Annotated in this window: 57 protein-coding genes and 1 pseudogene (1 of these 58 running past the window's edge); 26 read left to right on the top strand and 32 right to left on the bottom strand. The window is 61.4% G+C overall.

Features of this window, described 5'->3' with window-relative positions; all coding sequences use genetic code 11:
* Positions 1-838, top strand: the 3' portion of a protein-coding gene (locus tag LG30_RS0120510) for an ATP-binding protein (RefSeq protein ID WP_033132550.1). Its footprint begins 608 nt before the window's first position; 838 of the gene's 1,446 nt are visible here — the last part of the coding sequence; its start codon lies off the left edge, out of view; the stop codon is at positions 836-838.
* Positions 839-842: 4 nt separating this feature from the next.
* Positions 843-2,099, top strand: a complete 1,257-nt coding sequence (locus LG30_RS0120505) for an ABC transporter substrate-binding protein (protein ID WP_033132549.1) — start codon at positions 843-845, stop codon at positions 2,097-2,099.
* A gap of 45 nt (positions 2,100-2,144) precedes the next feature.
* On the opposite strand, the gene LG30_RS0120500 is transcribed toward LG30_RS0120505, so the two are convergent.
* On the bottom strand, positions 2,145-2,336 hold the full coding sequence (locus LG30_RS0120500; RefSeq protein WP_033132548.1) for a hypothetical protein: 192 nt from the start codon (positions 2,334-2,336) through the stop codon (positions 2,145-2,147).
* 171 nt (positions 2,337-2,507) lie between these two features.
* Between LG30_RS0120500 and LG30_RS21780 the strand changes: the two are divergent.
* The 3 genes and pseudogenes from LG30_RS21780 to LG30_RS0120490 all read left to right on the top strand — a co-directional run.
* Positions 2,508-2,603: pseudogene (locus tag LG30_RS21780) on the top strand (sulfurtransferase TusA family protein); the annotation flags it as partial.
* A gap of 454 nt (positions 2,604-3,057) precedes the next feature.
* Positions 3,058-3,303, top strand: coding sequence for a sulfurtransferase TusA (tusA, locus tag LG30_RS0120495; protein WP_033132547.1), 246 nt, complete (start codon positions 3,058-3,060; stop codon positions 3,301-3,303).
* 20 nt (positions 3,304-3,323) lie between these two features.
* The gene (locus LG30_RS0120490) at positions 3,324-3,671 is read left to right on the top strand and encodes a RidA family protein (RefSeq protein WP_033132564.1); all 348 of its coding nucleotides are present in this window, start codon (positions 3,324-3,326) and stop codon (positions 3,669-3,671) included.
* Positions 3,672-3,747: 76 nt separating this feature from the next.
* On the opposite strand, the gene LG30_RS0120485 is transcribed toward LG30_RS0120490, so the two are convergent.
* The 7 genes from LG30_RS0120485 to LG30_RS0120460 all read right to left on the bottom strand — a co-directional run bounded on the left by LG30_RS0120485 (position 3,748) and on the right by LG30_RS0120460 (position 6,645).
* Positions 3,748-4,404: an OmpA family lipoprotein gene (locus LG30_RS0120485; RefSeq protein ID WP_033132546.1), complete on the bottom strand. Its 657-nt coding sequence runs from the start codon at positions 4,402-4,404 to the stop codon at positions 3,748-3,750.
* Positions 4,405-4,560: 156 nt separating this feature from the next.
* Positions 4,561-4,803 (bottom strand): hypothetical protein, encoded by a 243-nt coding sequence (locus LG30_RS0120480; protein WP_033132545.1) that lies wholly within the window; start codon positions 4,801-4,803, stop codon positions 4,561-4,563.
* 87 nt (positions 4,804-4,890) lie between these two features.
* Positions 4,891-5,145, bottom strand: coding sequence for a hypothetical protein (locus LG30_RS0120475; protein WP_033132544.1), 255 nt, complete (start codon positions 5,143-5,145; stop codon positions 4,891-4,893).
* 53 nt (positions 5,146-5,198) lie between these two features.
* Positions 5,199-5,471 (bottom strand): hypothetical protein, encoded by a 273-nt coding sequence (locus LG30_RS0120470; protein WP_033132543.1) that lies wholly within the window; start codon positions 5,469-5,471, stop codon positions 5,199-5,201.
* 53 nt (positions 5,472-5,524) lie between these two features.
* Entirely contained in the window at positions 5,525-5,707 is a 183-nt protein-coding gene (locus LG30_RS0120465; RefSeq protein ID WP_238566471.1) for a hypothetical protein, read from the bottom strand.
* On the bottom strand, positions 5,637-6,068 hold the full coding sequence (locus LG30_RS23045) for a DNA-3-methyladenine glycosylase I (RefSeq protein ID WP_274518516.1): 432 nt from the start codon (positions 6,066-6,068) through the stop codon (positions 5,637-5,639). Before LG30_RS23045 ends, LG30_RS0120465 begins: the two co-directional genes overlap by 71 nt.
* 7 nt (positions 6,069-6,075) lie before the next feature.
* Positions 6,076-6,645, bottom strand: a complete 570-nt coding sequence (locus LG30_RS0120460; RefSeq protein ID WP_033132542.1) for a DNA-3-methyladenine glycosylase I — start codon at positions 6,643-6,645, stop codon at positions 6,076-6,078.
* Between the two features lie 221 nt (positions 6,646-6,866).
* Here LG30_RS0120460 and glyQ point away from each other — a divergent pair, with 221 nt between their 5' ends.
* The 7 genes from glyQ to LG30_RS0120430 all read left to right on the top strand — a co-directional run bounded on the left by glyQ (position 6,867) and on the right by LG30_RS0120430 (position 13,988).
* Positions 6,867-7,793, top strand: a complete 927-nt coding sequence (glyQ, locus tag LG30_RS0120455) for a glycine--tRNA ligase subunit alpha (RefSeq protein WP_033132541.1) — start codon at positions 6,867-6,869, stop codon at positions 7,791-7,793.
* A 9-nt stretch (positions 7,794-7,802) separates the two neighbouring features.
* Positions 7,803-9,872, top strand: coding sequence for a glycine--tRNA ligase subunit beta (gene glyS / locus LG30_RS0120450; RefSeq protein WP_033132540.1), 2,070 nt, complete (start codon positions 7,803-7,805; stop codon positions 9,870-9,872).
* A 156-nt stretch (positions 9,873-10,028) separates the two neighbouring features.
* On the top strand, positions 10,029-10,622 hold the full coding sequence (gene kwaA, locus LG30_RS22945; protein WP_081966269.1) for an anti-phage protein KwaA: 594 nt from the start codon (positions 10,029-10,031) through the stop codon (positions 10,620-10,622).
* 15 nt (positions 10,623-10,637) lie between these two features.
* Entirely contained in the window at positions 10,638-11,606 is a 969-nt protein-coding gene (locus LG30_RS0120445) for a Kiwa anti-phage protein KwaB-like domain-containing protein (RefSeq protein ID WP_033132539.1), read from the top strand.
* A gap of 460 nt (positions 11,607-12,066) precedes the next feature.
* On the top strand, positions 12,067-12,294 hold the full coding sequence (locus tag LG30_RS0120440; protein ID WP_033132538.1) for a lipoprotein: 228 nt from the start codon (positions 12,067-12,069) through the stop codon (positions 12,292-12,294).
* Positions 12,295-12,465: 171 nt separating this feature from the next.
* The gene (locus LG30_RS0120435) at positions 12,466-13,356 is read left to right on the top strand and encodes a DMT family transporter (RefSeq protein WP_033132537.1); all 891 of its coding nucleotides are present in this window, start codon (positions 12,466-12,468) and stop codon (positions 13,354-13,356) included.
* Between the two features lie 149 nt (positions 13,357-13,505).
* Positions 13,506-13,988, top strand: coding sequence for a DM13 domain-containing protein (locus LG30_RS0120430; RefSeq protein ID WP_033132536.1), 483 nt, complete (start codon positions 13,506-13,508; stop codon positions 13,986-13,988).
* 119 nt (positions 13,989-14,107) lie between these two features.
* Here the strand turns inward: LG30_RS0120430 and LG30_RS0120425 are convergent, their stop codons facing one another.
* Positions 14,108-15,325 carry an aromatic amino acid transporter gene (locus LG30_RS0120425; protein WP_033132535.1) on the bottom strand — a complete coding sequence of 406 codons (1,218 nt, stop codon included), beginning with the start codon at positions 15,323-15,325 and terminating at the stop codon, positions 14,108-14,110.
* A 327-nt stretch (positions 15,326-15,652) separates the two neighbouring features.
* Here LG30_RS0120425 and LG30_RS0120420 point away from each other — a divergent pair, with 327 nt between their 5' ends.
* On the top strand, positions 15,653-16,036 hold the full coding sequence (locus LG30_RS0120420; RefSeq protein ID WP_033132534.1) for a hypothetical protein: 384 nt from the start codon (positions 15,653-15,655) through the stop codon (positions 16,034-16,036).
* A 197-nt stretch (positions 16,037-16,233) separates the two neighbouring features.
* Here the strand turns inward: LG30_RS0120420 and tnaA are convergent, their stop codons facing one another.
* The 6 genes from tnaA to norV form a co-directional block, all read right to left on the bottom strand.
* The gene (gene tnaA / locus LG30_RS0120415) at positions 16,234-17,700 is read right to left on the bottom strand and encodes a tryptophanase (RefSeq protein ID WP_033132533.1); all 1,467 of its coding nucleotides are present in this window, start codon (positions 17,698-17,700) and stop codon (positions 16,234-16,236) included.
* A 200-nt stretch (positions 17,701-17,900) separates the two neighbouring features.
* Positions 17,901-17,972 (bottom strand): tryptophanase leader peptide, encoded by a 72-nt coding sequence (gene tnaC, locus LG30_RS23040; RefSeq protein ID WP_420796358.1) that lies wholly within the window; start codon positions 17,970-17,972, stop codon positions 17,901-17,903.
* 184 nt (positions 17,973-18,156) lie between these two features.
* Positions 18,157-19,374 (bottom strand): 4Fe-4S binding protein, encoded by a 1,218-nt coding sequence (locus LG30_RS0120410; RefSeq protein ID WP_033132532.1) that lies wholly within the window; start codon positions 19,372-19,374, stop codon positions 18,157-18,159.
* A 139-nt stretch (positions 19,375-19,513) separates the two neighbouring features.
* Positions 19,514-19,852, bottom strand: a complete 339-nt coding sequence (locus tag LG30_RS0120405) for a TehB family protein (RefSeq protein WP_033132531.1) — start codon at positions 19,850-19,852, stop codon at positions 19,514-19,516.
* 50 nt (positions 19,853-19,902) lie between these two features.
* On the bottom strand, positions 19,903-21,069 hold the full coding sequence (gene norW, locus LG30_RS0120400) for an NADH:flavorubredoxin reductase NorW (protein ID WP_033132530.1): 1,167 nt from the start codon (positions 21,067-21,069) through the stop codon (positions 19,903-19,905).
* A complete protein-coding gene (gene norV / locus LG30_RS0120395) occupies positions 21,066-22,547 on the bottom strand; it encodes an anaerobic nitric oxide reductase flavorubredoxin (RefSeq protein ID WP_033132529.1) in 1,482 nt (493 codons plus the stop codon). Before norV ends, norW begins: the two co-directional genes overlap by 4 nt.
* A gap of 171 nt (positions 22,548-22,718) precedes the next feature.
* Here norV and norR point away from each other — a divergent pair, with 171 nt between their 5' ends.
* Positions 22,719-24,251 (top strand): nitric oxide reductase transcriptional regulator NorR, encoded by a 1,533-nt coding sequence (gene norR, locus LG30_RS0120390; RefSeq protein ID WP_033132528.1) that lies wholly within the window; start codon positions 22,719-22,721, stop codon positions 24,249-24,251.
* 80 nt (positions 24,252-24,331) lie between these two features.
* Here norR and LG30_RS0120385 read toward each other — a convergent pair whose 3' ends face one another.
* Entirely contained in the window at positions 24,332-25,336 is a 1,005-nt protein-coding gene (locus LG30_RS0120385; protein ID WP_033132527.1) for a substrate-binding domain-containing protein, read from the bottom strand.
* 435 nt (positions 25,337-25,771) lie between these two features.
* Between LG30_RS0120385 and LG30_RS0120380 the strand changes: the two genes are divergently transcribed.
* From LG30_RS0120380 to LG30_RS0120355, 6 genes are all read left to right on the top strand, one after another.
* Entirely contained in the window at positions 25,772-26,893 is a 1,122-nt protein-coding gene (locus LG30_RS0120380; protein WP_033132526.1) for a branched-chain amino acid ABC transporter substrate-binding protein, read from the top strand.
* A gap of 66 nt (positions 26,894-26,959) precedes the next feature.
* Complete coding sequence (gene livH, locus LG30_RS0120375) at positions 26,960-27,886, top strand: high-affinity branched-chain amino acid ABC transporter permease LivH (protein ID WP_033132525.1); 927 nt, start codon at positions 26,960-26,962, stop codon at positions 27,884-27,886.
* Positions 27,887-27,941: 55 nt separating this feature from the next.
* Positions 27,942-29,210 carry a high-affinity branched-chain amino acid ABC transporter permease LivM gene (locus LG30_RS0120370; protein WP_033132524.1) on the top strand — a complete coding sequence of 423 codons (1,269 nt, stop codon included), beginning with the start codon at positions 27,942-27,944 and terminating at the stop codon, positions 29,208-29,210.
* A complete protein-coding gene (gene livG, locus LG30_RS0120365) occupies positions 29,207-29,992 on the top strand; it encodes a high-affinity branched-chain amino acid ABC transporter ATP-binding protein LivG (protein WP_374941506.1) in 786 nt (261 codons plus the stop codon). Before LG30_RS0120370 ends, livG begins: the two co-directional genes overlap by 4 nt.
* Before the next feature lie 10 nt (positions 29,993-30,002).
* Positions 30,003-30,704 carry an ABC transporter ATP-binding protein gene (locus LG30_RS0120360; protein ID WP_033132523.1) on the top strand — a complete coding sequence of 234 codons (702 nt, stop codon included), beginning with the start codon at positions 30,003-30,005 and terminating at the stop codon, positions 30,702-30,704.
* Positions 30,705-30,728: 24 nt separating this feature from the next.
* Positions 30,729-31,580: an AraC family transcriptional regulator gene (locus tag LG30_RS0120355; protein WP_033132522.1), complete on the top strand. Its 852-nt coding sequence runs from the start codon at positions 30,729-30,731 to the stop codon at positions 31,578-31,580.
* Here LG30_RS0120355 and LG30_RS0120350 read toward each other — a convergent pair.
* Entirely contained in the window at positions 31,546-32,142 is a 597-nt protein-coding gene (locus LG30_RS0120350) for a LysE family translocator (RefSeq protein ID WP_238566469.1), read from the bottom strand. The two genes, LG30_RS0120355 and LG30_RS0120350, sit on opposite strands and share 35 nt — an antisense overlap.
* Positions 32,143-32,308: 166 nt before the next feature.
* Here LG30_RS0120350 and glpE point away from each other — a divergent pair, with 166 nt between their 5' ends.
* Positions 32,309-32,632, top strand: a complete 324-nt coding sequence (glpE, locus tag LG30_RS0120345; RefSeq protein ID WP_033132521.1) for a thiosulfate sulfurtransferase GlpE — start codon at positions 32,309-32,311, stop codon at positions 32,630-32,632.
* 29 nt (positions 32,633-32,661) lie between these two features.
* Positions 32,662-33,495: a rhomboid family intramembrane serine protease GlpG gene (gene glpG, locus LG30_RS0120340; protein ID WP_033132560.1), complete on the top strand. Its 834-nt coding sequence runs from the start codon at positions 32,662-32,664 to the stop codon at positions 33,493-33,495.
* 79 nt (positions 33,496-33,574) lie between these two features.
* On the opposite strand, the gene LG30_RS0120335 is transcribed toward glpG, so the two are convergent.
* A complete protein-coding gene (locus LG30_RS0120335; RefSeq protein ID WP_033132520.1) occupies positions 33,575-35,992 on the bottom strand; it encodes a VolA/Pla-1 family phospholipase in 2,418 nt (805 codons plus the stop codon).
* Positions 35,993-36,291: 299 nt separating this feature from the next.
* Here LG30_RS0120335 and ubiK point away from each other — a divergent pair, with 299 nt between their 5' ends.
* Positions 36,292-36,549, top strand: a complete 258-nt coding sequence (ubiK, locus tag LG30_RS0120330) for a ubiquinone biosynthesis accessory factor UbiK (RefSeq protein WP_033132519.1) — start codon at positions 36,292-36,294, stop codon at positions 36,547-36,549.
* Positions 36,550-36,658: 109 nt separating this feature from the next.
* Here the strand turns inward: ubiK and fre are convergent, their stop codons facing one another.
* The 5 genes from fre to trxA form a co-directional block, all read right to left on the bottom strand.
* Positions 36,659-37,357 (bottom strand): NAD(P)H-flavin reductase, encoded by a 699-nt coding sequence (gene fre / locus LG30_RS0120325; protein ID WP_033132518.1) that lies wholly within the window; start codon positions 37,355-37,357, stop codon positions 36,659-36,661.
* 153 nt (positions 37,358-37,510) lie between these two features.
* Positions 37,511-38,980: a 4-hydroxy-3-polyprenylbenzoate decarboxylase gene (gene ubiD / locus LG30_RS0120320; RefSeq protein ID WP_033132517.1), complete on the bottom strand. Its 1,470-nt coding sequence runs from the start codon at positions 38,978-38,980 to the stop codon at positions 37,511-37,513.
* Positions 38,981-39,013: 33 nt separating this feature from the next.
* Entirely contained in the window at positions 39,014-40,018 is a 1,005-nt protein-coding gene (locus tag LG30_RS0120315) for a hypothetical protein (RefSeq protein WP_033132516.1), read from the bottom strand.
* 109 nt (positions 40,019-40,127) lie between these two features.
* Positions 40,128-41,393 (bottom strand): transcription termination factor Rho, encoded by a 1,266-nt coding sequence (rho, locus tag LG30_RS0120310; RefSeq protein ID WP_033132515.1) that lies wholly within the window; start codon positions 41,391-41,393, stop codon positions 40,128-40,130.
* A 205-nt stretch (positions 41,394-41,598) separates the two neighbouring features.
* On the bottom strand, positions 41,599-41,925 hold the full coding sequence (gene trxA, locus LG30_RS0120305) for a thioredoxin TrxA (RefSeq protein WP_025328829.1): 327 nt from the start codon (positions 41,923-41,925) through the stop codon (positions 41,599-41,601).
* Positions 41,926-42,038: 113 nt separating this feature from the next.
* On the opposite strand from trxA, the gene rhlB reads away from it, so the two are divergent.
* From rhlB to LG30_RS0120290, 3 genes are read left to right on the top strand one after another with little or no spacing between them, the layout of a single operon-like run.
* On the top strand, positions 42,039-43,328 hold the full coding sequence (rhlB, locus tag LG30_RS0120300) for an ATP-dependent RNA helicase RhlB (RefSeq protein ID WP_033132514.1): 1,290 nt from the start codon (positions 42,039-42,041) through the stop codon (positions 43,326-43,328).
* Positions 43,329-43,342: 14 nt separating this feature from the next.
* Complete coding sequence (gene gppA / locus LG30_RS0120295; RefSeq protein ID WP_033132513.1) at positions 43,343-44,833, top strand: guanosine-5'-triphosphate,3'-diphosphate diphosphatase; 1,491 nt, start codon at positions 43,343-43,345, stop codon at positions 44,831-44,833.
* Between the two features lie 25 nt (positions 44,834-44,858).
* Entirely contained in the window at positions 44,859-45,113 is a 255-nt protein-coding gene (locus LG30_RS0120290; protein WP_033132512.1) for a Rho-binding antiterminator, read from the top strand.
* A 77-nt stretch (positions 45,114-45,190) separates the two neighbouring features.
* Here LG30_RS0120290 and LG30_RS0120285 read toward each other — a convergent pair whose 3' ends face one another.
* The 9 genes from LG30_RS0120285 to ubiB form a co-directional block, all read right to left on the bottom strand.
* Positions 45,191-45,949, bottom strand: a complete 759-nt coding sequence (locus LG30_RS0120285; protein WP_193354288.1) for a class I SAM-dependent methyltransferase — start codon at positions 45,947-45,949, stop codon at positions 45,191-45,193.
* A 51-nt stretch (positions 45,950-46,000) separates the two neighbouring features.
* Positions 46,001-48,571 carry a sensor domain-containing protein gene (locus LG30_RS0120280; RefSeq protein ID WP_033132511.1) on the bottom strand — a complete coding sequence of 857 codons (2,571 nt, stop codon included), beginning with the start codon at positions 48,569-48,571 and terminating at the stop codon, positions 46,001-46,003.
* A gap of 203 nt (positions 48,572-48,774) precedes the next feature.
* Complete coding sequence (gene prlC / locus LG30_RS0120275; RefSeq protein WP_033132510.1) at positions 48,775-50,817, bottom strand: oligopeptidase A; 2,043 nt, start codon at positions 50,815-50,817, stop codon at positions 48,775-48,777.
* A 220-nt stretch (positions 50,818-51,037) separates the two neighbouring features.
* On the bottom strand, positions 51,038-52,057 hold the full coding sequence (gene hemB, locus LG30_RS0120270) for a porphobilinogen synthase (protein ID WP_033132509.1): 1,020 nt from the start codon (positions 52,055-52,057) through the stop codon (positions 51,038-51,040).
* 3 nt (positions 52,058-52,060) lie between these two features.
* Positions 52,061-52,846, bottom strand: coding sequence for a TatD family hydrolase (locus LG30_RS0120265; RefSeq protein WP_033132508.1), 786 nt, complete (start codon positions 52,844-52,846; stop codon positions 52,061-52,063).
* 111 nt (positions 52,847-52,957) lie between these two features.
* The gene (gene tatC / locus LG30_RS0120260; protein WP_033132507.1) at positions 52,958-53,713 is read right to left on the bottom strand and encodes a twin-arginine translocase subunit TatC; all 756 of its coding nucleotides are present in this window, start codon (positions 53,711-53,713) and stop codon (positions 52,958-52,960) included.
* Entirely contained in the window at positions 53,710-54,168 is a 459-nt protein-coding gene (gene tatB / locus LG30_RS0120255) for a Sec-independent protein translocase protein TatB (protein ID WP_033132506.1), read from the bottom strand. Before tatB ends, tatC begins: the two co-directional genes overlap by 4 nt.
* A 3-nt stretch (positions 54,169-54,171) precedes the next feature.
* On the bottom strand, positions 54,172-54,420 hold the full coding sequence (tatA, locus tag LG30_RS0120250) for a Sec-independent protein translocase subunit TatA (protein ID WP_033132505.1): 249 nt from the start codon (positions 54,418-54,420) through the stop codon (positions 54,172-54,174).
* Positions 54,421-54,678: 258 nt separating this feature from the next.
* The coding region (ubiB, locus tag LG30_RS0120245) for a ubiquinone biosynthesis regulatory protein kinase UbiB (protein WP_033132504.1) at positions 54,679-56,027 on the bottom strand (1,349 nt) is incomplete at its 5' end.

Raw genomic sequence — 56,027 nt, 5'->3', positions numbered from 1 at the left:
GCCGAGCAACCAGGTACGCTTCATCGCCCTGATGACGGTGTTCCTCTGCTTCTTCACCTTCCTGCTGGTGCGCTGGCAGACCCGGCCCCTGCGCCGGCTCGCCAAGGCGGCGGTCAATCTCGGCAAGGACATCGACCAGCCCCCCCTCAAGGAGGAAGGGGCCTCCGAGATAGTGGCGGCAACCCGCGCCTTCAACATCATGCAGCAGCGTATCCGCCGCTTCATCGATGACAGGGAGCGACTGTTCAGCTCCATCTCCCACGATCTCAAGACCCCCATCACCCGGCTGCGGCTGCGGGTCGAGCTGCTCGACAACGAGACCCAGATCGGCAAGTTCAACAAGGATCTCGACGAGCTGGAGCTGATGGTGAAAGGGGCGCTGCAGACGGTCAAGGAGACCGACATTCACGAGAACCTCGAGCAGATCGACGTCAACGCCCTGCTGGAGCAGATGGCGGAGTCCATGAACCTGCACCAGGACCTGCTCATCATCGAGGGGCACTGCAAGTGGCCCTACCGCGGCAAGTTGCTGGCACTCAAGCGCTGCATCGGCAACCTGGTGGACAATGGCATCAAGTACGGCCAGCGCGTGCGCATCATCGTCATGGATGACGAGGAGATGCTGATCCTGTTCATCATGGACGAGGGTCAGGGCCTGCCGGAAGATCAGCTCGAACGCATCTTCGAGCCCTATTACCGCTTGAGCACGGACGCTGCCGGCACCGGCCTCGGCCTCGGCATCGCCCGCAACATCGCCCACGCCCACGGCGGCGATCTGGTGCTGGAAAATCGCCCCCAGGGTGGCCTGCAGGCCACCCTCTCCCTACCAAGGCAGTAACCTTATGAAGTGGTTGTCTTTTTCTGTCATTGCCCTGTTGTCCCTTCCCGTCGGTGCCGCTCAGGTGGAGGTGTTGCACTGGTGGACCTCCGGCGGCGAGGCCAAGGCGGTAGAGGTGCTCAAGTCGGAGTGGGCCGAGCGCGGCAACCAGTGGAACGACTTCGCGGTGCAGGGGGGCGGCGGCAAGAGTGCCATGACGGTGCTCAAGAGCCGGGCACTGGCGGCCAATCCACCGGAGGCGGCCCACCTCAAGGGCTATGAATTGCACGAGTGGGCCGGGCTCGGCTTCCTGCGCGACCTCAGCCCCATGGCCGAACACCTCGGCTGGTACCCGCAGCTCTCCCCCATGGTGCGCGAAACCCTCAGCCAGAACGGCGCCCTGATGGCGGTGCCGACCGGCATCCACAGAGTCAACTGGCTGTGGCTCAACCGCAAGGTGTTCGAGCGGCTGGGACTGCAACCGCCGACCGACTGGAAACAGTTCATGGCGGTGGCGGAGAAGATCAAGGCCGAGGGGGTGGCACCGCTCGCCATCGGCAACGAGCCCTGGCAGCTGGCGGTACTGTTCGAAACGGTAGCGCTGGGGGAAGGGGGCAAGGCCTTCTATCGCAAGGCCTTCCTGGAGCAGGACGAGGCCACCCTGACCGGGCCCGACATGGTGCGGGTGCTGACCCGCTTCCGCCAGTTGCGTGGCTTTGTGCCCGAGAAATACGCCGGGCTGAAGTGGCACCAGGCCACCAACCTGCTGGAGAGCGGCGGCGCCGCCATGCAGATCATGGGGGACTGGGTGAAGGGGGAGCTGAGTGCCGGCAACTACCGACCCGGGGAGGACATCGAATGCCTGCCGAGCCCGGGCAGCCAGGGCCTGTTCAGTTACAACCTGGACTCCATCGCCATGTTCAAGCAGCGGGATCCCGCCCAGCTTCAGGCCCAGGGCGAGCTGGCCCAGTTGCTGATGACGCCGAAGTTCCAGGAGGAGTTCAACCGGGTGAAGGGCTCCATCCCCGCGCTCACCAAGCCGGACATGAGCAAGTTCGATCGCTGCGCCATCCGCTCCTATCAGGACTTCCAGCTGGCGGAGCGAGACGGCAACCTGCTGCCCAGCATGGCGGAGGGGATGGCCGTGCCGACCAACATGCGCCAGGCGATCATGGATGTGCTGAGCAGCTTCTTCAACGACACCCGGGCCAACCCCGAGCAAACGGCGCTGCAACTGGAGCGCGCCATGCGCTCGACCCGCTCCGGCGCCGAGCAGAAATAACAAAGGCGGAACCAGTCCGCCTTTGGGTCATCGAAGCCTGAATGTTCAAGAGCGATCGTTCTCGTCTTCGTCCTCGTCGTAGTAGTCGCTGAGCTCGATCCAGAGCCCCAGCCCTATCATCACCATGGACCCGAACCAGGTGCCGGTGTTTCCGATCGGACTGCCCAGCACTATCATGGCGAAAGACAGGAACCCCATGCCTGCGTAGGCTTGTAATCTGCCGTAGGAGACCTGCATATTCACACCTCCTTGTTGAATATGATTCAATTTTTATATTACTCATCGGGCAGGAGCTGGATAGGGTCAGATCACACTTTGGTTACATATGCTGCATAGCAGCCCTATTATTTGATTATTTTTTCGCCTTTAGTATCATTGGCAGCTGAATTGGTTGAAGGTTGATTATTGATGAGTGCTTTATTCTGCGACGCAACTCATGAGTTGGACGCAATCGGGCTTCGTTGCCCCGAACCCGTGACGATAGCGCGCAAGAAAGTGCGGCTGAAGGTTGATTATTAATGACTACTTTATTCTGCGATGCGACTCACGAGTTGGACGCAATCGGGCTTCGTTGCCCCGAACCCGTGACGATAGCGCGCAAGAAAGTGCGGCTGAAGGTTGATTATTAATGACTACTTTATTCTGCGATGCGACTCACGAGCTGGACGCAATCGGGCTTCGTTGCCCCGAACCCGTGACGATAGCGCGCAAGAAAGTGTGGCTGAAGGTTGATTATTGATGAGTGCTTTATTCTGCGACGCAACTCACGAGTTGGACGCAATCGGGCTTCGTTGCCCGGAACCCGTGACGATAGCGCGCAAGAAAGTGCGGCTGAAGGTTGATTATTAATGAGTAATTTATTCTGCAACGCAACTCATGAGTTGGACGCAATCGGGCTTCGTTGCCCCGAACCCGTGACGATAGCGCGCAAGAAAGTGTGGCTGAAGGTTGATTATTAATGAGTAATTTATTCTGCGACGCAACTCATGAGTTGGACGCAATTGGGCTTCGTTGCCCGGAACCCGTGATGATGGTGCGCAAGAAAGTGCGGCTGATGGCCGAGGGGGAGACCCTGCTGGTCAGCGCCGACGATCCCTCCACCACCCGCGACATTCCCAGTTTCTGCCGTTTCATGGATCACACCCTGATCGCCAGCGAAATCGAGCAGGCTCCTTACCGCTATCTGATCCGCAAGGGTCAATGATCCCCATGCAGGAAGAGTCCATGACAGCCATTACCCGAATCGGCACCACCCAGCGTTGGTCAGATGTGGTCATCCACAACGGCACCCTCTATGTGGTTGAAGTCCCCGCCACGGATGAAGCCGACATTCACCAGCAGACCCGCGAGGTGTTGACCAGCCTGCAGCGCCTGCTGGAAGCCAACGGCTCCGGGGTCGACAAGATACTGATGGCCAACATCTATCTGAAAGACATCGGCGATATCGCCGCCTTCAATGCCCAGTGGGATGCCTGGCTCCCGGCGGGCACGGCCCCGGTACGCGCCTGCGTGCAGGCTCGCCTCGCCCACGAGGACTACAAGGTCGAGGTGCAACTGACCGCGGCGGTCTGAGCCGCCCGCCCAGCCTGAGATAGCAAAAGGCCCCGCCAGATTGGCGGGGCCTTTTCGTTACCGGCAACCGGGCGACTTAGGCAGTCGGGGTCAGGGTAATGGTCACACGACGGTTCTGGGCCTTGCCGGCGGCGGTGCTGTTGGTGGCGACCGGTTGATCCGGGCCCACACCACTGGTGGCGATGCGGCTACCGGTCACGCCCTGGCCGATCAGCTGGGCGGCGACGGCGTCGGCGCGCTGGGCGGAGAGCTTCATGTTCAGCTCGCGGGAGCCGGTGCTGTCGGTGTGACCGACCACGTTAAGACGGGTCTTGTCGAACTCGGCAACCACCATGGCCACGCCGGACAGGGTGTTGGCACCGGCCGCCTTCAACTGGGCGCTTGAGCTGTCGAAGGTGACGTTGTTCGGCATGTTGAGGATCAGCTGATCACCGTTGCGGGTCACGCTGACGCCGGTGCCTTGCAGCTTCTCGCGCAGCTTGGCTTCCTGCACGTCCATGTAGTAGCCGATGCCACCACCCAGCGCCGCGCCGGCGGCGACGCCGGTCAAAATACCCTTCTTGCGATCACCCTTGCTGGATGACAGTGCCCCCACGGCGGCGCCGGTGGCGGCACCGGCCAGTGCACCCCAGGCGCCCTTGGAGGTCTGGGATTCGCCGGTATAGGGATTGGTGGTACAGCCGGTCATGGCGACGGTCAGGGCAAGTGCTGGAACGAGTTTCTTGAAATGCATGGGAAAAAACCTCTGAAAAAACGACTCAAGCCGAACAGTCGCGCATTCTACCTCAGAGGAACGCCAGAGTGTGACGCGCATGCGTCACCGAGATGAACAAGGGGGCCGAAGCCCCCCTGTTCATCAATCCCATCGCCTGCCCACGAGGGCAGCGAATCAATATTTGATGTCGCGGGCCTGGTCGCGCCCTTCCTGCTTGTTGTCGCGGTGTTCTTGGCGGCAATCGGCATTGCCCACCAAACCATTGCGGCAATCTTGCTTGGCGTCGCGGGAATCCTGGCGAGTGTCCTGGCGTACATCGCGAGCCTGACGGCGCTCTTGTGCCTGCTTGGTGGCCTGCGCAGGCAGGGCAGTCAACAAGACGGTGGCGGCAAGCAGCATGAATACGGACTTCTTCATGGTGACTCCTAAAGTGATTGAAACGCAGCGGATCGGCGTCTCTCAATTATACACGGGGCCCGGCGTTGGGCTGGCAAGCCCTGACTATCAATATTTGACGTCACGAGCCTCGTCACGGTTTTCTTGTTTGTTGTCGCGGTTGTCCTGACGACAATCAGCGTTGCCAACCACGCCCTCACGGCACTCCTGCTTGGCGTCACGGGATTCCTGACGACCGTCCTGGCGGATGTCACGGGCATCCTGACGCTGCTCACCCTGATTGGTGGCTTGAGCCGGCACGGCGGCGAACAGGGTGCAAGCGGTCAGCAGGGTGGCGCTCAGGCGAGAGATAGAAATAGTCATGGGGACTCCAATAAATAAGGGTTAATGGCAGGGGGAACGATCCCATCCCGGCCTCAATATTTGATATCGCGTGCCGCTTCGCGCGCATCTTGCTTGTGGTGGCGATGCTCCTGGCGGCAATCGGCGTTGCCAAGGAACTCTTCCTGACGACAGTCGCGCTTCTGTTCGCGAGACTCCTGACGGACTGCCTGGCGCAGATCCCGCGCGTCGCGACGCTGCTGGGCTTGTTCGGTGGCCTGAGCCGGCAGGGCTACCAACAGGGAACAACCAGCCAGCAGGGCAGACAGCAGCGCGCTACGGGCATTATGAGGAGTGACAGCGTTCATATTGAGGCTCCCTGGTTATTCGGGCTGAGGTTGCTGCGGTCCTGGGCGGTGGATCAGTATTTGACGTCGCGGCTCTTCTCACGAGCCCCTTGCTTGACGTCATGCTTGTCCTGACGGCATTCGATGTTGTTCTTCTGATCGGCCTCGCGGCAGTCCTGCGTAGCCTCACGGACTTCGGGACGCACCTCCTGACGCACGTCGCGGGAATCCTGGCGATCGGCCGCCTGGGCAGGCAAGGTCGCCAGCAGGGAACAACCCGCCAGGATCAGGGTGCCGAGGGTACGGTGACGAAATGAGTTCAGTGACATAGGTAAATCCTCGTGATGAATGTCCCAATTTTGAGCAGCAGTTACTGTATGCCGGCTGTACCGAGCGCCGAAAAACGGACCCCTGGTCCTGCTGGCAGGGGGCCTGACAGGGGCCGGCGACGAGATGATCATTCACCAAGCCCAAGGCCCGCATGGAGGCGCAGCAGCCAGGGCTGCCAACCAAGGTAAGACAGAGCCGCTTGAGCGCTTTCACCATTGCGTCAGATCCTGGCGAGATGGCAGGCCAGAAAGGAAGAAGGGAGGCTGCTGGCCTCCCTTCTTCTTCCACTCCCGATTTAGCCTTGCTGACAGGCGACGTGACAGGGGCAGATGACGAGATGATCGTTCACCATGCCCACCGCCTGCATGAAGGCGTAGCAGATGGTACTGCCGACGAAGGTAAAACCGAGCTTCTTGAGGGCCTTGGCCATGGCATCCGACTCCGGCGAGGTAGCCGGGATATCGCCGTTGCCCTGCCGCTGATTGACGATGGGGACGCCGCCGACGAAGCCCCACAGATAGTCCGCGAAGTCGATGCCCTGCGCCTCCAGTGCCAGATAGGCGCGAGCGTTTTTGATGATCGACTGCACCTTGAGGCGATTGCGGATGATGCCTTTGTCCTGCATCAGCCGCGCCACATCCTGCTCGTCGAACCGGACAATGAGGGTGGGATCGAAGCCGGCATAGGCGCGGTAGTAACTGTCGGTGCGTTTGAGAATGGTGATCCAGGAGAGCCCCGCCTGCTGGCCATCGAGGCAGAGCTTGGCAAACAACTCGCGCGGATCACGCACCGGCCGCCCCCACTGCTTGTCATGGTATTCGATATATTCCGGGTCCCTGGTCACCCAGGCGCAGCGCAGTTCCATTCCTCGTCTCCTGTTATTTTTCTCTGTCCGACTCTCTGTCCGACAAGGGGATTTCATCGGCGACATGACAGGGCTTTCATCCCGGGCCGACCAGGCCCGGCGCAGCGCCACCCCATGAATCCCCTACAATTTCGCCTATTATCCGACCATGCCAGACGGTATACTCCTTCGGTTCACATTCAGCAAATCTTGCTCTGATTTCACTTCGCGCGAAAAACACTATGCAAAAATTCGATGTCAAAACCTTTCAGGGCCTGATCCTGCAGCTGCAGGACTATTGGTCCCGCCAGGGCTGTACCATCATTCAGCCGCTGGATATGGAAGTGGGTGCCGGTACCTCCCACCCCATGACCTGCCTGCGCGCCCTGGGCCCGGAGCCCATCGCCTGCGCCTACGTGCAACCGTCCCGCCGTCCCACCGACGGCCGCTACGGTGAGAACCCGAACCGCCTGCAGCACTATTACCAGTTCCAGGTGATCATCAAGCCTTCCCCCGACAACATTCAGGAACTCTACCTCGGCTCTTTGAAAGAGCTGGGCATGGATCCCGAGATCCACGACATCCGCTTCGTGGAAGACAACTGGGAAAACCCGACTCTGGGCGCCTGGGGTCTGGGCTGGGAAGTCTGGCTCAACGGCATGGAAGTGACTCAGTTCACCTACTTCCAGCAGGTTGGCGGCCTGGAGTGCAAGCCGGTGACCGGCGAGATCACCTATGGTCTCGAGCGTCTGGCCATGTACATCCAGGGCGTGGACAGCGTCTATGACCTGGTCTGGTCTGATGGCCCCCTGGGCAAGACCACCTACGGCGACGTCTTCCACCAGAACGAGGTGGAGCAATCCACCTACAACTTCGAGCACGCCGACGTGGACTTCCTGTTCCACTGCTTCGAGCAGTACGAGAAGGAAGCCCAGCACCTGCTGGCGCTGGAAAAACCGCTGCCCCTGCCCGCCTACGAGCGCATTCTGAAAGCCGCCCACTCCTTCAACCTGCTGGATGCCCGCAAGGCCATCTCGGTCACCGAGCGTCAGCGCTACATACTGCGCATTCGCACCCTGACCAAGGCCGTGGCCGAGGCTTACTACGCCTCCCGCGAAGCGCTGGGCTTCCCCATGTGCAAGCGTGGCAACAACGAGCAGCAAGGTTAAGGAACGGACATGGCACAACATACATTTCTGGTAGAGATCGGCACCGCCGAGCTGCCACCCAAGGCCCTTCGCTCCCTGGCCGAAGCCTTTGCCGACAACTTCAAGGCCGAGCTGACCAAGGCCGATCTGGCCTTCGGCGACGTCGAGTGGTTCGCCTCACCGCGCCGTCTGGCGCTGAAGGTGAGTGAGCTGGCCGGCGAGCAGCCGAGCAAGAGCGTCGAGAAGCGCGGCCCGGCCGTCTCCCAGGCGTTCGATGCCGATGGCAAGCCGACCAAGGCCGCCGAAGGCTGGGCCCGTGGCAACGGCATCACGGTCGAACAGGCCGAGCGGCTGGTCACCGACAAGGGTGAGTGGCTGGTCCACACCGCCAAGGTTGAAGGTCGTCCGGCGCGCGAGCTGCTGGGTGAGCTTGTAGCTTCATCTCTGGCCAAGCTGCCCATTCCCAAGATGATGCGCTGGGGCGACAAGACCATCCAGTTCGTGCGTCCGGTGTTCACCGTGACCCTGCTGCTGGACGGCGATCTGGTGCCCGCCACCATCCTGGGGATCGACTCCGCCCGCACCATCCGCGGTCACCGCTTTATGGGCGAGCCCGAATTCCAAATCGACAACGCCGGCCAATACCCGCAGATCCTGCTGGAAAAAGGCAAGGTAGTAGCCGACTTTATGGTGCGCAAGGCCAAGATCAAGGCTGACGTCGAAGCGGCCGCCGCCGCCTTCGGTGGCGTCGCCGATCTGGACGACGCCCTGCTGGAAGAAGTCACCGCCCTGGTCGAATGGCCTGTGGTGCTGACCGCCAACTTCGAAGAGAAGTTCCTGGCGGTACCGGCCGAGGCGCTGGTGCACACCATGAAGGGTGACCAGAAGTACTTCCCGGTCTACGACAAGAGCGGCAAGCTGCTGCCGAAGTTCATCTTCGTCACCAACATCGAGTCGAAAGACCCGAGCCAGATCATCAGCGGCAACGAGAAGGTGGTGCGCCCCCGTCTGTCTGACGCCGAGTTCTTCTTCAAGACCGACCTCAAGCAGAGCCTGGCCTCCCGCCTGCCGCGCCTCGAAACCGTGCTGTTCCAGCAACAGCTCGGCACCGTCAAGGCCAAGGTCGAGCGCATCGAGACCGTCGCCGGCTTTATCGCCGAGCGCATCGGTGCCAACGTGGCTCAGGCCAAGCGTGCCGGCCTGCTCTCCAAGTGCGATCTCATGACCAACATGGTCGGCGAGTTCGCCAGCACCCAGGGTGTCATGGGGATGCACTACGCCCGTCACGACGGCGAAGACGAAGTGGTGGCCGTGGCCCTGAACGAGCAGTACATGCCGCGCTTCGCCGGTGATGCCCTGCCGTCCGCGCTGGAAGCCTGCGCCGTGGCGCTGGCGGACAAGCTCGACACCCTGGCCGGTATCTTCGGCATCGGCATGCTGCCGAAGGGTGACAAGGATCCCTTCGCCCTGCGTCGCGCCGCCATCGGTGCCCTGCGCATCATGACCGAGAAGCAGCTGGATCTGGATCTGGTCGAACTGGTGGAAGAAGCCGTTCGCGTCTACGGCGACAAGCTGACCAACAAAACCGTCGTCACCGACGTGGTCGACTTCATGCTGGGCCGCTTCCGCGCCGCCTATCAGGACGAAGGCATAGGTGCCGACGTGGTGCTGGCCGTGCTGGCCCGCCGCCCGACCCGTCCGCTGGACTTCGATCGCCGCGTCAAGGCCGTCAGCCACTTCCGCAGCCTGGATGCTGCCCTGGCCCTGGCTGCCGCCAACAAGCGCGTCAGCAACATCCTGGCCAAGGTCGAAGGCGAGCTGCCGACTGCCGTCAAACCGGAACTGCTGGTCGATGCCGCCGAGAAGGCGCTGGCCACCCAGGTTGCTGCACTGCAAGCCGAACTGGCACCGCTGTTCGCGGCCGGTGACTATCAGGCTGCCCTCACCCGTTTGGCCGCCCTGCGCGAGCCGGTCGACACCTTCTTCAACGAGGTGATGGTGATGGCCGACGACGAAGCCCTCAAGGCCAACCGTCTGGCGCTGCTGAACAACCTGCGCAACCTGTTCCTGCAAGTGGCGGATATCTCGCTGCTGCAGTGATTGAGGTTTGTTGGCTAGATCAAAAAACGGCGCCTTTAGGGCGCCTTTTTTATCCCAAACGAATCCAGATATTTTTATTAGTTATGCTATTGATCACAAAACGTCTCCATACAAACCTATAAAGTAACAATTATATTTTTAGCTCTCGTTACAACCATGAACAATCAGACGATTTTTAAAGTACTTCTATACATACTATCTCTATGGTTGCTATTCATGTCTCTTGCGATAATGTCCTTTGATCTCAGTTTCTTGGAAAGAATATGGACATTAATATCCGAATGTAAAAATGAATTTACAATAAAAACGTTCAAAGTACGGAACTTTGTTTTTTTGGTAAGTGTCTTCTTTATACTTATTGGCTTTCTAATTTTCTTTGTTCTAGTAAATTCTGTATCTGGAGGTTGGTCAGTAGCTTGTAGCATTACAGATATACAAAATGAAAGCCATGAACATCTAGAATTCTTAACAACATATATAATGCCGCTTGTGTTTACCGATGTGAATACAAAAAGAACTATTTTTAATTTGTTTCTGATGATTTTTGTTATAGGAATCATTTATATAAAAACAAATAGATTCTATTCAAATCCATCACTCGCTGTTCTTGGATTCAGATTATATAGACTAAAAATATCAGATCGAGGAGAAAAGGACTGTGTAGTTATTTGCCATGGAGATCTTTCCTCATCAGATAAAATCAAATACATAAAAATTGATGAAAATACTTTCTTTATCAAAAAAATATAATGGATTGATACTATTATGTTCCAGAGCGTAGAGACAATAATAAAATCTAAGCATATTTCAGGTGAAGCATTCTTCGTTATGAGTGATGCACAGTCAGAGATATATCGAGTAAACTTAGAACCTACTGCTGAAAGCAACATGACAATTGAGTTTTGTAACACGCTAACCTCTGTTGTCATTAAACCAAACAGCGGTAAAACTAATGTCCCACTTGTTTCTACTCTATTAGAGCGAGACAAGCAGGTGTTTGAATATGATCATGCCAAGATAAACCATATGCCTCCTGAGTTTTCAAGAATGCAGGATGTTTTGTCTAACGGGATAAATTCTAAAATAAATTCTTTCGATTTTACTAAAGATAACTTAGCTCAAGTTAAGGGTGTTATATACCATCTATGTGATGGAAACGGAAACAGCGTTGTTTTATACCAACACAAATATCCAGTCTCACTGCATAAAAAGACTAAGCTATCGTACTGGAGTTTAAATGGAAGGACTCTTGATAGAGTTACGAATGACAGCATTGATATTAACAACACAATAGATTTCTTTTATTTTAACAAAGTTTTCTACGTAATTAATGTGAATCTATTAGAAAGATTTTATGGTCTTGAGGCAGTTATAGATAATCTGGCGAAAAAAGCGACCCCGTTGGTTCTATCTCTAAATATAATTGATCAGAGTGGTATGGCAAAGCCTAATAATATTTTTGATGACATGCATAAGGATCGTCGATTTATGAAAACATTAGCGATGGTAGCTCAGGGTACCATTGTACAAAAAGGTATTGATATTTCTCAAATAGAGAAAGTGATGTCTAACTTCCCAATATTCCAACGTAAATTAATGATTAATAACAACCTTATTGTTTTAAAAACGAAGGAACAGAAGCGATATTTTATCCGCTTGCTAAACAATGAAGCTTCATTTGCTGCTCTGGACAATTCACCATTTCTTGCTGTAGAGAAGGACTCGGCAAACTAAAAATATGGAGGTCGGTAGTTTAGATTAGTGAAGCACAATAGGACATGATAGCGGACATATATAATTCAGTGTTAACGGGGTAGGGGCACTAATATAGAAACTTACCCCAAGTGAGTACGTAGACCTGCAGCCCCGATGACTTGCATTGGCACCATGATGCTCCATGGGTATTGAACCGGTGACAAGGAACGATGATTTTCCACCCTCTGATTCAGCTCCAGTCAATATCAAAAACCCATGCGCTGATATAATGTTGCCTTATGTATCATGAGTTCGATGCTAATAGTGCCTAGTCAGCACTATCGTTCAATTCAAAAGGGTGATACATCTCAAAAAAACAGATAATACCGCTATTCAGTTGGCGATTTTTATTTGACAAGAAACATTAATATCAAAGCTGACACAATAAATAAACATATTGGCCATATCTGCAATCTGTATCACGTTAAAGGACATCTGTATGAAGCGTCACCTTGTCGTGCTTGGCACCATGCTCGTACTGAGCGCCTGCTCTTCGACTCCCGACAGTGAATATATGAAAGAGGGCGCCTCCGAGGCCCAGAGAACGGATGCCCTGTCCGAATGCCAATATCAGGTGAAGCTCAACAAGATCGAGGATGAGGAGCAGGAAGAGTTGATCAACCTGTGCATGCAAGGCAAAGGCTTCCGCCTGACCGCCATCGAGTAATCCGCTGCCGCGATCACCGTCTTGTCGCAATAAGAAGCCCCCATGATGACCATCATCGGGGCTTTTTTCCATCAGGCTTGAGGGTGACCACTGCCAGCCAAATCTGTATACCCGCCTTTTCCGTGTACAATCCCTCACTCGTTCCAGCCTCTTTGACCCGACGGCGACCCCATGAACCGTACGCCCCTGTTGTTGATGATCTGCACCACCCTGTTGGCGGCCGCCGGCTGGTTCTTCTCCAAGGAGGCGATCCGCGAACTGCCCCCCGCCGCCTTTATCGGCAGTCGCTTCCTGCTGGCGGCCCTGATCCTGTTGCCCCTTGCCATCTTGTACGAACCCAGGCCCAGCCGCGCCCAGCTGCTGCGTGCCCTGGGTTGCGGCTCCATGCTCGGCCTCAACCTGCTGCTCTGGGTGACCGCCATCAGCCAGAGCGACGCCCTCGGCAGCGGCGCCTTTATCATGAGCGTCGCCACCCTGATGGCGCCACTGGCCGCCTGGGCCGGCTTCAAGACCCGCCCCGGCCGCCACTACTGGACCACACTTCCCCTGGCCGTGGCAGGTCTGCTGCTGCTCTCGAGCGGCACCGACTGGGGCGTCTCCCGCTCCCTGCTCTGGTTCCTGGCCGCCGCCATGGCGCTCGGCACCCAGCTCGCGGTCCATCGCCACTTCGCCCAGTCGATCCCGCCGCGCTGGCTCACCTGCATCCAGCTGGCCATGACGGGCCTGATCGGTACCACGCTGTCCCTGCTGACCGAGAGCTGGCCACCCCTGGTCAGCACCAGCACCTGGGGCTGGTTCGCCGCCAGCGTGCTGCTCGCCACCACCTTGCGCTACCTGCTGCTGACCCTGGCCCTGAGCAAGATGACCACCACCCACGCGGCCCTGTTGATGCTGCTCGAACCCGTCTGGACCCTGATGCTCAGCACCCTCTGCTATGGGGAGGCCCTCGGCGGCGCCAAGCTGGCCGGTGCCGGGCTGGTGCTCGGGGCCCTGGTGCTCTATCAGCTGCCCCTGCTGCGCAGCGGCGCACGGCTGCCGGCGAAGGGGCGCGGCACCGATTAGCCCCTAGGTTCGATTGGCGCAGCATCATCGAATCGATGCCAAGCTATCGCGACGCCGCCCCTTGCAAAGGCTGCGCCATGTCGGGGATGGGCATCGGCGATGGCCGCTGTTAGGGTATGGCCATTCATGTGATAGACGAGCGAGACGTTATGCACCGCAAGACCCTGGCCCTGCTGCTGGCCACCCATCTGTTGGTCGGGGGGATTGGCTTTGCCGCCGGCATCTATCTGCTGCCGATCCTGATAGCGCCACCCGCCCCGAGTGGCGAGCAGGTGGCGGCCAGCCAGGCGCAGGCGACCTATCAAGGCACCTTCAAGCGGGACTTGAAAGACAGCGATCGGCTGCATTGGGGTGAGGGGCGGGTGAGCATAGGGCCGGGCGCCATCAGCCTGATGGGCCAGCTGGCGCCTGGGCCCGACTATCAGCTCTATCTGTCGCCGACCTTCGTGGAGACGGAGGCGGACTTCGCCCGCCTGAAGCCGCAGATGGTACATATCGGGCCGGTGAAGACCTTCGACAACTTTATCGTGCCGCTGCCGACCAATATGGATCCATCTGACTACAACAGCGTGATCATCTGGTGCGAGACGTTCGGACAATTCATTACCGCTGCCCAGTATCAAAAAAACTGATCATGCTGACTAGCGGCGTGACCAGGGCAGCATAAAGCATTAAAACCAACAAAAACGGCGCCCGCAGGCGCCGTTTTGCTATTTCCCCGACTCGATACAGAGGCTGAAAATCATCTTCTTCAGCCGGTATAGGCGGGCAACCAACCCACCATGTTGAGCAGGTGGAAGACGGCGGTCAGCACCCCGAACAGGATCACCAGGGCGATCATCAGCACCCCGCCCGGGGCGCGGAAGCCTTCGCCCTTGTCACCCTGGGCCGAACGCACCTTCCAGGCCAGCAGGGGCGGAATGATGCAGGTCCAGAGGGTGGCCACGGCGCCGGCATAGCCGATGGCGACCAGGAAGCCGAACGGGAACAGCAGGGAGAGCAGCAGCGGCGGCAGGAAGGTCAGGGCCCAGGACTTGGTGCGGCCGCTGCGGTCGTTGTCGAATTTGAACAGATCCGCCAGGTAGTCGAACACCCCGAGCCCCACCCCGATAAAGGAGGAGAGGATGGCCGCCATGGAGAAGGCGTTGAGGGCATTCGCCACCGCCTCGGATTCGATCACCGAGCCCAGCGCGGTGAGCAGGGCATCCACGTTGCCACCCTGCTCGATCACCGGGCCGAAGGCGCTGCGCGGCAGGTTGCCGAACACGCTGGCCAGCCAGATGAGGTAGAAGGCGAGCGCGATCACGGTGCCGCCCAGGATGGCGCGACTGGCGCGGCGCTCCTCGCCGTAGTAGGCGCGCATGGATGACACCGAATGGTGATAACCGAAGGAGGTGAGCGCCACCGGCAGCATCACCAGGGCATAGGGGGCGTAGCTGTGCTCGGCACCGACCCTGTCGAGCAGCAGATCCAGGCGGATGTTCATGGACATGCCCGAGATGCCGAAGGCGAAGCTCAGCCCCATCAGGATCACCAGCAGGATAGAGATGCGGTCCACCGCCCGGGTGGAGTGCCACACCACGAAGGAGAAGCCCAGGGTGAAGAGCACCGAGGCCCACTGGCTGCCGAGCCCGGTCATCCCCTCTATGATGAGGCCCGCCGAGGTGATGTAGGCGTAGAGCAGGATGCCGCCGACGAAATAGACGCTTAAGTTGTTGAGGGCGTTGACCTTGTTCCCCAGCAGATCCCGGGTCACGGTATCGAAGGAGACGCGCAATGGGTAGCCCCGATAGGACTCCAGCAGCATCCAGCCGGAGACGGTCATCACCACCATGGTCAGCGCCACCGCGAGCATGGACCAGAGGGACCAGGCACCCGCCCCCGCACTCGGCAGCCCCAGCATGCCAGCTCCCACGCAGACGCCGGCAATGATGCATGCCCCGCCCACCAACGATGGTTTATGTTCCATTTACTTCCCCAAAGACGATTGTTGATCTGGTCGCGACCGCGGACCGTTGCATCTGCTACGCCGGTTGTCATCGTAAGATCGCGCTCATCTGTACTATCGGCGCCCAGCCGCTTGCTGCTGCGTCGGCGAGGCAAGACGTGGCTGAGGCTAGCTACCGATCCCAACATGGCAGCAGGGCCGCCATTTTGGGGGTGTGACTTTACCCTGCTCACCCCCGGGTATCAAATGTTGGTGTCATTGCCCATGGCGCTATCTCTGGCGAACGGCCCCGTTTGCGGGAAGCGCGGCACTATACTCAAGCCGGTTTTCACGGCAAGGAGCCACCCCATGGACAGGAAGTTCGTCATCAGTGCCCTCTGCTATGCCCTGCTCGGCATGGTGCTCGGCATCTATATGGCCGCCAGCAAGGATCACAGCCAGTTCGTGACCCATGCCCACATCATGCTGGTCGGTTTCGTGGTCTCGTTTATCTATGCGCTCTGCCACCGATTGTGGCTCGGCAACCCAAGCGGGCGGCTGGCATGCATCCAGTTCTACCTGCACCAGCTGGGGGCGCTGGTGATGTCGGTCGGGCTCTACCTGCTCTATGGCCGGCTGTTGCCAGCGGAGCGGCTCGATCCCCTGCTCGCCCTCTCCTCCCTGGCGGTGCTGATCGCCATGGGGATCATGCTGGCGCTGTTTATGCGGCGCCAACCCCTAACGCAGCCATAAGAAAACGGCGCCCGAGGGCGCCGTTTTTTACGATGAGATCTGCCGGGTATCCGACCCCTTATTCGGGGCTGCCATTTAGCAGCAGAAGAGCACGCAATATTCATCTCTGGCGAAATAAATCACTACCGCCACTCTCAATCACATCATTCGCAACCTGGTGAGCAACAGGGCACAGAACAATCCGAGCCCCCGACTGATCATGCCTCTACCAGTTTCTCTTGTTTCTTGCCGCTCGTCTGAACGCCCTGCTCCACCTCTTTCAGCCTGGCGGTAAAGTGGCGCAGCACCGCCGGCTCATAAATAAAGTCGAGCCCCTTCACGTTCCTGGCGTTCTTCTTCACCTCGCCGAAGGCCTCGATGACAAAGTCCATGTGGGTTTGGGTATAAGTCGCGCGCGGTATGGTCAGGCGCAGCAGCTCGGCCGGGCAGGGATGCTGCTTGCCGGTGGCCGGATCACGCCCCAGCAGCAGGGAACCTATCTCCACCGCCCGGATGCCCGCCACCTTGTACAGCTCGCACGCCAGCGCATGGGCCGGGAACTGATCCGCCGGGATATGGGGCAGCAGCTTGCCGGCGTCCACGAAGGCCGCGTGGCCTCCCGCCTGCTGGCACACCACGCCGATGGCCTCCAGGCCATTCACCAGGTACTGCACCTGACCGATGCGGTAGGCCAGCCAGTCCTGGCGCATGCCATCGCGCAGGCCGACCGCGAGCCGCTCCATGGCCCCCCCTTCCAGGCCGCCGTAGGTCGGGAAGCCCTCCTGCACCACGCACAGGGTGCGGCACTCGGTGTAGACGTCCAGCATGCTGTCGTCCTTGAAGCAGAGCAGGCCCCCCATCTGCACCATGGCATCCTTCTTGGCTGACATGGCAAGGCCGTCCGCGTACTGGTAGGACTCCATGGTGATCGCCTCTATGCTCCAGTCCGCGTAGCCGGGCTCGCGCTGCTGGATGAAGTAGGCGTTCTCCGCGAAGCGGGCCGAATCCATGATCACCGGAATGTCGTACTTGCGGGCAATTTCATACACCGCCTTCAGGTTGGCGATGGAGACCGGCTGGCCGCCGGCGGAGTTGCAGGTGATGGTGCTGACGATGTAGGGCACGTTGGCCGGGCCCGCTTCCAGGATGGCCTCCTCCAGCTTGACCAGATCGAAGTTGCCCTTGAAGTCGGCGGTGACCGAGGTATCGAACGCCTCCTTGGTGTAGACGTTTTTCGCCACGCAGCAGTTGATCTGGGTGTGACCCTGGGTGGTGTCGAAGAAGTAGTTGGAGAGCGCCACCATCTTCTTGCGATCCAGCCCCTTCTCCTGCTCCCGCTTCTTGATCAGCACGGGAATGTAGATCTGCTCGGCGCCGCGTCCCTGGTGGGTGGGGATGGTGAGGGAATAGCCGAAGATCTCCTGCACCGCCTGCTGCAGGGCGTAGTAGCTGCGGCTGCCGCTGTAGGCCTCGTCACCGCGCAACATGGCGGCCTGCATGTTCTGGGTGATGGCGCCGGTGCCGCTGTCGGTCAGCAAGTCGATGAACACATCCTCGCTGTCCAGCAGGAAGGGGTTCATACCCGCCCGGACGATGGCCTCGTCCCGGTAGGCACGGGTGGTGCGCTTGACCGGCTCGATGACACGAATACGGAACGGCTCGGGAAGATGCTTGAAGTTTTCCATAATATAAACACCCAACTTTAAATATTCAGGATGAGTCTCATCTCCCGCCTTAATTAATAGTTGGCGGAAATAACGCTATGAGATCGGGTGCACGCCGGCGCCCCGCCAATCAATATGGCGAGCGAGGGTGCAGATTATTTCGGTTCAGGGATTCGGGCAGGCTTGGATTATTGTCAGCAATAGCCAAGCGGCCGCGGGAATTACAGCGGGAAGAAGAAGGCGATCTTGTGATCCAGGGTAAACCACTTGGGTGAAGCGATCAGGGTAGCCATGTTGTTGCTCATCTGGTTGAAATGAATAACGCAGCATTAACGCACCCTATTATGGATGGCAGCCCTTCATTATCAATTACGAGATCAGATATTTGGGATGGCGCTAACAGTTTTATCGGGAGAGCAATATATGGCTCACTCCCCCGTTAACGCCATTTAACCATCACGCCTTCCCTGCGCAGCCTCAATGGTTCAGCCAGGGCAGCCGTTGCAGCAACTCGTATCGGTCGGCGAGCGGCGTCTGGCTGACCCAGATATCCAGCAAGCCGTATGAGAGCAGCGGCAATATCAACAACAGCAGGCAGAGCAGACCCAGCAGCCAACGGGGCTCAAGCCTGCGCGCCTTGCTGCCAAGGTGCAGCGCATCGGCCCGCTTGGGGCAGGCGGCGACGCAGCTCATACAACTGGTGCACTCCAGGCTGCGCACCGCGATCAGCTGGTGCACCTGGATGCGGGAAGGACAGGCCCGGCTGCACCTGTCACAGTCGTGGCCCTGGCTTCTCAGGCAGCGCGCCGGATCCCGGCGAATGCGCAGCGGCGTCACCAGGCCGAGCAGGGCCAGCCAGGCGCCGTAGGGACAGAGGTAGCGGCAGAACCCCTGCCGGAAGGCGACGGTGAGCAGCAGCACCCAGCCGAGGCAGAGTCCGGAGAGGAGGTTCAGGTTGAAGAAGAAGGCCCCCATCTTCATGTCCGCCGCCTGATGGTAGGGGCTGGTGAAGTAGCCGGGCAGGGCGACGCTCGGCACCGCGATCAGCACGATAAACAGCAGGAAAGCCAGCACCAGAAATTTCTGGGAACGCAGCACGGCATCGAGCCAGCGCGGCGGCGTCCACTCCCCCGCTATCCATCGGCTGCGCAGGCCGTGCAGCCACTCCCCCACCAGCCCGAGCGGGCAGAACCAGGCACAGAACGCCCGCCCCAGCAGCAGGGCCGACAGGCTGAGCACCAGCACTGTGATGGTCGCCGCCGGATGGTGCGGATCCTGGATGCCCTGGCCGAGCCAGGCCCGCAACCCGAGCCCGCCGGCGATGGGCAGGAAGCCGTCTACCACGTCAGGACGCATCAGCCAGGGAGTCTCCCCCTGCCCCAGCTGCCAGATATGAATGCTGTACTGCACCGTCACCAGCCCCCAGCAGAGCAGCAACAGGTGGCGTGTCCAGGCCCGCAGCGGCTGGCTGCTGATCTCGGCCAGCACGGGCAAGGGCCGGATGCGGTGCAGCAGGCCGAGGCTACCGACCACCAGCCCCAGCGCGAGCCAGAGCACCGAGTCCGCCGCCACCAGCCAGGCGGCACCGGCCAGCACGAGGGAGAGAGTCCATGACCAACCGGATCGCCCCTGCCACAACAGCAGGACCAGATAGACCAGGCCAGCGGCCATGGTCACGGCTTCGATCACACTCATGCTTCCCTCACTGCGCTCATCCGGATCAGGGGCTCAGGGTAACCAACATCTGAGTTGATTAATTTGATCTGCATGGGCAATGGGGTCATTCGCACCGATCCATCCCCGGTGACTCCCCCCTTGCGGCTGTTGAACCTTATTATTTTCGGCTGTTGAACAGGGGCTGATCCGACGAACCCTGCTCGGCCCAGAAGTGGATGTTGAAGCGGGCATCCTCGGACAGCTCGACCCTGTGCCAGTACTGAGGCGGGCTGGTGGCGAACTGGCCGGCGTGGATCACCAGGCTGATCTCAGGCTGTTCGGCCCGCTCGTCGGCGAAGCCGTGATAGGTGACGGTGCCCTCCATCACGCAGAGCTGGCCGAACACCCCGGCCGCGGTGTTGTGATGGCTGAGCAGGGCCGGCGGCACGTTGGCGCGGGTGAAGAAGGGGGTGGAGCGACGAACGACCCAATGGGTGGGAATAAGCTGCATGGACATGGTAATTCTCCTCGAAGGGCCGGTCTGCCCGGCCTTGAATAGTTGACGGATCAGCGGGGCAGCTGGCGCAGCAGCGGGAAGGCGGCGCTCATCTTGTCGCCCCCCACCACGAAGCCGCACAGCTCGCCATCTGCACCGCGCGCCTCGGCCACCATGCCGTGGCTGTTCCAGTGGCACTGCCAGGCCAGATCCTCGCCCTGGGTGCGGCCAGCCAGTTGCAGCGGATAACGCGGGGTCTTCACCTTCACCAGCATGGGCGGCAGGGTCAGCGGGGTCGGGGTGCCAAGCAGGGTGCGGGCCAGGGCACTGGCCCCCAGCACTATGGGCTGCAGGAAGGGGAGCAGCTGCCCCCGCCACTGCACGCAATCCCCCAGCGCGAAGATATGGGGATCGCTGGTGCGCAGCAGGTCATCGATCAGTATGCCGCGCCCCACCGCCAGCCCGGCCCCCTGAGCCAGGGCCAGATTCGGCCGCAGGCCGATCGCGGCGATCACCAGATCCTGCTCGCAGGTACGGCCGTCGCTCAGGGTCACTCGCCAGCCATCACCGGGCTGGGCGTCTATCCCGGCGATGCCCAGCCCCAGTTGCAGCCTCACCCCCTGCTCGCGCAGTGCCTGCAGCAACGGCTGGCTCAGGGCCGCCGGCAACAGGCTGCTCAGCGGGCTCTCGGCCAAGTCCAGCAGGGTGACCTCGCGACCATCGCTCGCCATGTCCATCGCCAGCTCGCAACCAATCAGCCCGGCCCCCAATATCATGATGCGGCGAGCCTGACGGATCGATGCCTCGGCGGCGGCATACTCCCGCTGGCTGTTGAGGGTCACCAGATGCTCGCCCCCCGGCATATCGGGCCGCGCCGCGCTGGCACCGGTGGCCAGCACCAGCTGACCGTAGGGAAAACTTCCCTGTGCGGTCAACAGGGTGCGGCGGGCGGGATCTATACCGAGCACCGGGCAGTGGGGCAGCAGTGTGATGCGCTGCTGCTCGGCAAATTCACTGCCGCTCAGCCGGGTCATGGCCGCGGCGCTGCCCCCCCGGCTCACCACGTGGCTCAGGTCCGGCTTGTTGTACTCGTCGCCGCTGTCGGCGGTGATGAGGCGGATGGGCCGCTCGCCGTCCAGCTTGCGCAGGCTCTTGACCAGCTGCTGGGCGGCGAAGCCGCTGCCGATCACCACTATCTCCCGGCAGACACCGGCGTCACTCTGAGTTGCTGCGTTCATACACAGGCCTCCGCCCCACAGGGTTCAAATACCTCCTTGCCGATGCCGCAGCCCGGGCAGAGGAAGCTGTCAGGTACCTGGGCCCAGGGAGTGCCCGGTGCCACCAGCTGATCCGGCTCGCCCAGTGCCGGGTCATAGACCCACTGGCAGACCACGCAGAGCATGCTCTGGTCATCGTCCAGCGTGCTGGCGGCCGAGGCGGCGGCTTGAGAGGCCTGAGCTACCACCACAGGCGCCGCCGTCACGGCGGTTGTGGTGATCGGACGGGGAGCCTCCAGCGGGTGCAGCGCCCACTGGCGGGCGAGCTGGCGGCCATGCTCGCGGCACTCGGCCAGCGCCGAGCCATCCGGCCGCCACTTGGTCTTGAGGGAGATGCTGATGTCGAAGCCCGCGTCCATCAGCCGGGTCTGGATCCTGTCCACGGCGCCACCGGTCCAGCCGTAGCTGCCAAAGGCGGCGGCACGCTTGTTTCTGAAGCGCAGGCCGGTGATCTCCTCCAGCATGCCCGCCACCTTGGGCATCATGACGTTGTTCATGGTGGAGGAGCCCACCAGCACCCCCTTGGAGCGGAACACCTGGGTCAGGATCTCGTTCTTGTCGTGGCGCGCCACGTTGAAGATCTTCACCGCCACGCCCGGATCCACCTCGTGGATGCCCTGGGCGATGGCGTCCGCCATCATGCGGGTATTGTTGGACATGGAGTCGTAGAAGAGGGTGATACGATCCTCCTGGTAGTGATCCGCCCACTCCAGATATTTGAGGATGATCTGGGTGGGATCCTCGCGCCAGACGATGCCGTGGGAGGTGGCCACCATGCTCACCGGCAGGTTGAAGCCCAGCACTTCCTTGATCTTGGCGGTCACCAGCGGGCTGAAGGGGGTGAGGATGTTGGCGTAGTAGCGTTGGCACTGCTCCATCAGCTCGGTCTGATCCACCTCGTCGTTGAACAGGTGCTCATCGCAGTAGTGCTGGCCGAAGGCGTCGTTGGAGAAGAGCACGGCATCCTCCGTCATGTAGGTCATCATGCTGTCGGGCCAGTGCAGCATGGGGGTCTCGATAAACACCAGCTGCTTGCCGTTGCCTATGTCCAGGCTGTCCCCCGTCTTGACCGGCTGGAAGTTCCACTCCGGGTGATGATGGTGGCCGGTGATGGAGTCGATGGCGTTGTGGGTGCAGTAGATGGGGGTGCCCGGGATGCGGGCCATCAGCTCGGTCAGGGCGCCGGCGTGATCCTCCTCGGCGTGGTTGATCACCACATAATCGATGGAAGCGAGATCGATCTCCGCCGCCAGGTTCTGCACGAACTCGCGGCTGAACTTGTGATCCACCGTGTCGATCAGCACGTTCTTCCCTTCGCGGATGAGGTAGCTGTTGTAGCTGGTGCCCTTGTGGGTCTTGTACTCGGTGCCGTGGAAGTCGCGTACCTCCCAGTCCCGTTGGCCGACCCAGTGGATGTTGTTTTTGACGTGAATGCTCATCAGGCAGTTCCTCAGCAGGCAATAGTGAATGTGTGACTGAATTCCCTATTGCAGCGGACGTGCCAACTTATAACCTATTGTTTTTACTAGATTACAATATCTGACATTGTCATTTAGACAGCTTCTCTCTATAGTCAAAATCACAAATACACTGTCATTTGGACAATCATCGTGATCTCGACCGACAGCCTGGCGCGCATCGCCCTCGACCTGCAACTCGGCATCTCCCATCAGGACAGATTCCACCGCCTGATCCAGAGCGTGCGCAGCCTGCTGCACTCCGATGCCTCGGCCCTGCTGCGCTACGAGGGGGGCCAGTTCATCCCGCTGGCCATCGACGGCCTGATGCAGGACGTGCTGGGCCGCCGCTTCGCCCTCAAGGATCACCCGCGCATGGAGGCCATAGCCCGCGCCGGCGACGTGGTGCGCTTCCCCGCCGACAGCAACCTGCCCGACCCCTATGACGGCCTGATCCCGGATCACGACGACTTCAGGGTGCACGCCTGCGTCGGCCTGCCGCTGTTTTCGGATCAGGCCCTCATCGGCGCCCTGACCATAGACGGCATGAACCCGACCCAGTTCGACGGCATCAGCGACGAGGAGCTGCGCCTGGTGGGGGCCCTGGCCGCCGCCGCCCTCAGCAACGCCCTGTTGCTGGAACGGCTCGCCCGCCAGAGCAGCGAGCCCCTCGTCCCCGGCGCCCGGACCGGCCCTGGCCAGCCGGAGATGATAGGTCACTCCCCCGCCATGGCCCGGCTGCGCCACGAGATCGATGTGGTGGCGAACTCGGAGCTGAACGTGCTGATCCTGGGGGAGACGGGGGTCGGCAAGGAGCTAATCGCCAAGGCGGTGCATCAGGGCTCCCTGCGCGCCAAGGCGCCGCTGGTCTACCTCAACTGCGCCGCCCTGCCGGAGTCGGTGGCGGAGAGCGAGCTGTTCGGCCACGTGAAAGGGGCCTTCACCGGCGCCATCCACCACAGGGCGGGCAAGTTCGAACTGGCCGACCGAGGCACCCTCTTTCTCGACGAGATCGGCGAGCTCTCCCTGCCGCTGCAGGCCAAGCTGCTGCGGGTGCTGCAATACGGCGATCTGCAGCGGATCGGTGACGACACCCCCCTCAAGGTCAATGTGCGCATCCTGGCCGCCACCAACCGGGATCTGAAGCAGGCGGTGGTGGAGGGGCAGTTCAGGGCCGATCTCTATCACCGGCTGAGCGTGTTCCCGATCCACGCCCCCGCGCTGCGGGAGCGGCCGGACGACATTCCCCTGCTTGCCGGTTATTTTTGCGAACGCTGCCGGGTCAGCCTGGGGCTGGAGCGGCTGCGCATCCAGCCCCAGACGCTGCAACTGCTCGATCGCCACGACTGGCCGGGCAACGTGCGCGAACTCGAGCACGCCATCCACCGCGCCGCCGTGCTGGCCCGTGCCGAGCAGGGCAGCCAGACGCCGACCCTCGGCAGCCATCACTTCAATCTGACGGCTTCAGGTCCAATCCCGGCATCCACCCGCATCCCCACGGAACCGGTATCGCCGCCGATAACTGCTGGCCTGGGGCTGCGCGCCGCCACCGATGCCTTCCAGCTCGCCCTGATAGAGCAGGCCCTGACGGCCCAGGACGGCAACTGGGCCGCCACCGCCCGCGCCCTGGAGCTCGACAGCGGCAACCTGCACCGCCTCGCGAGGCGGCTCGGCCTCAAAGACTGAGACAAGGCGCGCGGCGCCCATAAACAAAAACCCCCTCCTGACGGAGGGGGTTTTTCGTTGCATCGGATGCCGCTGGAGGGTCAGCGCAGGGACTTGACCGAGCGACGGACGATAAGCTCAGGCTGGACCGTCATGGACTCGACTTCCAGGGCCTTGTTGCGGATCCGGCTCACCAGATGCTGCACCGCCAGCAGGCCCAGCTCGGCCTTGGGATGGCGAATGGTGGTAAGCGGCGGGCTGGAGAAGCGCGCCATCTCGATATCGTCATAGCCAATCATGGAGATGTCGTCAGGCACCTTGACCCCGGCTTCCCAGGCGGCGCAGATGGCACCTATGGCCATGGGATCGTCGAAGGCAAACACCGCGGTCGGCCGCGGCTTGAGGGCCAGGATGCGCTGCATGGCATCGAAGCCGCTCTGGCTCTCGTAGTCACCCTCGAAGATCTGTTCCTCTTTCAGGGTCAAGCCGTGCTCGCCCAGGGCATCGCGCACCCCGTCCAGCCGCTGCTGGGTGGTCGGTTTGGAGAGCTGACCAGTGATGCAGACGATCTCTTTATGGCCCTGCTCCAGCAGATGGCGCACCGCCAGACGCGCGCCTATGCGGGCGTTGTCGTTGATCACGTTGGCGAAATCGCACTCGGTGCCCCAGTCCAGCACCACCTGTGGCACGTTCTTGTGAATGCGCAGCATGTCGCGCAGCGGGGTGTCGATGTCGGTTCCCAGCACCAGCAGGCCATCCACCCGCTTCTCCATCAGCATGCGCAGATAGTGCTGCTGACGGGGCGGCTGGTTTTCGGTGTTGCACAGGATCAGGCTGTAGCCCTGCTCGAAGCAGTAGGCTTCCACCCCCTGCACCACTTCCGCGAAGAAGGGATTGGCACTGGTGGTCACCAGCATGCCGATGGTCTTGGTCGAATTTATCTTGAGGCTGCGCGCCACCGAGTTCGGCGCGTAGTTGAGTTCTGCCACCGCCTCAAGCACTTTTTGAGTCGCATCTTCGCTGACCCGACGGGTGTGATTGAGTACATGTGAGACGGTGGAGATGGATACGCCTGCACGGGAAGCGACATCCTTGATAGTGGCCATCTCTGTCTCCTGAAGATCAAAAGCGGAACAGTAGCAGATTTCCCGAATAAAGGCTTGGTTTTAACGGGAGCTGCCAGCGAATTGTCAATGCTGGCTAATCTAGGCGGACATTTCTATTTGCGCAAACGAATTTTGGTCAAAATGAGAGCAGGCGCAGAGCGAAATATCGCCAGTTTTTTACTCTGACTTTTGCCACCCCCACGCCATGTTGTTAAGTTGTTAACCGACAAATCCAGAATTAAATTCCACAAAAACAGAAATAGCAGCGCATTAGCTCCACAAAACCACTGACACCCCCTCCCCGGTTAGTATCTTTAACATCTTGTCATGGCACGGCGAGGGATGATAGAACCTTGTCTATTACCGGGCTGACGGGATACAGGCTCGGAATGATGCGCAAAAAACGAAACATTTCACTGATTAAGGGACGAATCAATGCATAACTTGAGCAAAATGGCAATCAGAGCAGCGGTTTCTTTGGCTCTGTTTGGATCGGTTTCCATGGCCAACGCGGCCGACACCATCAAGATCGGCATCGCCGGCCCGCTGACCGGCCCGGTCGCCCAGTACGGTGACATGCAGTTCACCGGCGGCAAGATGGCGGTCGAGCAGATCAACAAGGCAGGCGGCATCAAGGGCAAGCAGATCGAAGCCGTCATCTATGACGACGCCTGCGACCCCAAACAGGCCGTGGCCATCGCCAACAAGGTGATCAACGACGGCGTCAAGTTCGTGGTCGGCCACCTCTGTTCCGACAACACCCTGCCCGCCTCCGACATCTATGAAGATGAAGGCGTGCTGATGATCACCCCGGCCTCCACCAACCCCAAGATCACCGAGCGTGGCTATCAGCTGACCATGCGTACCATAGGTCTGGACAGCGACCAGGGCCCGACCGCCGCCAAGTACATCATCGAACAGGTCAAACCCCAGCGCGTGGCCGTCATCCACGACAAGAAGCAGTACGGTGAAGGCATCGCCACCAGTGTGAAGGCTGCGCTGGAGAAGGCTGGCGTCAAGGTAGTGGCCTTTGAAGGCATCACCGCCGGCGACAAGGACTTCTCCGCCCTGATCGCCAAGCTGCAGAAAGAGAACGTGGACTTCGTCTATTACGGCGGCTACCACCCGGAGCTGGGTCTGATCCTGCGCCAGGCGGGCGAGAAGGGTCTGAAGGCCAAGTTCATGGGTCCGGAAGGCGTGGGTAACAAGGACATCTCCGCCATCGGCGGCCCGGCTTCCGAAGGCCTGCTGGTCACCCTGCCGAACAAATATGACCTGCTGCCTGCCAACGCCTCCATCGTCGCTGCGTTCAAGGCCAAGGGTCAGGACTCCTCAGGCCCCTTCGTCTGGACTACCTATGCCGCGGTACAAACCCTGGCGGCCGGTATCGCCAAGGCGGGTGAAGATGATCCGGCTGCCGTGGCTGCCGCCATCAAGGCCGCACCGATCGACACCGTTATGGGTCCCCTGACCTGGGCACCGAACGGTGACCTGAAGGGCTTCGAGTTCGGTGTGTTCCAGTGGCACGCCGATGGTACCTCCACTCAACTCAAATAATCTGCCGGTCGGGGGTGACAAGCGTCACCCCCTCCTTTCTTTGCGGGCAAGTACAGGGAACGCAGTATGTCCGAACACCTTCTTTATCTGGTTCAGCAGCTGCTGAACGGGTTAACCATTGGTAGCACCTATGCGTTAATCGCCATCGGCTACACCATGGTCTACGGCATCATCGGCATGATCAACTTCGCCCACGGCGAGGTCTACATGATCGGCTCCTATGTCGCCTTCATGGTGATGGCAGGGCTCGCCATGATGGGCATCGACAGCACGGTACTGCTGCTGGGCGGCGCCTTCCTGGTCAGTATCATCATCACCGGCAGCTATGGCTGGACCATAGAGCGGGTCGCCTATCGCCCGCTGCGGGGCGGCAATCGCCTCATCCCCCTCATCTCAGCCATCGGCATGTCGATCTTCCTGCAAAACATGATGCGGATGGCCCAGGGCTCGCGCGATATCGCCATGCCCACCCTGATCTCCGGCGGCTGGAACTTCGGGGCCGAGGACGGCTTCCAGGCCAGCCTCTCCTACATGCAGCTCATCATCTTCGTGGTGACCTTCATCACCATGCTGGCGCTGACCCAGTTCATCGGCCGCTCCCGCATGGGCCGCGCCTGCCGCGCCTGTTCTGAAGACATCAAGATGGCCAACCTGCTGGGCATAGATACCCACGTGGTCATCTCCATCACCTTCGTGCTGGGGGCCGCCCTGGCCGCCGTCGCGGGCGTGCTGCTCGGCATGTATTACGGCGTCATCAACCCCTATCTCGGCTTTATGGCCGGCTTGAAGGCCTTCACCGCCGCGGTATTGGGCGGCATCGGCAGCATCCCGGGCGCCGTCATCGGTGGCCTGTTGCTCGGCGTGGTCGAGGCGCTCACCGCCGGTTATCTCAGCACCGAGTACAAGGATGTGATGGCCTTTGCCCTGCTGATCGCGGTGTTGTTATTCATGCCGACCGGCATCCTGGGTCGCCCGGAGGTCGAGAAGGTATGACACATCCAACTACCCGTACCTGCGTCGTTAACCAGCACAATCCGGAGGTGAAAGCATGAAGCGTCAATTTATCCATGCCTGCATCGCCAGCCTGATGCTGCTGGTGCTCTCCTTCTGGCTGCTCGGCTTCAAGCTCGAGACCGACGGCAACCGCCTGCTGGTGGTGAGCCGGCTCGATGTGTCTCTCGCCTGGTTGCTGGGGGGCGCCGCCCTGGTGTTCTGGTTCCAGATGCTGCGCGGCCAGATCGCCAGGCTGTTCCAGGCCTCCATCAGCGGCTTCTCCGTCGGCTTCACCAAGCTGGTGCTGCCCAGCCCGGAAGAGGCACCCAAGCTCTATAACCTCACCGCCGTGCTGGTGCTGCTGTTCGCGGTGAGCTGGCCCTTCATGGCCTCCCGCGGTGCCATCGATCTGGCCACCCTGGCGCTGATCTACATCATGCTGGGGCTGGGCCTGAACGTGGTGGTGGGTCTGGCCGGTCTGCTGGATCTCGGCTACGTCGGCTTCTACGCGGTCGGTGCCTACAGCTATGCCCTGCTCAACACCTACTTCGGGCTGAGCTTCTGGGAGTGTCTGCCCATCGCCGGCCTGACGGCGGCCACCTTCGGCTTCCTGCTCGGCTTCCCGGTGTTGCGGCTGCGAGGAGACTATCTGGCCATCGTCACCCTGGGCTTTGGCGAGATCATCCGCATCCTGCTCAACAACATGACCAGCCTCACCGGCGGCCCGAACGGCATCTCCGGCATTCCCAAGCCGACCCTCGGCGGCCTGGAATTCAACCGCACCGTCAAGGACGGGGGCTTCGGCACCTTCCACGACTTCTTCGGCATCGCCTACAACGCCAATCACAAGGTCATCTTCGTCTATCTGATGGCATTGCTGCTGGTGATCGCCACCCTGTTCGTCATCAACCGCCTGCTGCGCATGCCGCTGGGCCGCGCCTGGGAAGCGCTGCGGGAAGACGAGATCGCCTGCAAGTCGCTGGGCCTCAACCCCACCATCATCAAGCTGACCGCCTTCACCATAGGGGCCTGCTTCGCGGGCTTCGCCGGCAGCTTCTTCGCCTCGCGCCAGGGCTTCATCAGCCCGGAGTCCTTCGTCTTCATCGAGTCGGCCATCGTCCTTGCGATCGTGGTGCTGGGGGGCATGGGCTCCCAGATCGGGGTGGTGCTGGCCGCCATCGTGATGACGGTGCTGCCGGAGCTGGCCCGTGAGTTCAACGAGTACCGCATGCTGATGTTCGGTCTGCTGATGGTGTTCATGATGATCTGGCGACCCCAGGGCCTGCTGCCGATGAGCCGCCCTCACCTGGAGCTACGAAAATGAGCAACATGAACAACACAAACAACAAGTTGCTGGATGTCTCTGATCTGTCGATGCGCTTCGGGGGTCTGCTGGCGGTCAACGGCGTCAAGCTGGACGTGGACAAGGGGGAAGTGATCTCCATCATTGGCCCCAACGGCGCCGGCAAGACCACCATCTTCAACTGCCTGACCGGCTTCTACCGCCCGACTGGCGGCACCATCCGCTATCGTGGCGAGGAGATCCAGGGCCTGCCCGGCCACCTCATCGCCCGCAAGGGCATAGTGCGCACCTTCCAGCACGTTCGTCTGTTCAAGGAAATGACGGCAGTGGAAAATCTGCTGGTCGCCCAGCACAGGCATCTTAATACCGGTTTTCTGGCCGGTCTGTTCAAGACCCCGGCCTTCCGCCGCGCCGAGAAAGAGGGGCTGGAGCAGTCCGCCTTCTGGCTGGAGAAGGTCGGCCTCAAGGATCTCGCGAACCGCGCCGCCGGCAACCTGGCCTATGGCCAGCAGCGCCGGCTCGAGATCGCCCGCTGCATGGCGACCAGGCCCGAGCTGCTGATGCTGGACGAGCCGGCCGCCGGCCTCAACCCCCACGAGACCGACGAGCTCAACGAGCTCATCACCAGCCTGAGGGACGAGTTTGGCGTCTCCGTCCTGCTGATCGAGCACGACATGAAGCTGGTGATGGAGATCTCCAATCGCATCTTCGTGGTCAATCAGGGCACGCCGCTGGCCCATGGCAAGCCGATTGATATCCGCAACAATCCGGCCGTGATCAAGGCCTATCTGGGCGAGTCGTAAGGACAAAAAGATGTTAGAACTTCGCAACGTATCGACCCATTACGGCAAGATCCAGGCGCTGCACGATGTCAGCGTCGAGGTCAAAGAGGGCGAGATAGTCACCCTGATCGGCGCCAATGGCGCCGGCAAGACCACCTTGCTGATGACGCTCTGTGGCGAACCCAAGCCCAGCAGCGGCAGCATCTGGTTCGAGGGGGAGCAGATAAGCTCCCTCAGCACCGCCCGCATCATGCGCAAGGATATCGCCGTGGTCCCGGAGGGGCGCCGCATCTTCGCCCGCCTGACGGTACAGGAGAACCTGCTGATGGGGTCTTTCTTCGTCGACAAGGCCGAGCAACCGGCCCTGCTGGATCAGGTGTTCACCATGTTCCCGCGCCTGCACGAGCGACTCGAGCAGCGCGCCGGCACCATGTCAGGTGGCGAGCAGCAGATGCTGGCCATAGGCCGCGCCCTGATGAGCAAGCCGCGCCTGCTGCTGCTGGACGAGCCCTCCCTGGGGCTGGCGCCCATCATCATCCAGCAGATCTTCGACACCATATTGCAGCTGCGGGAGAAGGGCATGACCATCTTCCTGGTGGAGCAGAACGCGAACCAGGCGCTCAAGCTGGCGGACAGGGGCTATGTGCTGGAGAACGGCCGGGTGGTGCTGCAAGACACGGGTGCCGCCCTGCTGGCAAACCCGGCGGTGCGTCAGGCCTACCTTGGCGGCTGACAACAGGGTGCCATCGTGCCCGTCATGAGCGCCACCAACCCTGGGCCGGACCGCCATCACTTCTGGTGCGATCCGGCCCTGCCATTTATCGAGACACGGGCGGTGCAGGATGGCCGCCACGTCTGCTACGACAAACACAGCCACGCCCACTTCTCCATCGGCGCCATCACCGGTGGCCACAGCCACTACCTCAACCAGCGCAGCAATCAGGAGGTCGGCAGCGGCCACCTGGTGCTGATGAACCCGGAAGAAGTGCACGCCTGCAACCCCATCGCCGACCAGCCCTGGTCCTATCTGATGTTCTACCTCGATACCGACTGGCTGCACGGCCTGCAGGAAGAGGCGGGACTGGGATCCCGATTCCGCCCCTTCGACATGACGGCGAGCCGGGATCCCGTGCTCTATCTGGCATTGCAGCGGCTGCACCGCGCGCTGTTGCAGGGGCAGGATCCGCTGGCCAAGGGGGTGGCCTGCCAGCTGTTCGGGCACCAGCTGCTGGCCAGGCTGACCCCCGCCAGCTGGGATGATCGCCCGCCGCTGCACCTGCAACGGGCCGCCGAGCTGATGCAGGATGACAGTGCCAGCGCGCTCAATCTGCAACAACTGAGCGTGGTCGCCGGGCTCAGTCCCTCCCACTTCGTGCGCGCCTTCAGCCACCATTACGGCATGACGCCCCACGCCTACCTGCTCGATCAACGCATCCGTCACGCCCGCACCCTGCTCAGGCAGGGGCACCCCCTGGCCGAGGTCGCCCTGGCGAGCGGCTTCGCCGATCAGGCGCATTTCCAGCGCCAGTTCAAACGGCGGGTCGCCGCCACCCCGGGCCAATACCGGTTGCAGCTCAGCCCTCGGCCAGCCCCAGGTAAGCGGCGCTGAACATCAGCAACAGGGCCATGGAGCGGTTGAACCAGCGCAACCGGCGGGGCTTGAGCAAGGCCTCCTGCAGGCAGCTGCCGGCATAGGCCCAGCAGGCGATGGAGCCCAGACAGATCACCAGATAGAGCGCGGTGAAGGAGACTATCTGCCCCATGCCGCCGGCACCGCCATAGGCCCCCATCCCCATGCTGGCCGCCAGCCAGGCCTTGGGGTTGAGCCACTGCATCAGGGCGCCGTACAGGAAGGCGGGTGGCTTCCCGTCAGCCCGCTCCACCCTGCCCCCGTCCATCACCAGCTGCCAGGCCATGTAACAGAGGAAGAGGATGCCGCCCCAGTGCAGGGTGCCAGCCGCCATGGGCCACCGTGACAGGGCGGCGCCGAGGCCCAGCCCCATCAGCAGGAGCAGCAGGATAAAGCCCAGCGTTGCCCCCACCACGTGATGCAGGCTGGCACAGAAGCCATACTGGGCCCCCGTGCTGAGGGCGACCAGATTGACCGGGCCGGGGGAGATGGACATGGCCAGGGCAAAGCCGGCCATGGATAACAACAGACTCGCGTCCATGGGAACTCCTCATCGATAGGGAGCCCCAGACTAGCCAGCAGGCGGTGCCGGGTATTGAAGGAAATTGCGATCCCGCCCCACTGCATGACAGCCCGCATTGCGGGCTTAGCACCAGCCACCGCTTGCGGTAAACTGGCTCTCAATCATCTATTCGCAGGACATGTCAGTGGACCAGTTTGCCCATATCAACGCCCAGGATGCCCACCAGAAGCTGGAGGCCGGTGAGGCCCGCCTCGTGGACATTCGCGATCCCCAATCGTTCGAGGCGGCCCACGCGGTCGGCGCCTTCCACTTAACGAATGGTTCTCTGGTTCGCTTTATGAACGAGGTGGACTTCGACACCCCGGTGATCGTGATGTGCTACCACGGCAACAGCAGCCAGGGCGCGGCCCAGTACCTGCTGCAACAGGGCTATGACGCCGTCTACAGTCTGGATGGCGGCTTCGAGGCCTGGCGCAGGGAGTTCCCCATTCAGGCGGGGGACGCATGACGGAGGCAGGCAACTCCCCCTCATCCGGCATGATCCAGCTGCTGGTGCTGGGCGACGCCCGCATGGCCCAGGCGCTGGTGGACTACCTCGCCACCCTGGGCATCCCGTGCGAGCTGACCCAGTCCGAGCTCGGCGTCTCGGTCTGGCTGGCGGACGAGCGGCGCCTCGCCCAGGCCCAGCTGGAGGTGAAGCGCTTCCTGGCCGAACCGAACCACCCCCGCTACATGGAGGCCTCCTGGCAGTCCGGCCGGGCCGATGCCCGCATCGACTACAGCAAGGGGATGACGGATCCCATCACCGACTTTCTCCATCAGGCGGGGCCCCTGACCCTGGTGGTCATCATCGCCTGCCTGGCCATCTATGCCCTCGATGCCATCGGCCTGCCCATCTTCGACCAGCTGGCGTTCCATCCGACCCTGGCCCAGTTCACCGACTGGCAGGCGTGGCGCTACATTACCCCGGCCTTCATCCACTTCTCGGTGCTGCACCTGGTGTTCAACCTGCTGTGGTGGTGGTATCTGGGGGGCCAGATCGAGCAGCGTCTGGGCAGCGGCAAGTTGTTTATCCTGCTGATCGTCGGCGCAGCCCTGCCCAACGTGGCGGAGTTCTTCGCGAGCGGCCCGCGCTTTGGTGGCCTCTCCGGGGTGGTCTATGCCCTGCTCGGCTACTGCTGGCTGCGCGCCAAGCTGCAACCGGCCTGCGGCCTCAGCCTGCCGCCGGCGCTGATGGGCTTCATGCTGTTCTGGATGGCGCTCGGCTTCTTCGACATGCTCGGCACGCCCACCGCCAACATCGCCCATCTGACGGGTCTGCTGGTGGGCCTGCTGCAAGGCTGGCTGGATCGGCACCACAGACCCACCTGATCCACAGCTATTGCTCTGATTGCCACAGACGAAAACGCCGCCCCTTGGGGCGGCGTTTTTATTGGCTTACCAAGATAGCTTACTGCTTGAGCAGGCTGGCGTCGGTCACCTTGACCGCGGTGCCACCGCTCATGAAGAAGCTGCCGAACTGGGTCTGCATCTCGGTCGTGACCGCACCGGTCGGATCGAAGTTGTCATCCGGTGCCAGCAGCGAGCTGTGACCACCGGCCAGGAAGCGGGCCGCGTGGTGGTTGGCCGCGCCGGTTGCGGTCAGCGGCTGCAGTGCCAGCATCCGGAACAGTGGCTCGGTGCCTCCCAGCGGCGCGCTCGCGATGCTGTTCGGGATCACCTGATCCGACAGGCTCAGGGCGCCGTCACCGACAATTTCGGTGGCAAACAGCGGGAAGTCGGCCTTGATGCCACGGGCCAGGTTGATCGGGTCAGCCGAATCCAGCACCGACTGGGCCGCGAAAACGTAGCTCTGCAGCGTACCGGCCGCGCTCGCCTGAGCGGTAGCGTCCAGGCTCGGCAGGAACTCGTTGACGAAGCAGCTCGCTACCGCCGTCTTGCAGCTCGGGGCATAGGCGGTGAAAGCCGTCTTCAACTCCGGGCTGCCGCCGGTCAGCACGCCCATCTTGATGGTCGGGCCGAAGGTCGGCGAGTTCAGCAGCAACGGCGCTATGCTGCCACCCGGCATGGCCAGGCCACCGGTGTCGAACTTGAACAGGGCATCCGCCTGGGGATTGCCGAGGGACTGGTTGGCGACTGCCAACAGGTTGGCACCCGAGATGGCCCCCAGGGAGTGACCCAGGAAGTGCACCTTGACGCCAGCCGCGCCCAAGGCTCCCTTGGCATTGGCCAACCCCACCGCCAGACGCAGGCCCAGCAGATCCGCCACGCTCTGTTTCAGGTTGTCCCGCGCCACCGTCAGGTAGCTCAGGTTCAGATAGGGGGTCGGGTTATCGGAGGTGGTCACGGTCGCCATGCTGCCGCTCAGGGCATAGCCACGCTCACCGTGCAGCGGATGATCGATCACCACCAGGGCCACTTTCTTGCCCGCTTGGGCACCGGCCGCAATCTGACCCAATGCCAGGGCGTAGGCATTCTCCTTCACCGAAGTGACGCCGTGCTGATAGATGATCACATCGGTGATGGTGTTGAGCGCATCCTTGGCGAAGACGCGCATCGGTACGGACTGCACCTCTTCCAGTGCCGGCAGCGGGTTGAAGCGGCCGATATTCATCTCGGCATCCAGCGGCTTGCCGCCGGAGGTGAGGGTTACCCCAATCAGCTTGCTCGCCTCCGCCAGCAGTTCGGCCTGGCGGCTAGGATCGGCGATCAGCGCCCCCAGCAGGGCCGGGTCCACCCCGGCGCCCACCAGGCCGCCGATCACCTCGCTGTCCGAGGCTTTCAGGGCATTGGCGATGGCGTACAGGCTGGGGATGGCACCGTGCCAGGACTGGGTCCTGGCCTTGTCCCAGGAACCGGCGGTGGCCGGCGAGGAGAGGAAGTAAGGCAGCTTGACCGTGCCGCTGTAAACCTTGGTGGCTTGCGCCAGGCCGTTGAGCGGGGTGCCGGCGCCAAAGGCGGTAGCAATCGCATCCTTCTGCTCCTGGGGCAGGAACTGCTCGGCATCCAGCTGGGTCAGGAAGGCATTGCTGCCGGTCACCGCCAGGGTGTAGGTACCAGGCAGGCTGGTATTGCCCTTGGCATCCTGTTTCCACAGGACGGCGGCATCCAGGGTCGGGCTGCCCTTCAACACAGAGGCGGCCGCCCCTTTCACCGCCACCAGCACATCGGCACCGGACTGGGTACCAAACCAGTCGGAGAAGATCACGTGATCGCTGGTGATGCCGGTGGCAGCCTTGAACAGCCCTTCTTGCAGGGTGATCAGGCCGTTGATGGTCTGCTCCTGGGCATTGCTGCCGGTGTTGCTCTTGTAGTTGCTATAGTCGCTGCCCGGCTTGAGGGGATTGCCGCTGCTGTCTTTGAGCGCATCCGTGGCCACTATCATGTAGTAGGAAGAGGGATTGAGCGGCTTGAGCGGCACCAGGTTCAGCTTGCCGGCCGACTCGGCGACCACGAAGTCCACCCCGTAGGCCAGCACCTTCTTCACGCCGCTCGGGCGCAGAGCGGCGCTGTCAAAAGCCAGCTCCAGCAGATAGAGCGGGGCCACTGAGGCACCAAATTCGGTGGCCGTCGGCGCCTTGACGGTGATGCCGGAGGCGGTCACCGGCACTATCTGGATGGCCTGGGTCGTGGACCAGCCATCCAGGGTGGAGAGTGCGGAGACCGGGTTGGAGAGATCGGCCGTTTCGGTCGAGAACTTCAGGGTGCCGTCGGTCGCGCGAGCAGCCAGGGCGCTGGGTCGGGTCGCATTGGAGCCACTCAGCAGGTAATCGAGATAGCTTGAGGTATCGCCTTTATTATCGTCACTGCCACCACAACCGCTCAGTAGCGCACTGAGGACCGCTGCATAAATTAGCTTTTTTTTCATATCCTTATCTCTTTTATGTTGTTATCCATGATGAGCCTGACGGGGTAGCGTCCAAACCCGACCGAACCATATTAACAGCAACGCAACAATTTATAAGCATCTGGTCGGTCATCTGATCTGATTTTTTTGTGTACAACATCAAGGAATTGGCATTGACCCCGCTGGCGGAGGGTAACAGCATTCGGCACAATGCCAGACCCGACCAGAGCCTGTTTGGACCCGACACGCAAAAAGCCACCCCGATCTCGGCAAAGAGGGGGATTTGTCGGTAGAATGGCCCATTGCTTAAGGAGAACCCCATGATCGACCCGAAGAAACTGGAAGAGATCGCCAAACAGGTACACAACGCCCTGCCGCCCGGCATTCGCAGCATGGGTGAAGAGGTGGAGAAGAAGACTCGTCAGGTACTGCAGGCCCAGCTCAACAAGCTGGACCTGGTCAGCCGCGAAGAGTTTGATGTGCAGACCAAGGTGCTGCTGCGCACCCGGGAGAAGCTGACCGCCCTCGAGGCAAAGCTGGCCCAGCTGGAACAGCAACTCGGTGCCAAGGGTGAGTAATCACGCCGAACGTCGGGCTCGAACCACCTGCCTCGACGGCACATAAAACAAACCCCAGCCAGGCTGGGGTTTGTTGTTTCTGGAACAGCGAAGAGACGCCGGCTATCGCCTAGATAAACTCGTAGGCGTCGCCGAAGATCCGCTCTGGCTCGGCCCCCAGCACCTTGAACTCCTCCCGCGCCGCACCCGCCATCTCGAAGCGGCCCGCCACATAGATGTCGTAGTCGTGCAGGCTGACGAAGTCGTCCATGATGGCCTTGTGCACCAGACCCGTCTTGCCGGTCCAGTCGGCCTCCGGCTCCTGCACCACGGGCACGAAGGTGAGCGGCGCATAGTCCCGCTCCCACTGCAGCATCTGCTCCTGCTCATAGAGCCAGTGCGCCTGGCGCACGCCCCAGTAGAGGAACACCGGGCGCTTGCTGTCGCTGGCGATCAGATACTCCAGGATGGAGCGGGCGTAGGAGAAACCGGTGCCCCCCGCCATCAGGATCAGGGGACGCGGCGATTCGTCACGCAGGAAGGCCTTGCCCGCCGCCAGTTCGATCTCGATCTCGCCCTGCTCGCGCATGCGAGCCAGCACCTGGCCGGCATAGGCGTTTTCAGGGGTGGCGCCTATCTGCAACTCCAGCACACCGGAGCGGGTCGGCGAGTTGGCGATGGAGAAGGGGCGCTTGTCCGAGTCGCTCATCACCACCAGCAGATACTGGCCCGGCTTGAAGCTGATGGCTTGCTGCGGCGCCAGGGCCACGTGCCAGATGGTGTCGACATATTCGCGCAGTTCCTCTACGCGGCACTTGATACGTTGCATTCTTGTCCTTGTGACGGGCTCGCTCGGCCCGCTTCGCTCATTGATTCACTGTGATCTGGCGACCAGCGGCTGGTCAGGTCAGTCGAGCATACCCAATTCAGCCCGCTAATACCGATCTTTTGTGTCGGGACCAGCGGGCGCACAGGGTGAGGCTCAGTCGAGGATCTTCAGCTCGGCCCAGATCTCATCGATCCTGGCGCTGACGGCGGCATCCTGGACTATGGGTTGGCCCCATTCCCGGTTGCTCTCCCCCGGCCACTTGTTGGTGGCATCCAGCCCCATTTTGGAGCCGAGCCCCGACACCGGCGAGGCGAAGTCGAGGTAGTCGATGGGGGTGTGCTCGATCAGGGTGGTATCCCGCGCCGGATCCATCCGGGTGGTGATGGCCCAGATCACATCCTTCCAGTCACGGGCGTTGATGTCGTCGTCGCAGACGATCACGAACTTGGTGTACATGAACTGGCGCAGGAAGGACCAGACCCCCAGCATCACCCGCTTGGCGTGGCCGGGGTAGCGCTTCTTGATGGTCACCACCGCCATCCGGTAGGAGCACCCCTCCGGCGGCAGGTAGAAGTCCACTATCTCGGGGAACTGCTTCTGCAACAGCGGCACGAACACCTCGTTCAGCGCCACCCCGAGCACCGCCGGCTCATCGGGCGGGCGACCCGTGTAGGTGCTGTGATAGATGGCATCGCGGCGCATGGTCAAGTGGGTGATGGTAAACACCGGGAATTCGTCCACCTCGTTGTAGTAGCCGGTGTGGTCCCCATAGGGACCCTCCGGCGCCATCTCCCCCGGCTCCAGATAGCCTTCCAGCACGATCTCGGCGCTGGCGGGCACCTCCAGATCGCAGCTCAGGGCCTTCACCACCTCGGTGCGGCTGCCCCGCAACAGGCCGGCGAAGGCGTATTCGGAGAGGGTGTCGGGCACCGGCGTCACGGCGCCGAGTATGGTCGCAGGATCGGCGCCGAGCGCCACCACCACCGGGAAACGCTCGCCCGGGTGGGCCTCCTGCCACTCGCGAAAATCGATGGCGCCGCCGCGGTGATCCAGCCAGCGCATGATCAGCTTGTTCTTGCCGATCTTCTGCTGGCGATAGATGCCGAGGTTCTGCCGTTTCTTGTAGGGGCCGCGGGTGATGGTCAGCCCCCAGGTGACCAGCGGCGCCACATCGCCGGGCCAGCAGTGCTGGATCGGGATCTGATCCAGGTCGACCGCCTCCCCTTCCTGCACTATCTGTTGGCAGGGGGCGGAGGAGAGCCGCTTGGTCGGCATGTTGAGCACCTGCTTGAAGATCGGCAGCTTCTCCATCAGCTCCTTGAGACCGCGGGGCGGCTCCGGCTCCTTCAGATAGGCTAGCCAGGTGCCCACCTGACGCAGGGCACCGACGTTGGGCTGACCCATGCCCATGGCGACCCGATCCGGGGTGCCGAACAGGTTCGTCAGCACCGGCATGCCGTAGCCCTTGGGGTTTTCGAACAGCAGGGCCGGGCCACCCGCACGCAGGGTTCGATCGCTGATCTCGGTCATCTCCAGATAGGGGTCTATCTCGCGGCTGATGCGCTTGAGCTGTCCGTTTTGTTCCAGCTGCGCGATGAAATCACGCAAGTCCTTGTATTTCATGAAGGTACCCTAGCGGGTTCAGGAGGTGCCGCATTATAACCCCGGCCGCGCATCCGGTGTACCCGTATCGGGCAGCATGACGGACGAGGCGTGACGCCACTCCTGCCGGGTGAGCCTGTCGGCCAGTTGGGCCAGCAGCCTGGGCTCGTCCATCTGCAGCAACAGACCGGCCACCAGGCCGCCATATTGATGCTTGCCGAGTTCGACCAGCAGATATTGCTGGGCCGTGTCCGGCAGCGGCGAGAGCTGGCTGAGCTGATGCAGGGCGGGGATCATCAGGCGGTCGTTGCGGCTGGCGGAAATCAGCAGATCGCTCGCCTCCTGACCTTTATAGAAGCGGATAATAGTGTGCAGTGCCGCCAGACTGTCGTGATCCACTGGCTGACGCCACAGTTTCTGGTAGAGGGCGGGATCGCCGGTGCGCTCGATGAGGTGCAGCAGCAGCCGGTTGTCCGGCAGGAAGAGGTTCAGGGAGGCCAGCCGCCTGGCCTCTCGCCTGAGCACGGGGGCGGACTGGTCGTCGAGCACCGTCAGCAGCGCCTGCTGCTGCCGGGCCAGCTCAGGGTTGCGGCTGAAGTAGAGCTGCTTGTAGTCGAAGCGGTTCTGCTCCAGCAGTTGACGGTAGTTGTCCTGCCAGGCCAGCTGTTGCCAGCGGCTCAGCACCAGCCGCGCCTCGGCGGCAAAGTCGTAGGCGGGCAGCTGGACCAGAAAACCGTCCACCTCCCCTTCCACCAGCCATTGCGGCGCCCTGGCGGCCTTGCTGCGCACCCAGGCCAACAGCGCGGGGGACGGTGTCGTCGCCGACTTGAGGCCGCCGAGCAGTTGATACAGCAGATACTCGCGCTGGCCCACCGCCAGGGTCGCGAGCAGGGAATCCATGGCGGCAAACTGCCCCAACCTCAGTCGATTGTTCAGATAATCGAGATGCCCCTGAACCCCCTCGTCCGCCACCAGAGGCGCCCGCAACTGCGGGGGAGCGTCGGCCTGCACAGGTGCAGCCATCAGCCAGCCGAGCCATAAGAGAAATACCAGCTTCATGACGTCCCTGTCCTTGTGACATCGAGGCTTCACATACTACTCAGCCCGCCGGGAAATAGATAAACAAAAACCGCGACCTGGGCCGCGGTTTTGTCATGCCAGCAGGCAGTTACTTCTGCTGACGCTTCATGGAGTCAAAGAACTCGTCGTTGGTCTTGGTGGCTGCCAGCTTGTCGATGAGGAATTCGATGCTGTCGATCTCGCCCATGGGGTGAATGATCTTGCGCAGTATCCACATCTTCTGCAGCTCGTCCGGTGCGGTGAGCAGCTCTTCCTTGCGGGTGCCGGAACGGGTGATGTCGATAGCCGGATAGACACGCTTCTCGGCGATCTTGCGCGAGAGGTGCAGCTCCATGTTGCCGGTACCCTTGAACTCTTCGTAGATCACCTCGTCCATCTTGGAACCGGTGTCGACCAGCGCGGTGGCGATGATGGTCAGGCTGCCGCCTTCCTCAACGTTACGGGCGGCGCCGAAGAAGCGCTTGGGGCGGTGCAGGGCGTTGGCATCCACACCACCGGTCAGTACCTTGCCCGATGAGGGGATGACGGTGTTGTAGGCACGAGCCAGACGGGTGATGGAGTCCAGCAGGATGACCACATCCTTCTTGTGCTCGACCAGACGCTTGGCCTTCTCGATCACCATGTCGGCAACCTGAACGTGACGGGAAGCTGGCTCGTCGAAGGTGGAAGCGATCACTTCCCCCTTGACCATGCGCTGCATCTCGGTCACTTCTTCCGGACGCTCGTCGATCAGCAGGACGATGAGCTCACAGTCCGGGTGGTTGTAAGCGATGCTCTGGGCGATGTTCTGCAGCAGCATGGTCTTACCGGCCTTGGGCGGCGCCACGATCAGGCCACGCTGGCCTTTACCGATGGGGGACGCCAGGTCCAGCACACGGGCGGTGATGTCCTCGGTCGAACCGTTGCCGCGCTCCATGCGCAGACGCTCGTTGGCGTGCAGCGGCGTCAGGTTTTCGAACAGGATCTTGTTGCGGACGTTTTCCGGACGGTCATAGTTGACTTCGTTAACCTTGAGCAGCGCGAAGTAGCGCTCGCCCTCTTTCGGCGGACGGATCTTGCCGGAGACGGTATCACCGGTACGCAGGTTGAAGCGGCGGATCTGGCTCGGGGAGACATAGATGTCATCCGGGCCGGCCAGGTAGGAGCCATCGGCGCTACGCAGGAAGCCAAAGCCGTCGGTCAGGATTTCCAGCACACCGTCGCCAAAGATATCCTCACCACCCTTGGCGTGCGCCTTGAGGATCGCGAAAATGATGTCTTTCTTGTGCGCCCGAGCCAGATTTTCCAACCCCATGGATTCGCCAAGCTTGACCAGCTCGGACACAGGAGTGTTCTTTAATTCAGTCAGATTCATAGTGGTGAGAGTCTGTAAGCAAGGATTGAAATGAGGAGACAGTCTGCTGGATTGATGCTAATCGGATTTGACTTGCCAGGCTGTGGTGAAGCTATGAGTCGGCAAAATGGTTAGCAAACGAACGATAAACTAGCACCAATCGGGATGAGCGTCTAGGTGATAAAACACAAGGAGCGCATTATTGCAATGCGCTCCTTCTTGATTATTACAGGTTACCGTCCAGGAACTCTTTCAGCTGAGTCTTGGACAGGGCACCGACCTTGGTCGCTGCCACTTCGCCATTCTTGAACAGCAAGAGGGTCGGGATACCGCGAATGCCATACTTGGGCGGAGTGTCGGCGTTATGATCGATGTTCAATTTCGCCACAGTCACGCGACCGGCATATTCTTGGGCGACTTCGTTCAGGATCGGGGCAATCATCTTGCACGGACCGCACCATTCAGCCCAGAAATCGACCAGAACGGGGCTGTCGGCTTTGATTACATCGGCCTCGAAGCTGGCATCGCTCAGCTGAACAATCTTGTCACTCATCTCCAACTCCAGTCAGTAATTAAGGCTTTATTGATGGATCAACAAAGGCAATAGTTGCCCTATTTGAAATGATCCTGTTTATTATTGCAAGCCTAACCTGATAACCTACCGCCATGAGCAAAACACACCTTACGACCGAAAAATTCGCCCAAATGGGCCTCGAACCCGAAGTTCTGGCTGGTCTGGAATCAAAGGGATTTCACTATTGCACGCCCATCCAGGCACTGTCTCTGCCACTGCTGGTAGAAGGCCATGACCTCGCCGGTCAGGCCCAGACGGGAACCGGCAAGACCCTTGCCTTCCTGGCAGCGACCTTCAACTATTTGCTGACCCACCCGTTGACCCAACCGCGCCTGATCAATCAGCCGCGCGCCATCATACTGGCACCGACCCGTGAGCTGGCCGTCCAGATCTACAACGATGCCGAAGGCATGTCCGCCTCCACCGGTCTGAAGCTCGGTCTCGCCTATGGCGGCGAGGGCTACGACAAGCAGTTGGCCGTGCTGGAACAGGGTGTCGACATCCTGATCGGCACCACCGGTCGCATCATCGACTACTTCAAGTCCAAGGTCATCGATCTGGGCAGCATCCAGGTCGTGGTGCTGGACGAAGCGGATCGCATGTTCGATCTCGGCTTCATCAAGGACATCCGCTTCCTGTTCCGCCGCATGCCGCCGGCCACCGAGCGTCTGAGCATGCTGTTCTCCGCCACCCTCTCCCTGCGCGTGCAGGAGCTGGCCTACGAGCACATGAACCACCCGGAACACGTGCAAATCGAACCGGAACAGATGACAGGCGTGCGCATCAAGGAGGAGCTGTTCTACCCCTCCAACGAAGACAAGATGCTGCTGCTGCTCTCCCTGATGGAAGAGGAGTGGCCGGAGAAAGCCATCGTCTTCGCCAACACCAAGCATGTCTGTGAAGACGTGCATGCGTGGCTGGAGAACGACGGCCACCGGGTCGGCCTGCTGACCGGTGACGTGCCGCAGAAGAAGCGGATGAAGATCCTGGAAGAGTTCACCAAGGGAACGCTGGACGTCCTGGTCGCCACCGACGTGGCCGCCCGTGGTCTGCACATCCCGGACGTGACCCACGTCTTCAACTACGACCTGCCCGACGATGCCGAAGACTATGTACACCGTATCGGTCGTACCGGTCGTGCCGGCAAGAGCGGTCACTCCATCAGCCTGGCCTGTGAAGACTATGCCTTCAACCTGCCGGCCATCGAGGAGTACATCCACCACCCGATCCCGGTCAGCAAGTATGATCGCGAATCGCTGCTGGATGACGTGACCGCCCCGAAACGGGTGTTCCGCAACCGCCAGCCGGTGAACCGCAACATGCGGGATCGCCAGGGTGGTGGCAACAGCAACAACCGCCGCCGCCCGCCTCGCAAGAACTAAGGGACCGGGCCCAGTTGCACAACTCGCCGCTCTATGCCGCCATCGACCTCGGCTCCAACAGCTTCCATATGCTGGTGGTGCGCGAGGTCGCCGGTGCCCTGCGCACCGTCACCAAGGTCAAGCGCAAGGTGCGCCTCGCCGCCGGTCTCGACTCCGAGTTTCGTCTCAGCCGCGCCGCCATGGAGCGGGGCTGGGACTGCCTGCGGCTGTTCTCCGAGCAGTTGCAGGACATTCCCTCCGACAACATCCGGGTAGTAGGCACCGCCACCCTGCGGCTTGCCACTAACGTCGATGAATTCCTGAGCGAGGCGGAACGGGTACTCAACCACAGCATCGAGATCATCTCGGGCGAGGAAGAGGCCAAGACCATCTACGAGGGGGTCTCCTGGACCTCCGCCGGGGAAGGCAACCGACTGGTGATCGACATCGGCGGTGCCAGCACCGAGCTGGTGATCGGCGAGCACAGCGAGGCGAAGCTGCTCAACAGCCTGCACATGGGCTGCGTTACCTGGCTCAACAATCACTTCGGTGACGGCGAGCTGAGCGAGACCCGCTTCAACCAGGCCATCGCCGCCGCCAAGGCGGTGATGGCACCGGTCGCGGAGGATTACCGCGCCCTGGGCTGGCGTACCTGTGTCGGTGCCTCCGGCACCGTCCAGGCGCTGCAGGAGATCATGCTGGCACAGGGCAAGAGCGAGCGGGTCACCCTGCCGAAATTGCAGGAGCTGATGGGTCAGGCCATCGCCTGTGGCCGGCTGGATCGACTGCAGCTGGAAGGACTGGCGGCCGAGCGGCTGACCGTGTTCCCCTCCGGCCTCGCCATCCTGATCGCCATCTTCGAGACCTTAGGGATAGAGAGCATGACTCTCGCCGGCGGCGCCCTGCGCGAAGGCCTGATCTACGGCCTGCTCGGCAACAACCACGACTGTGACGCCCGGGATCGCACCGCCGACAGCCTGATCAGCCGCTATCAGCTGGATAAAGAACACGCCGAGCGGGTGCGCGACACAGCCGTCGAGGCGTTCAACCAGCTGCAACCAGCCTGGCGCCTCTCCAAGCGTTACGGCCGCCCGATCCTGCGTTATGCGGCCCTGCTGCACGAGATCGGTCTCTGTATCGAGTACAAGAAGGCGCCGCAGCACGCCGCCTACATCATCGACAACATCGACATGCCGGGCTTCACGCCGGCCCAGAAGAAGCTGTTGTCGGCCCTGCTGTTCAACCAGCGGGACGAATTCAAGCTGGACACCCTGGAGAAGCAGGGCGCCGTCACCGGCCGCCAGGCGATCCGGCTGGCCCGCATCCTGCGCATCTCCCTCATCCTCTGCATGCGCCGTACCCAGGGCACAGTGCCCAGCTTCCTGCTGCAGGCCGATGAAGAAGCGCTGACCCTGACCCTGCCCAAGGGCTGGCTGGACGAACACTATCTGCGCGCCAGCGAACTGCGGCTCGAGGTAGAGCGCCAGCAGAAGATGGGCTGGCCCACCCACCTGCTGGAAGCCTGATCTTCCCCTCTCGAAGGAGAGCCCCATGACGGACTATCAACCCATCAGCTGTGACCTCTACGACTGGCTCGAGATCGCCGCCAGCTGGCAGTTGCCGGTGACACTCACCAGCCGCGAAGGACGGCAATGGGCAGACAAGATCCGCACCATAGAGGCAAGGGACGGCGTCGAGTATCTGCTGCTCGACAGCGGCGAGCGACTGAGTCTGGCGGATCTGGCCACCTTGGATCTGATCTGGCAGGGGGAGCAGAAGCGGGTGCACTTCATCCCGGAAGGCTGATCCTGTGCAGCGAATAAAAACAGAGGGCCAGCTATGCTGGCCCTCTGTTTTTATGTTCGTGTTGCCCTGATGTCGGCCTACCCCGCCAGCGCCGCCATCACATAGACGTCGAAGCGGTTGCTCTTGGTCTCGATGGCCATGCTCGGCTTCTGCTCGTTGAGCCAGCCCGCGTAGTCCGGCCGCTTCACCACCACCCGCTTGTCGGCCATCTGCAACGCTGCTGGCAGCAGGGCATCCGCGTCCAGATCCGGCCCCACCAGGGACTGAAACACCCGCATCTCTTTCTTCACCAGCGCCGACTTCTGCTTGTGGGGGAACATGGGGTCCAGGTAGATGACATCCGGTCGCTCGGCCAGCGCCAGCAGGTTGTCCACCGCCGGGCCTTGCAGCAGCTGCATCCGCTCGCGCACCCAGGGCCCGATCTCGGGATCCTGCGCCGCCCGCGTCAATCCATCCTGCAGCAGGGCCGCCACCACGGGGCTGCGCTCGATCAGCGTCACCTTGCAACCCAGCGAAGCCAGCACGAAGGCATCGCGCCCCAGCCCCGCCGTCGCATCCACCACGGTCGGCATGGCCCCCGCCTTGAGCCCCACCGCCTTGGCGATGGATTGGCCCCGGCCGCCACCAAACTTGCGTCTGTGGGCCACGGCGCCGTCCACGAAGTCCACGTGGACGGCCCCCAGCTTGGGTTCATCCAACTTGCGCAGCTCCAGCCTGGTCTCGGTCAGCACCAGGGCGAAGGGCGCGGGAAAGTCGACCCCTGCCAGCCGCAGCCGCAAGGCATCGAGCTCCCCTTCACGGGCGGGCACTTCACTGAAAACCTGGATATGGTGCATAACGAAGACTCATGACGGCATGGAGCCGAGCATGATAGCAGAAGCGGGGGATCAGCTCACGATGGTCAGATTGGCCAGGTTCATCCCCTGCCGGTTGAGGGTCAGGTATTCCACCAGGTCGTCGTAGGGCAGTGGGCGGCTGAGCAGGTAACCCTGGGTGAAGGCACAACCCTTCTGGCAGAGGAAGTTGAGCTGCTCGCGGGTCTCGACCCCCTCGATCACCACCTGCATGCCGAGGTTGTGCACTATGTTGATGATGCCGTCGAGCAGCAGCCTGTCCTGCTCGTTGAAGGGGATGTGGCGCACGAAGGAGCGGTCGATCTTGACCAGATCCACCGGGAAGGTGCGCAGGTAGTTCAGTGCCGAGTAGCCGGTGCCGAAGTCATCGATGGCCAGCTTGCAGCCCGCCTCGCGCAAGGCATCGATCCGCACCCTGTGCTGATCGCTGGTCTCCATCAACAGGGACTCGGTGATCTCGATGATGATGTCCTTGGGGTCCAGGCCGAAGTGATGGATCACCCTGAGCCACTCGCTGGCCTCGGGATCGATTGTCTGGAACTCCAGGGTGGAGCGGTTGATGGACATCTGCAGCTCCGGGAAACCGGACTGCTGCAGCCGGGCCAGATCGCGACAGGACTGCCACAGCACCAGCGCCCCCAGCCCCTGAATGAGCCCCGCCTCTTCCGCCAGCGGAATGAAGTCCGCCGGCGAGACCTGACCCCAGTGGGGATGGTACCAGCGCACCAGCGCCTCCAGCTTGGCGACCCGGCCGCTGCGGTTGTCCCAGATCGGCTGATAGGCCATGGTCAACTGCCCCAGCTTGATGGCCTCCGCGAGATCCTGCTGCATCTGGTGACGCTGGCTCACCTCCTCGCGCATGGAGGAGCTGTAGGTGCCGATCGGCCGCCCTTGCCGTTTGGCGACGAACAGCGCCTGCTCGGCATTGCGCAGCAGCTCATCACTGTCGGTGCCGTCGTTGGGGCAGAGGGTGATCCCCAAGGTCGCCGTCACATAGAGATGCTGGTTGGCCAGCATGAAGGGACGGGCGAAGCCGCCTATCACCTGCTTGGCAAACACCTCGGCCTGGCGGCGGTTGACGATGCCCGGCACCAGGAAGGCAAACTCGTCGCCGCCGATGCGGGCCACCAGATCCTCGGTGCGCACCCGGCTCACCAGCCGATCCGACACCTCCCGCAGCAGGGCATCGCCAACATGGTGATCCATGCTGTTGTTGACCGCCTTGAAGTTGTTGAGATCCAGCACCATGAGCGCGAAGCGCTCACCCCGCTCGCAGAAGCGGCTGAGGCAGCGGCCAAACAGCCAGCGGTTGGGCAGGCCGGTGAGATTGTCATAATTCGCCTGGGCCGCGATCTTCTGCTCCGCCAGCTTGGTCTGGGAGAGATCGCTGAAGATGGCGATGTACTGACTGATCCGGCCCCCTTCCCGCAAGGCGCTGATCATCAGCTGCTGGGGATAGAGCTTGCCGTTCTTGCGTTTGTTCCACACCTCGCCGCGCCAGATCCCGACCCGCTCCAGGGCGTGATACATGTCGGCGTAGAAGGTCTGATCGTGCAGTCCGGACTTGAGCAGGCTGGGGCGCTGGCCACGGGCCTCCTCTTCGCTGTAACCGGTGATCTTCTCGAACGCCGGATTCACCGAGATGATGCGACTGTCCACATCACACACCAGGATGGCTTCGGAGAGGTTGTCATAGACCCGGTGGGAGAGCTTGAGTTGTTCGGCGTGGCGCTTGATGGGATCGATGTTTTCCAGCACCAGCATCAGGTAATCGGGGCGCAGTTGCTTGTCGCGGATCAGGGTTACCGTCACCCGGCCCCAGAGCACGGAGCCATCCCGGTGCAGGTAGCGTTTCTCCTGGGTGAAGGCGTGCCTCTCCCCCCGTCTGAGCTCTTCATAGTAGGGAATGCTGACCAGCCAATCTTCCGGGTGATTGATCTCGGCAGCGGTGCGCTGCTGCAGCTCATGCTGGTTGTATCCCAGCATCTTCTCGATGGCCGGATTGACCCAGATGATCTTCCCCTCCAGGTCGAGCTTGCCGATGCCGACCGGGGCATGGGACATCATGGTGTCCAAAAAATGAGGGTGCTCCGGCTGTGTCTGCAACGGCTGGGGGCGAGACTGCTGCTGGTACATCAGCGCCAGCTCGCGACCGGCGATCGGCGCCAGCAGGCGCAACAGGCCCATGATCTTGTCCATGCTGGGCATGGCCCGCTTGAACATGACGCTGCACAGCCCCACGGTCTCGCCCTGGGCATCCTTCAGCGCGACACCGGCGTAACCCTTGACCTGGCAACGCTCCAGCACGGCGGCATGGGGAAACAGCTGCCGGATGCGATCGTTGAACCAGGCTTCACCCTGCTGCATGACGATCTCGCCCGGGGTGCCGGCGAGGGGAAAACTGTAGGAATCGATGTCGAGGGAGGCGGGATGAGCGGCATGTATGGTAAAAAATAGGCCCGAATGGTCCCCACCTGAAACGAGGACGAGATCCGCCTCAACCGCTTTGGCGATTTCACTCACAAAGGTATCGAAATATCCTTTGCCGCTCAGATGAGACAGGCTTGAGATGATTTGATAGACAGACTCGAGTGCTCGCCTCATGGCAAGGTTCTTTCTCTCCCTGGAAGGTAGAACCCGACTCTACTCAAGAGGCGGGGACAGTGCAAATGTGCACTCCGCAAGATATTAAAAAGCTTTGAGAAAAGGGACCAAAAGGTCCCTTTTTATCTCAAAAAACAAGCGTCGATCCCACTATGACGTGGAACTGTACCTGCTTGAAGCCATGCCGCGACAGGTACGGAATATCACACGGCGATCCCGCTGTGGCGCAGCAGGGCATCTACCTGGGGCTCGCGGCCCCGGAAGGCGCGGAACAGTTCCATGGGCTCTTTCGAGCCGCCCTTCTCCAGGATGTTCTTCAGGAAGGACTGGCCGGTGGCCGGGTTGAAGATCCCCTCTTCCTCGAAACGGGAGAAGGCATCCGCCGACAATACTTCGGCCCACTTGTAGCTGTAATAGCCCGCCGCATAGCCGCCGGCGAAGATGTGGGAGAAGCTGTGCTGGAAACGGTTGAACGCGGGCGGCGTCAACACGGCGACCTGGCTGCGCACCTCCGCCAGCAGGGCGGGCACCCGCTCGGGGTGGGCCGGATCGAACTCCTGGTGCAGGCGGAAATCGAACAGGGCGAACTCCAGCTGGCGCAGCATCTGCATCGCCGCCTGGAAGTTGCGGGCGGTCAGCATCTTCTCCAACAAATCCACTGGCAGCGGCTCGCCGGTCTCATGATGACCGGAGATAAAGGCCAGCGCCTCGGACTCCCAGCACCAGTTCTCGAGGAACTGGCTCGGCAGCTCCACCGCATCCCAGGCCACGCCATTGATACCGGCCACACCGGCCACGTCGATCTGGGTCAGCATGTGGTGAATGCCGTGGCCGAACTCGTGGAACAGGGTCACCACCTCGTTGTGGGTGAACAGCGCCGGCTTGCCATCCACCGGGCCGTTGAAGTTGCAGGTCAGGTAGGCCACCGGCTTTTGCAGCGAGCCATCCTGACGGTAGCGACGACCCAGGCAGACATCCATCCAGGCGCCGCCCTGCTTGTGTTCGCGGGCATAGAGATCGAGGTAGAAGCTGCCACGCAGCTCGTCTTCGCTATCGAAGATGTCGTAGAAACGCACGTCCGGATGCCAGGTATCGATGCCGAGGCGCTCGCGCACCTTGATGCCAAACACCCGGCGTACCACCTCGAACAACCCCTTCACCACCTTGTTGGCGGGGAAGTAGGGACGCAGTTGCTCGTCGGAGATGGAGAATTTGTGCTGCTTGAGCTTCTCGGCGTAGTAGGGAATGTCCCAGGCCGCCAGCTCGCTCTGGCCGTGTTGCTCGGTGGCGAAGGCGCGGATCTCTTCCAGCTCCGCCTTGCCCTGGGGCAGGGATTTCGCCGCCAGATCGGTGAGGAAGCCCACCACCTGTTCGGTCTTGTCCGCCATCTTGGTCGCCAGGGACAGCTCGGCGTAGTTGCCAAAGCCGAGCAGTTGGGCCAGCTCGCGGCGCAGGGATAAGAGCTCGGTCATGATGGCGGAGTTGTCCCACTTGCCGGCGTTGGGGCCCTGATCCGAGGCACGGGTGGTGAAGGCCTCGTACAGCTCGGCGCGCAGTGCGCGGTTGTCCGCATACATCATCACCGGCAGGTAGGAGGGGATGTCCAGGGTGAACAGCCAGCCCTGCTGACCCTTGTGCTCCGCCAGTTGGCGGGCGGCGGCCAGGGCACTGGCGGGCAATCCGGCCAGCTCGGCCTCGTCAGTCACCAGCTTGCTCCAGCCCTGGGTCGCGTCCAGCACGTTGTTGCTGAAACGGGAGGCCAGTTCGGAGAGGCGGGCCTGGATCTCGCCGTAGCGCTGCTGCGCCTCGGCAGACAGGCCGATGCCGGACAGACGAAAATCGCGCAGGGTATTCTGGATCTCCTTGCGCTGGGCGCTGCTCAGCAAGGGGAAGTCGTCGCTCTCTGACAGTGCCAGATAGGCCTGATAGAGGCCCTCATGCTGACCGACATAGGTCTGGAATTCGGACAGCAGCGGCAGGCAGGCGTCGTGGGCTTCACGCAACGCCTCGCTGTTGAGCACGGAATTGAGGTGACTGACCGGCGACCAGATGCGCGCCAGCCGATCGTTGACCTCTTCGAGCGGGGCTATCAGGCTGTCCCAGGTGTGGGGATCCCGCTGGGTCAGCACGTCTTCGATCTTCTGTTTGCAGTCGGCGATGGCCTGTGTCACGGCAGGCTGTACCTGGTCGGGACGGATCTGGCTGAAGGGGGGCAGTGCGTCCATTGTCAGCAAAGGGTTGTTCATGACTGGGTACCTCTAAATGCTCTACAGCCCCTGCCGTCCAGAAGCTTGCTTGGACCACCTAAGATGTAGGCAGAAACCCCATTAATCAAGCCTTTGCCGCCGAGAGCGCGGCCAGTTGCCCACTTTTCGCCAAAACTCGTTCATTTAATAGCCAGATCGACTGCCAGAAACGAGGATGCCGGTCCAAAGACCGGCATCCTGAGGCACTGTGGCAGCGGGATCAGCGCTGGGCGTCTTCCTTCAACCACTGGGCAACCCGCTTGGCGAAGTAGGTGAGGATGCCGTCGGCGCCGGCCCGCTTGAAGCAGACCAGGGACTCCAGGATGCACTCCTTCTCCTTCAGCCAGCCGTTCTGGATGGCTGCCATGTGCATGGCGTATTCACCGCTCACCTGATAGGCGAAGGTCGGCACGCCGAACTGATCCTTGACCTGACGGATCACGTCCAGATAGGGCATGCCCGGCTTGACCATGACGCTGTCGGCCCCCTCCTGGATATCCAGCGCCACCTCGTGCAGGGCCTCGTTGCCGTTGGCCGGATCCATCTGGTAGCTGGCCTTGTTGCTCTTGCCGAGGTTGCTGGCAGAGCCCACCGCATCGCGGAACGGGCCGTAGTAGCAGGAGGCGTACTTGGCGGAGTAAGCCATGATCTGCACGTTGATGAAGCCGTTCTCCTCCAGCGCCGCGCGGATGGCGCCGATGCGACCATCCATCATGTCGGACGGTGCCACTATGTCGGCCCCGGCGGCGGCATGGGAGAGCGCCTGCTTCACCAGGATCTCGGTGGTGATGTCGTTCAGCACATAGCCTTCGTCATCTATGATGCCGTCCTGACCATGGGTGGTGAAGGGATCCAGCGCCACGTCGGTGATGACGCCGAGCTCGGGGAAACGGGCCTTGAGGGCACGGGTCGCGCGCTGGGCCAGTCCGTCCGGGTTATAGGCCTCTTCCGCCATCAGGCTCTTGCTTTGAAGCGGTGTCACCGGGAACAGGGCGATCGCCGGGACGCCGAGCGCCACCAACTCTGCGGCTTCTTCCAGCAGCAGATCGATGGAGAGGCGATCCACCCCCGGCATGGAGGCGACGGCCTCGCGCTGGTTCACCCCTTCCAGCACGAACACCGGATAGATGAGATCGTCGACGGTCAGCGTATTTTCACGCACCAGACGGCGGCTGAAATCATTCTTGCGCACCCGGCGCAGGCGGCGGCCCGGAAAGGCGCCCGGAAGAGTTGTGGCCATGAATCACTCCTGGAATGGAAGTTGGAAGAACGCGGCTGAGGTGGCCCGGGTATGGGCCAGCAAGGCCTCGGGCGTCTCACCACGACAAGCCGCCACCACCTGAGCGATGTGCGGCAAAAAAGCGGGTTCGTTGCGCTTGGGCCTGGGTTTCAAATCCCGTGGCACCAGATAGGGGGCATCCGTCTCTATCATCAGCCGACCGGCCGGGATCCGGGCCACCTGCTCGCGCAGCAGTTGGCCACGGCGCTCGTCGCAGATCCAGCCGGTCACCCCGATATGCAGCCCGAGCGCCAGACACTCGTCCAGCTCGGCGTCGGCACCGGTGAAGCAGTGCAGCACGGCCCCCGGCAGTTTGGGCAACCAGGGGCGCAGGATCTCGATGAACCTGGCATGGGCATCGCGGCAATGCAGAAACACCGGCATCGACAGCTCGGCGGCCAGGGCCAGCTGGGCGTCGAACACCGCATCCTGTACCGGCCGGGGGGAGAAGTCGCGATTGTAGTCGAGCCCGCACTCGCCGATGGCCACCACCTGGGGCTGGGCCGCCAGCTCGCGCAGCGTGGCCAGGGTGCCGTCATCGACACTCTTGGCATCGTGGGGATGCACCCCGGCGGTGGAGAAGCAATAGCCCGGCCAGCGGGATGCCAGCTCGGCGCTTGCGTCACTGCCCGCCAGATCGGTACCGGTGAGGATCAGCCCCTCGACCCCGGCGGCGCGGGCTCGAGCCACCAGTTCGGCTTGCTCGCCGGCAAACTGGCTGCTGGTGAGGTTGACTCCGATATCGATCATGGCGCGGGATACTCCGAACAAAAATAAGAGATTTCAGATAGTTGAAAAATATCTTCTGATTGGGGCCTTACCATACGCCTCCGGGCGGAGCCTGAAAAGAGGAAGGGAGCCTCAGCTCCCCTCATCCGTCTGTTCCTGCGACTCTTCATCCTCTTTCCTGGTGTAGAAACGGGCGAAGAACAAGCCTATCTCCCACAGCGCCCACATGGGGATCGCGAGCAAGGTCTGGGAGAAGACGTCCGGCGGGGTCAGCAACATGCCCACCACGAACACCCCGACGATGACGTAGGGGCGTTTCTCCCGCAGGCTCTTGGGGTTGGTCACCCCGGTCCAGCACAGCAGTATGGTGGCCACCGGGATCTCGAACGCCACCCCGAACGCGAAGAACAGGGTCAGCACGAAGTCCAGGTAGCTGGCGATGTCGGTCGCCACCGTCACCCCGGCGGGCGCCGTGCTGGTGAAGAAGCCGAACACCAGCGGGAACACCACGTAGTAAGCAAACGCCATGCCGGCGTAGAACAGCACGGCGCTGGAGGCCACCAGCGGCATGATCAGCCGTCGCTCGTGCTGGTACAGACCGGGGGCGATGAAGGACCAGGCCTGATACAGCAGATAGGGGATAGCCACGAAGAAGGAGACCACCAGGGTCAGCTTGATCGGCGTGATGAAGGGGGTCGCCACATCCGTCGCTATCATGCTGGTGCCTGCCGGCAGCTGGCTGAGCAGCGGCTGGGCCACGAAGTCGTAGATGTCGTTGGAGAAATAGATCAGCGCGACAAACGCCAGCAAGATGGCCGAGATCGACCGCAACAGACGCGTCCTCAGCTCCACCAGGTGGCTGATCAGGGGTTGTTCGGTCTGACTCATGACCTCACCTCCCCTTTCTCTCTGGCGGCATCCTGGGCGACGGCGACTACCTCAGTCTCCACCGCACCCGGTTCAGGGACGGCAATGGCCTGCGCTACCGGTTCGGGAGCTGGCGTCGGGGTCGCCTGCGGCGGACGGATCTCATTTTGTGGCTCAGACTGTGGTTGGTAGGGGCGGTTCACCGACTGGGCGGCCGCCTTCAACTGCTCGATGGACTCCTGCAGCTCGGGACTGAGGTTGCTCATCTGCAACTGCTCGGCCTTCTTCAGATCGTTGTGCAGCTCTTGCAACTTGAGCTCCTGCTCCAGCTCGGACTTCACCGAGTTGGCGGTGCTGCGAATGAGCTTGATCCAGTGGGATGCCGTACGGATGGCGACCGGCAGCCGCTCGGGCCCCAGCACCACCAGGGCCACCACACCGATGACGACCAGCTCCCAAAAACCGATGTCAAACATGGCTTAGGCCTGATCTTTGTCTTTCTGCTTGGCGGTATCGGCACTGTTGGCCGCTTCGTTCAGCTGCTTGGGAGGAAACTCCGCATCCTTCTGCTCGGGTTTGGCATCGGCCGGATCGTCCGACAGCGCCTTCTTGAAACCCTTGACCGCCGCCCCGAGATCGCCGCCGATCCCGCGCAGCTTCTTGGTACCGAACAGCAGCACGACGATGACTGCGATGATCAACAACTGCCAAATACTGATACCACCCATGATATTTCTCCAAGATTGGCGCCCGAAGTGCGCGAGTTTGTCATTAACGGGAACGATGCTGATACCAGCCCAGCACTTTCTCCAAGATTGGCGCCCGAAGTGCGCGAGTTTGTCATTAACGGGAACGATGCTGATACCAGCCCAGCACTTTCTCCAAGATTGGCGCCCGAGGTGCGCGAGTATGTTATTGACGGAAAGGATGCCGATACCAGCCCGGCAAGTTCTCCGAGATTGGCACCGGAAAGCGCCGTTTTTTGTTTAGTGGGAACGGGTTTTCAGCCAGCCAAGCAACCAGCATACACCGGCACCGGCGAGGGTTATTTGTCCCCACTCAATATGTTGTTTCTGGGTCAGCAAGAATACACCCACTAACAGTAGGCTGGCTCCAACCCCTAAGAGGTAGCGTGCCTGACCCTGACGATGGCTGTGCCGGCGGAAATCCGCAAACATCTGCTCGAAATGGTGTTGTTGATGACGGGCCTGGCGCAGGGTCTCGTAGACCAGCTCCGGCAGCTCCGGCAGCTTCTCCGCCCAGAACGGCGCCTTCTCCCGGATCGCATTCAGCACCGCCTTGGGCCCCACCTGCTCGCGCATCCAGCTTTCCAGATAAGGCTTGGCGGTCTGCCACAGATCCAGCTGCGGATAGAGCTGGCGTCCCAGCCCTTCCACGTAGAGCAGGGTCTTCTGCAGCAGCACCAGCTGCGGCTGCACCGCCATGTTGAAGCGGCGGGCGGTGTTGAACAGGTTGAGCAGCACGTGGCCGAACGAGATCTCGGACAGCGGCTTCTCGAAGATGGGCTCCAGCACGGTGCGGATGGCAAACTCGAACTCGTCCACCTTGGTGTCGGCAGGTACCCAGCCGGACTCCACGTGCAGCTCGGCCACCTTGCGGTAATCCCGATTGAAGAAGGCGAGGAAGTTCTCCGCCAGGTAGCGCTTGTCTTCCCGGTTGAGGGTGCCGACGATGCCGCAGTCGATGCCGATCCAGAGCGGATTCTCGGGGTGCTCATGGGAGACGAAGATGTTGCCAGGGTGCATGTCGGCGTGGAAGAAGCTGTCGCGGAACACCTGGGTGAAGAACACCTCCACCCCGCGCTCGGCCAGCAGCTTCATATTGGTGCCGTTGGCCTCCAGCGCCGCGATGTCGGAGACCGGAATGCCATAGATGCGCTCCATCACCAGCACCTGCTCGCGACAGTGCTCGGTGAACACCTCGGGCACATAGAGGGCATCCGAGCCGGTGAAGTTGCGGCGCAGCTGGATGGCGTTGGCGGCTTCGCGCATCAGGTTCAGCTCGTCGAGTATGGTCTTGCGATACTCCTCCACCACCTCGATGGGGCGTAATCTCGCACTCTGGGGCGCGAAACGGGCCGCCAGACGGGCCAGCGCCTGCATCAGGCGCAGATCCGCCTCGATGACCGGCTCGATGTCGGGCCGGATCACCTTGATGACGATCTCGCGGCCATTCTCTTTCAACCTGGCGGTGTGCACCTGGGCGATGGAGGCGGACGCCAGCGGCGTCTCGTCGAATTCGTCGAACAGGGTCTCGATGGTGCAGCCCAGGCTCGCCTCTATCTGGCGACGGGCGGCCTGGCCGCAGAAGGGGG

Source organism: Aeromonas aquatica (genome assembly GCF_000764655.1).
Lineage (GTDB): Bacteria > Pseudomonadota > Gammaproteobacteria > Enterobacterales > Aeromonadaceae > Aeromonas > Aeromonas aquatica.
The sequence above is the reverse complement of the archived record's forward strand: the minus strand, read 5'-3'. Positions and strand labels throughout refer to the sequence as shown.

Excerpts from the sequence above, each read along its gene's own strand:
- LG30_RS0120505 (WP_033132549.1), top strand. The coding sequence starts at position 843 with ATGAAGTGGTTGTCTTTTTCTGTCATTGCCCTGTTGTCCCTTCCCGTC.
- LG30_RS0120500 (WP_033132548.1), bottom strand. The coding sequence starts at position 2,336 with ATGCAGGTCTCCTACGGCAGATTACAAGCCTACGCAGGCATGGGGTTC.
- tusA (WP_033132547.1), top strand. The coding sequence starts at position 3,058 with ATGAGTAATTTATTCTGCGACGCAACTCATGAGTTGGACGCAATTGGG.
- LG30_RS0120490 (WP_033132564.1), top strand. The coding sequence starts at position 3,324 with ATGACAGCCATTACCCGAATCGGCACCACCCAGCGTTGGTCAGATGTG.
- LG30_RS0120485 (WP_033132546.1), bottom strand. The coding sequence starts at position 4,404 with ATGCATTTCAAGAAACTCGTTCCAGCACTTGCCCTGACCGTCGCCATG.
- LG30_RS0120480 (WP_033132545.1), bottom strand. The coding sequence starts at position 4,803 with ATGAAGAAGTCCGTATTCATGCTGCTTGCCGCCACCGTCTTGTTGACT.
- LG30_RS0120475 (WP_033132544.1), bottom strand. The coding sequence starts at position 5,145 with ATGACTATTTCTATCTCTCGCCTGAGCGCCACCCTGCTGACCGCTTGC.
- LG30_RS0120470 (WP_033132543.1), bottom strand. The coding sequence starts at position 5,471 with ATGAACGCTGTCACTCCTCATAATGCCCGTAGCGCGCTGCTGTCTGCC.
- LG30_RS0120460 (WP_033132542.1), bottom strand. The coding sequence starts at position 6,645 with ATGGAACTGCGCTGCGCCTGGGTGACCAGGGACCCGGAATATATCGAA.
- glyQ (WP_033132541.1), top strand. The coding sequence starts at position 6,867 with ATGCAAAAATTCGATGTCAAAACCTTTCAGGGCCTGATCCTGCAGCTG.
- glyS (WP_033132540.1), top strand. The coding sequence starts at position 7,803 with ATGGCACAACATACATTTCTGGTAGAGATCGGCACCGCCGAGCTGCCA.
- kwaA (WP_081966269.1), top strand. The coding sequence starts at position 10,029 with ATGAACAATCAGACGATTTTTAAAGTACTTCTATACATACTATCTCTA.
- LG30_RS0120445 (WP_033132539.1), top strand. The coding sequence starts at position 10,638 with ATGTTCCAGAGCGTAGAGACAATAATAAAATCTAAGCATATTTCAGGT.
- LG30_RS0120440 (WP_033132538.1), top strand. The coding sequence starts at position 12,067 with ATGAAGCGTCACCTTGTCGTGCTTGGCACCATGCTCGTACTGAGCGCC.
- LG30_RS0120435 (WP_033132537.1), top strand. The coding sequence starts at position 12,466 with ATGAACCGTACGCCCCTGTTGTTGATGATCTGCACCACCCTGTTGGCG.
- LG30_RS0120430 (WP_033132536.1), top strand. The coding sequence starts at position 13,506 with ATGCACCGCAAGACCCTGGCCCTGCTGCTGGCCACCCATCTGTTGGTC.
- LG30_RS0120425 (WP_033132535.1), bottom strand. The coding sequence starts at position 15,325 with ATGGAACATAAACCATCGTTGGTGGGCGGGGCATGCATCATTGCCGGC.
- LG30_RS0120420 (WP_033132534.1), top strand. The coding sequence starts at position 15,653 with ATGGACAGGAAGTTCGTCATCAGTGCCCTCTGCTATGCCCTGCTCGGC.
- tnaA (WP_033132533.1), bottom strand. The coding sequence starts at position 17,700 with ATGGAAAACTTCAAGCATCTTCCCGAGCCGTTCCGTATTCGTGTCATC.
- LG30_RS0120410 (WP_033132532.1), bottom strand. The coding sequence starts at position 19,374 with ATGAGTGTGATCGAAGCCGTGACCATGGCCGCTGGCCTGGTCTATCTG.
- LG30_RS0120405 (WP_033132531.1), bottom strand. The coding sequence starts at position 19,852 with ATGTCCATGCAGCTTATTCCCACCCATTGGGTCGTTCGTCGCTCCACC.
- norW (WP_033132530.1), bottom strand. The coding sequence starts at position 21,069 with ATGAACGCAGCAACTCAGAGTGACGCCGGTGTCTGCCGGGAGATAGTG.
- norV (WP_033132529.1), bottom strand. The coding sequence starts at position 22,547 with ATGAGCATTCACGTCAAAAACAACATCCACTGGGTCGGCCAACGGGAC.
- LG30_RS0120385 (WP_033132527.1), bottom strand. The coding sequence starts at position 25,336 with ATGGCCACTATCAAGGATGTCGCTTCCCGTGCAGGCGTATCCATCTCC.
- LG30_RS0120380 (WP_033132526.1), top strand. The coding sequence starts at position 25,772 with ATGCATAACTTGAGCAAAATGGCAATCAGAGCAGCGGTTTCTTTGGCT.
- livH (WP_033132525.1), top strand. The coding sequence starts at position 26,960 with ATGTCCGAACACCTTCTTTATCTGGTTCAGCAGCTGCTGAACGGGTTA.
- LG30_RS0120370 (WP_033132524.1), top strand. The coding sequence starts at position 27,942 with ATGAAGCGTCAATTTATCCATGCCTGCATCGCCAGCCTGATGCTGCTG.
- livG (WP_374941506.1), top strand. The coding sequence starts at position 29,207 with ATGAGCAACATGAACAACACAAACAACAAGTTGCTGGATGTCTCTGAT.
- LG30_RS0120360 (WP_033132523.1), top strand. The coding sequence starts at position 30,003 with ATGTTAGAACTTCGCAACGTATCGACCCATTACGGCAAGATCCAGGCG.
- LG30_RS0120355 (WP_033132522.1), top strand. The coding sequence starts at position 30,729 with ATGAGCGCCACCAACCCTGGGCCGGACCGCCATCACTTCTGGTGCGAT.
- LG30_RS0120350 (WP_238566469.1), bottom strand. The coding sequence starts at position 32,142 with ATGGACGCGAGTCTGTTGTTATCCATGGCCGGCTTTGCCCTGGCCATG.
- glpG (WP_033132560.1), top strand. The coding sequence starts at position 32,662 with ATGATCCAGCTGCTGGTGCTGGGCGACGCCCGCATGGCCCAGGCGCTG.
- LG30_RS0120335 (WP_033132520.1), bottom strand. The coding sequence starts at position 35,992 with ATGAAAAAAAAGCTAATTTATGCAGCGGTCCTCAGTGCGCTACTGAGC.
- ubiK (WP_033132519.1), top strand. The coding sequence starts at position 36,292 with ATGATCGACCCGAAGAAACTGGAAGAGATCGCCAAACAGGTACACAAC.
- fre (WP_033132518.1), bottom strand. The coding sequence starts at position 37,357 with ATGCAACGTATCAAGTGCCGCGTAGAGGAACTGCGCGAATATGTCGAC.
- ubiD (WP_033132517.1), bottom strand. The coding sequence starts at position 38,980 with ATGAAATACAAGGACTTGCGTGATTTCATCGCGCAGCTGGAACAAAAC.
- LG30_RS0120315 (WP_033132516.1), bottom strand. The coding sequence starts at position 40,018 with ATGAAGCTGGTATTTCTCTTATGGCTCGGCTGGCTGATGGCTGCACCT.
- rho (WP_033132515.1), bottom strand. The coding sequence starts at position 41,393 with ATGAATCTGACTGAATTAAAGAACACTCCTGTGTCCGAGCTGGTCAAG.
- trxA (WP_025328829.1), bottom strand. The coding sequence starts at position 41,925 with ATGAGTGACAAGATTGTTCAGCTGAGCGATGCCAGCTTCGAGGCCGAT.
- rhlB (WP_033132514.1), top strand. The coding sequence starts at position 42,039 with ATGAGCAAAACACACCTTACGACCGAAAAATTCGCCCAAATGGGCCTC.
- LG30_RS0120290 (WP_033132512.1), top strand. The coding sequence starts at position 44,859 with ATGACGGACTATCAACCCATCAGCTGTGACCTCTACGACTGGCTCGAG.
- LG30_RS0120285 (WP_193354288.1), bottom strand. The coding sequence starts at position 45,949 with ATGCACCATATCCAGGTTTTCAGTGAAGTGCCCGCCCGTGAAGGGGAG.
- LG30_RS0120280 (WP_033132511.1), bottom strand. The coding sequence starts at position 48,571 with ATGAGGCGAGCACTCGAGTCTGTCTATCAAATCATCTCAAGCCTGTCT.
- prlC (WP_033132510.1), bottom strand. The coding sequence starts at position 50,817 with ATGAACAACCCTTTGCTGACAATGGACGCACTGCCCCCCTTCAGCCAG.
- hemB (WP_033132509.1), bottom strand. The coding sequence starts at position 52,057 with ATGGCCACAACTCTTCCGGGCGCCTTTCCGGGCCGCCGCCTGCGCCGG.
- LG30_RS0120265 (WP_033132508.1), bottom strand. The coding sequence starts at position 52,846 with ATGATCGATATCGGAGTCAACCTCACCAGCAGCCAGTTTGCCGGCGAG.
- tatC (WP_033132507.1), bottom strand. The coding sequence starts at position 53,713 with ATGAGTCAGACCGAACAACCCCTGATCAGCCACCTGGTGGAGCTGAGG.
- tatB (WP_033132506.1), bottom strand. The coding sequence starts at position 54,168 with ATGTTTGACATCGGTTTTTGGGAGCTGGTCGTCATCGGTGTGGTGGCC.
- tatA (WP_033132505.1), bottom strand. The coding sequence starts at position 54,420 with ATGGGTGGTATCAGTATTTGGCAGTTGTTGATCATCGCAGTCATCGTC.